The sequence below is a fragment of the Streptomyces sp. WM6372 genome, from assembly GCF_001279655.1.
Classification (GTDB): domain Bacteria; phylum Actinomycetota; class Actinomycetes; order Streptomycetales; family Streptomycetaceae; genus Streptomyces.
This window is the reverse complement of sequence record NZ_LGDB01000215.1, coordinates 56582-113428: the sequence shown is the minus strand read 5'-3', so window position 1 is coordinate 113428 and position 56847 is coordinate 56582. Positions and strand designations below refer to the sequence as shown.

The 56847-nt window shown below is 72.9% G+C and carries 52 protein-coding genes (2 of these 52 only partly in view); 25 read left to right on the top strand and 27 right to left on the bottom strand.

What is annotated here, in order from left to right; all coding sequences use genetic code 11:
- The 4 genes from ADK52_RS30015 to ADK52_RS30000 all read right to left on the bottom strand — a co-directional run.
- On the bottom strand, positions 1–351 hold the 5' end (the start) of the coding sequence (locus tag ADK52_RS30015; RefSeq protein ID WP_053692988.1) for a hypothetical protein. The gene continues 1086 nt to the left of window position 1, outside the view; only the first 351 of its 1437 coding nucleotides appear in the window; the start codon lies at positions 349–351; its stop codon lies off the left edge, out of view.
- Positions 352–504: 153 nt separating this feature from the next.
- On the bottom strand, positions 505–2445 hold the full coding sequence (locus ADK52_RS30010) for a hypothetical protein (protein WP_053692987.1): 1941 nt from the start codon (positions 2443–2445) through the stop codon (positions 505–507).
- A 130-nt stretch (positions 2446–2575) separates the two neighbouring features.
- Positions 2576–3373: a tyrosine-protein phosphatase gene (locus ADK52_RS30005; protein WP_053692986.1), complete on the bottom strand. Its 798-nt coding sequence runs from the start codon at positions 3371–3373 to the stop codon at positions 2576–2578.
- A gap of 80 nt (positions 3374–3453) precedes the next feature.
- Positions 3454–4056 carry a rhomboid-like protein gene (locus ADK52_RS30000; protein WP_107090208.1) on the bottom strand — a complete coding sequence of 201 codons (603 nt, stop codon included), beginning with the start codon at positions 4054–4056 and terminating at the stop codon, positions 3454–3456.
- A gap of 179 nt (positions 4057–4235) precedes the next feature.
- On the opposite strand from ADK52_RS30000, the gene ADK52_RS29995 reads away from it, so the two are divergent.
- Both ADK52_RS29995 and ADK52_RS29990 read left to right on the top strand, forming a co-directional pair.
- A complete protein-coding gene (locus tag ADK52_RS29995; protein WP_053692985.1) occupies positions 4236–4898 on the top strand; it encodes a hypothetical protein in 663 nt (220 codons plus the stop codon).
- An 89-nt stretch (positions 4899–4987) separates the two neighbouring features.
- On the top strand, positions 4988–6466 hold the full coding sequence (locus ADK52_RS29990; RefSeq protein WP_053692984.1) for a PepSY-associated TM helix domain-containing protein: 1479 nt from the start codon (positions 4988–4990) through the stop codon (positions 6464–6466).
- A 57-nt stretch (positions 6467–6523) separates the two neighbouring features.
- Here ADK52_RS29990 and ADK52_RS29985 read toward each other — a convergent pair whose 3' ends face one another.
- Positions 6524–7153, bottom strand: coding sequence for a winged helix-turn-helix domain-containing protein (locus ADK52_RS29985; protein ID WP_053692983.1), 630 nt, complete (start codon positions 7151–7153; stop codon positions 6524–6526).
- Between the two features lie 451 nt (positions 7154–7604).
- On the bottom strand, positions 7605–8624 hold the full coding sequence (gene glnII / locus ADK52_RS29980; RefSeq protein WP_053692982.1) for a glutamine synthetase: 1020 nt from the start codon (positions 8622–8624) through the stop codon (positions 7605–7607).
- Between the two features lie 256 nt (positions 8625–8880).
- Here glnII and ADK52_RS29975 point away from each other — a divergent pair, with 256 nt between their 5' ends.
- Positions 8881–9822 (top strand): Gfo/Idh/MocA family protein, encoded by a 942-nt coding sequence (locus ADK52_RS29975; RefSeq protein WP_234344313.1) that lies wholly within the window; start codon positions 8881–8883, stop codon positions 9820–9822.
- Between the two features lie 32 nt (positions 9823–9854).
- On the opposite strand, the gene ADK52_RS29970 is transcribed toward ADK52_RS29975, so the two are convergent.
- Together ADK52_RS29970 and ADK52_RS29965 are read right to left on the bottom strand one after the other, a co-directional pair.
- Positions 9855–10439, bottom strand: a complete 585-nt coding sequence (locus ADK52_RS29970; protein ID WP_234344309.1) for a hypothetical protein — start codon at positions 10437–10439, stop codon at positions 9855–9857.
- Between the two features lie 103 nt (positions 10440–10542).
- Entirely contained in the window at positions 10543–10914 is a 372-nt protein-coding gene (locus ADK52_RS29965) for an ArsC/Spx/MgsR family protein (RefSeq protein WP_053692980.1), read from the bottom strand.
- Positions 10915–11021: 107 nt separating this feature from the next.
- Here ADK52_RS29965 and ADK52_RS29960 point away from each other — a divergent pair, with 107 nt between their 5' ends.
- Complete coding sequence (locus ADK52_RS29960; protein WP_030156195.1) at positions 11022–11279, top strand: hypothetical protein; 258 nt, start codon at positions 11022–11024, stop codon at positions 11277–11279.
- Between the two features lie 80 nt (positions 11280–11359).
- Here ADK52_RS29960 and ADK52_RS40650 read toward each other — a convergent pair whose 3' ends face one another.
- Entirely contained in the window at positions 11360–12601 is a 1242-nt protein-coding gene (locus ADK52_RS40650; protein WP_053692979.1) for a PP2C family protein-serine/threonine phosphatase, read from the bottom strand.
- A 146-nt stretch (positions 12602–12747) separates the two neighbouring features.
- Here ADK52_RS40650 and ADK52_RS29950 point away from each other — a divergent pair, with 146 nt between their 5' ends.
- The 3 genes from ADK52_RS29950 to ADK52_RS29940 all read left to right on the top strand — a co-directional run bounded on the left by ADK52_RS29950 (position 12748) and on the right by ADK52_RS29940 (position 15875).
- Positions 12748–13470 carry a VIT1/CCC1 transporter family protein gene (locus ADK52_RS29950; protein WP_053692978.1) on the top strand — a complete coding sequence of 241 codons (723 nt, stop codon included), beginning with the start codon at positions 12748–12750 and terminating at the stop codon, positions 13468–13470.
- A gap of 66 nt (positions 13471–13536) precedes the next feature.
- On the top strand, positions 13537–14430 hold the full coding sequence (locus ADK52_RS29945) for a TIGR01777 family oxidoreductase (protein WP_053692977.1): 894 nt from the start codon (positions 13537–13539) through the stop codon (positions 14428–14430).
- Positions 14431–14618: 188 nt separating this feature from the next.
- Positions 14619–15875, top strand: a complete 1257-nt coding sequence (locus tag ADK52_RS29940; RefSeq protein WP_053692976.1) for an NAD(P)/FAD-dependent oxidoreductase — start codon at positions 14619–14621, stop codon at positions 15873–15875.
- 78 nt (positions 15876–15953) lie between these two features.
- Here the strand turns inward: ADK52_RS29940 and ADK52_RS29935 are convergent, their stop codons facing one another.
- Positions 15954–17417: a hypothetical protein gene (locus ADK52_RS29935; protein ID WP_053692975.1), complete on the bottom strand. Its 1464-nt coding sequence runs from the start codon at positions 17415–17417 to the stop codon at positions 15954–15956.
- A gap of 173 nt (positions 17418–17590) precedes the next feature.
- Between ADK52_RS29935 and ADK52_RS29930 the strand changes: the two genes are divergently transcribed.
- The 5 genes from ADK52_RS29930 (at position 17591) to ADK52_RS29910 (ending at position 21142) form a co-directional block, all read left to right on the top strand.
- Positions 17591–17926 (top strand): hypothetical protein, encoded by a 336-nt coding sequence (locus tag ADK52_RS29930; protein ID WP_053692974.1) that lies wholly within the window; start codon positions 17591–17593, stop codon positions 17924–17926.
- 76 nt (positions 17927–18002) lie between these two features.
- Positions 18003–18800, top strand: coding sequence for a lipoyl(octanoyl) transferase LipB (lipB, locus tag ADK52_RS29925; protein ID WP_053692973.1), 798 nt, complete (start codon positions 18003–18005; stop codon positions 18798–18800).
- 110 nt (positions 18801–18910) lie between these two features.
- Entirely contained in the window at positions 18911–19864 is a 954-nt protein-coding gene (lipA, locus tag ADK52_RS29920; protein WP_053692972.1) for a lipoyl synthase, read from the top strand.
- Positions 19865–20235: 371 nt separating this feature from the next.
- Positions 20236–20433, top strand: a complete 198-nt coding sequence (locus ADK52_RS29915) for a hypothetical protein (protein ID WP_030863404.1) — start codon at positions 20236–20238, stop codon at positions 20431–20433.
- A 10-nt stretch (positions 20434–20443) separates the two neighbouring features.
- Positions 20444–21142 carry a DUF4191 domain-containing protein gene (locus ADK52_RS29910; protein ID WP_053692971.1) on the top strand — a complete coding sequence of 233 codons (699 nt, stop codon included), beginning with the start codon at positions 20444–20446 and terminating at the stop codon, positions 21140–21142.
- A gap of 94 nt (positions 21143–21236) precedes the next feature.
- Here ADK52_RS29910 and ADK52_RS29905 read toward each other — a convergent pair whose 3' ends face one another.
- A complete protein-coding gene (locus ADK52_RS29905; RefSeq protein ID WP_053692970.1) occupies positions 21237–21704 on the bottom strand; it encodes an RDD family protein in 468 nt (155 codons plus the stop codon).
- Positions 21705–21888: 184 nt separating this feature from the next.
- Between ADK52_RS29905 and glnA the strand changes: the two genes are divergently transcribed.
- Positions 21889–23298, top strand: a complete 1410-nt coding sequence (gene glnA, locus ADK52_RS29900; protein WP_030156177.1) for a type I glutamate--ammonia ligase — start codon at positions 21889–21891, stop codon at positions 23296–23298.
- 109 nt (positions 23299–23407) lie between these two features.
- Here glnA and ADK52_RS29895 read toward each other — a convergent pair whose 3' ends face one another.
- Complete coding sequence (locus ADK52_RS29895) at positions 23408–24091, bottom strand: TetR/AcrR family transcriptional regulator (RefSeq protein WP_078988702.1); 684 nt, start codon at positions 24089–24091, stop codon at positions 23408–23410.
- Positions 24092–24177: 86 nt separating this feature from the next.
- Between ADK52_RS29895 and ADK52_RS29890 the strand changes: the two genes are divergently transcribed.
- Positions 24178–24948: an SDR family NAD(P)-dependent oxidoreductase gene (locus ADK52_RS29890; RefSeq protein WP_053692969.1), complete on the top strand. Its 771-nt coding sequence runs from the start codon at positions 24178–24180 to the stop codon at positions 24946–24948.
- 4 nt (positions 24949–24952) lie between these two features.
- On the opposite strand, the gene ADK52_RS29885 is transcribed toward ADK52_RS29890, so the two are convergent.
- The 7 genes from ADK52_RS29885 to ADK52_RS29855 form a co-directional block, all read right to left on the bottom strand.
- The gene (locus tag ADK52_RS29885; RefSeq protein WP_030156172.1) at positions 24953–25471 is read right to left on the bottom strand and encodes a DUF4240 domain-containing protein; all 519 of its coding nucleotides are present in this window, start codon (positions 25469–25471) and stop codon (positions 24953–24955) included.
- A gap of 119 nt (positions 25472–25590) precedes the next feature.
- A complete protein-coding gene (gene aceE, locus ADK52_RS29880; RefSeq protein WP_053692968.1) occupies positions 25591–28272 on the bottom strand; it encodes a pyruvate dehydrogenase (acetyl-transferring), homodimeric type in 2682 nt (893 codons plus the stop codon).
- A gap of 220 nt (positions 28273–28492) precedes the next feature.
- Complete coding sequence (locus tag ADK52_RS29875; protein WP_030156168.1) at positions 28493–29116, bottom strand: GntR family transcriptional regulator; 624 nt, start codon at positions 29114–29116, stop codon at positions 28493–28495.
- A gap of 108 nt (positions 29117–29224) precedes the next feature.
- Positions 29225–30616, bottom strand: a complete 1392-nt coding sequence (locus ADK52_RS29870; protein ID WP_053692967.1) for a lipase family alpha/beta hydrolase — start codon at positions 30614–30616, stop codon at positions 29225–29227.
- A gap of 115 nt (positions 30617–30731) precedes the next feature.
- Positions 30732–32513, bottom strand: a complete 1782-nt coding sequence (sucB, locus tag ADK52_RS29865; protein ID WP_053692966.1) for a 2-oxoglutarate dehydrogenase, E2 component, dihydrolipoamide succinyltransferase — start codon at positions 32511–32513, stop codon at positions 30732–30734.
- A gap of 57 nt (positions 32514–32570) precedes the next feature.
- Positions 32571–33959, bottom strand: a complete 1389-nt coding sequence (gene lpdA / locus ADK52_RS29860; RefSeq protein WP_030863427.1) for a dihydrolipoyl dehydrogenase — start codon at positions 33957–33959, stop codon at positions 32571–32573.
- Positions 33960–34257: 298 nt separating this feature from the next.
- The gene (locus tag ADK52_RS29855) at positions 34258–35799 is read right to left on the bottom strand and encodes a leucyl aminopeptidase (RefSeq protein ID WP_053692965.1); all 1542 of its coding nucleotides are present in this window, start codon (positions 35797–35799) and stop codon (positions 34258–34260) included.
- Positions 35800–36145: 346 nt separating this feature from the next.
- Here ADK52_RS29855 and ADK52_RS29850 point away from each other — a divergent pair, with 346 nt between their 5' ends.
- From ADK52_RS29850 to ADK52_RS29830, 5 genes are all read left to right on the top strand, one after another.
- Positions 36146–38173, top strand: a complete 2028-nt coding sequence (locus ADK52_RS29850; RefSeq protein ID WP_053692964.1) for a hypothetical protein — start codon at positions 36146–36148, stop codon at positions 38171–38173.
- Positions 38174–38279: 106 nt separating this feature from the next.
- On the top strand, positions 38280–39794 hold the full coding sequence (gene pelF, locus ADK52_RS29845) for a GT4 family glycosyltransferase PelF (RefSeq protein ID WP_053692963.1): 1515 nt from the start codon (positions 38280–38282) through the stop codon (positions 39792–39794).
- The gene (locus ADK52_RS29840; RefSeq protein WP_053692962.1) at positions 39791–41329 is read left to right on the top strand and encodes a hypothetical protein; all 1539 of its coding nucleotides are present in this window, start codon (positions 39791–39793) and stop codon (positions 41327–41329) included. The genes pelF and ADK52_RS29840 overlap by 4 nt, the downstream gene beginning before the upstream one ends.
- A gap of 126 nt (positions 41330–41455) precedes the next feature.
- Entirely contained in the window at positions 41456–42103 is a 648-nt protein-coding gene (locus tag ADK52_RS29835) for a spherulation-specific family 4 protein (RefSeq protein ID WP_053693023.1), read from the top strand.
- Entirely contained in the window at positions 42100–42942 is an 843-nt protein-coding gene (locus ADK52_RS29830; RefSeq protein WP_053692961.1) for an endo alpha-1,4 polygalactosaminidase, read from the top strand. The genes ADK52_RS29835 and ADK52_RS29830 overlap by 4 nt, the downstream gene beginning before the upstream one ends.
- A gap of 8 nt (positions 42943–42950) precedes the next feature.
- On the opposite strand, the gene ADK52_RS29825 is transcribed toward ADK52_RS29830, so the two are convergent.
- The 5 genes from ADK52_RS29825 to ADK52_RS29805 form a co-directional block, all read right to left on the bottom strand.
- A complete protein-coding gene (locus ADK52_RS29825; protein ID WP_078988708.1) occupies positions 42951–44123 on the bottom strand; it encodes a sensor histidine kinase in 1173 nt (390 codons plus the stop codon).
- A gap of 85 nt (positions 44124–44208) precedes the next feature.
- Positions 44209–44943 (bottom strand): hypothetical protein, encoded by a 735-nt coding sequence (locus ADK52_RS42595; RefSeq protein WP_053692959.1) that lies wholly within the window; start codon positions 44941–44943, stop codon positions 44209–44211.
- Positions 44940–46655, bottom strand: coding sequence for a phosphatidylglycerol lysyltransferase domain-containing protein (locus ADK52_RS29815; protein ID WP_420714955.1), 1716 nt, complete (start codon positions 46653–46655; stop codon positions 44940–44942). The genes ADK52_RS42595 and ADK52_RS29815 overlap by 4 nt, the downstream gene beginning before the upstream one ends.
- 234 nt (positions 46656–46889) lie before the next feature.
- Entirely contained in the window at positions 46890–47966 is a 1077-nt protein-coding gene (gene cobT, locus ADK52_RS29810) for a nicotinate-nucleotide--dimethylbenzimidazole phosphoribosyltransferase (protein WP_053692957.1), read from the bottom strand.
- A gap of 71 nt (positions 47967–48037) precedes the next feature.
- Positions 48038–49267, bottom strand: a complete 1230-nt coding sequence (locus tag ADK52_RS29805; protein ID WP_053692956.1) for a bifunctional adenosylcobinamide kinase/adenosylcobinamide-phosphate guanylyltransferase — start codon at positions 49265–49267, stop codon at positions 48038–48040.
- A gap of 114 nt (positions 49268–49381) precedes the next feature.
- Between ADK52_RS29805 and ADK52_RS29800 the strand changes: the two genes are divergently transcribed.
- A complete protein-coding gene (locus ADK52_RS29800; RefSeq protein ID WP_053692955.1) occupies positions 49382–49594 on the top strand; it encodes a hypothetical protein in 213 nt (70 codons plus the stop codon).
- 78 nt (positions 49595–49672) lie between these two features.
- Here ADK52_RS29800 and ADK52_RS29795 read toward each other — a convergent pair whose 3' ends face one another.
- Complete coding sequence (locus ADK52_RS29795; RefSeq protein WP_078988707.1) at positions 49673–50431, bottom strand: class I SAM-dependent methyltransferase; 759 nt, start codon at positions 50429–50431, stop codon at positions 49673–49675.
- Between the two features lie 50 nt (positions 50432–50481).
- Entirely contained in the window at positions 50482–51090 is a 609-nt protein-coding gene (locus ADK52_RS29790; protein ID WP_107090207.1) for a DUF3043 domain-containing protein, read from the bottom strand.
- A gap of 264 nt (positions 51091–51354) precedes the next feature.
- Between ADK52_RS29790 and ADK52_RS29785 the strand changes: the two genes are divergently transcribed.
- Both ADK52_RS29785 and pspAA read left to right on the top strand, forming a co-directional pair.
- Positions 51355–52152 carry a PspA/IM30 family protein gene (locus ADK52_RS29785; protein ID WP_078988699.1) on the top strand — a complete coding sequence of 266 codons (798 nt, stop codon included), beginning with the start codon at positions 51355–51357 and terminating at the stop codon, positions 52150–52152.
- Between the two features lie 13 nt (positions 52153–52165).
- A complete protein-coding gene (pspAA, locus tag ADK52_RS29780) occupies positions 52166–52444 on the top strand; it encodes a PspA-associated protein PspAA (RefSeq protein ID WP_053692951.1) in 279 nt (92 codons plus the stop codon).
- Between the two features lie 107 nt (positions 52445–52551).
- Here the strand turns inward: pspAA and ADK52_RS29775 are convergent, their stop codons facing one another.
- The gene (locus tag ADK52_RS29775; RefSeq protein WP_053692950.1) at positions 52552–53340 is read right to left on the bottom strand and encodes a hypothetical protein; all 789 of its coding nucleotides are present in this window, start codon (positions 53338–53340) and stop codon (positions 52552–52554) included.
- Between the two features lie 88 nt (positions 53341–53428).
- Between ADK52_RS29775 and ADK52_RS29770 the strand changes: the two genes are divergently transcribed.
- The 3 genes from ADK52_RS29770 to ADK52_RS29760 all read left to right on the top strand — a co-directional run.
- A complete protein-coding gene (locus ADK52_RS29770) occupies positions 53429–54271 on the top strand; it encodes an adenosylcobinamide-GDP ribazoletransferase (protein WP_078988698.1) in 843 nt (280 codons plus the stop codon).
- Between the two features lie 38 nt (positions 54272–54309).
- Positions 54310–55008, top strand: coding sequence for a response regulator (locus tag ADK52_RS29765; RefSeq protein ID WP_053693021.1), 699 nt, complete (start codon positions 54310–54312; stop codon positions 55006–55008).
- Between the two features lie 199 nt (positions 55009–55207).
- A protein-coding gene (locus tag ADK52_RS29760) for an efflux RND transporter permease subunit (protein ID WP_053692949.1) crosses the window boundary here: on the top strand, positions 55208–56847 show its 5' portion. Its footprint extends 1492 nt past the window's final position; 1640 of the gene's 3132 nt are visible here — the first part of the coding sequence; its start codon is at positions 55208–55210; its stop codon lies off the right edge, out of view.

The following is a 56847-nucleotide window of genomic DNA, read 5'->3' as shown; positions in this document are numbered from 1 at the left end:
CGGCTTCTTGCCCGGCTCGGGCTTCTTGCTCGGCGAGGAGGACGGGGCGGGCCCCTGCGGGGCCTTGGCTATGACGGCCCGTCCGCTCGCCTGGTCGTACGAGGCGACCTTCAGCGAGGACTGCTCCGTCCGGCCTTTCCCGCCGGCGCGGGCCACGGCCGCCGGGGTCGGCGTCCCCTGCGGGGCCGCGGCCACGTCGAGCTGCTGCGACGTGCCGTCGCCGGCGGGTGCGAGGGTGGCGGGGGCGGCCGCGTCGGCGGCGGCGGTGTGCGGGGTCGAGGAGCAGCCGGTGGCGGTGAGCGCCAGGGTGGTCAGTCCGGGCAGCAGGAGGCGTCGGGCGAGCAAGCGCACGTGGGTGAACCTTCGGTACGTGAGGGGTGTGGGGGGTTACCGCGTGGTAACCGGAATCCGATCATGCCATGTTCATGCGGTGGCAGTCATGTCCGGATCCCGCCAACTCCCCGGCCGCCGTTGACGGTTGAAGATTCACCCAGTGCGGTGGAGCTACCGGAGCACCCCCGCCTTCGTACCGTCCGTCAGCTTGCCCGCCAGCTCCACCTGAGCCCCCGCCGGTGCCTTCACCGCCAGCCGGTTGCCGTTCGCCGACCCGTTCACCCCGCCGCCCGACACCGACAGCGAGGCGAACTGCGCACTGCCCGCCGCCAGCACGTACCACTGGCCGGCCTTCGACTTCCACAGCACGCCCGCCAGCACCCGCGGCTCCCGCGCCCCGCACGCCGGCGAGCCCTCCGCCTTCGCCGCCTGCGCGGCCAGCGGCGCGCCCGGGGCCAGGAACTGCGCCTGCACCCGGTCCTCCGTACCCGCCCAGGTCTCGGCCCGGCTGCACAGCCAGGTCGCGGTGCCATCGCCCTCGGGCAGCGGCTGCTTCGCGTACGTCCAGGCGTTGACGCTGCGGACGCCGTGCGAGCGGACCGACGGCAGCAGGCACGCGATCCGCGACCAGTCGCCGAGCTCCGCCCCCTCCGCCACGTCGCGCTCCGCGCCCGGCGCGCCCGAGGTCAGCCGGGCCGGGGTCAGCTCGCCGAGGTCGGTGACCAGCCGGGTGGCGCCGCCCCCGGTCAGGGCCAGGGCGTTCCAGCCGGTGCAGTTGCCCGCGGGGGCCGGGCTCGCCACCGGCGGGGTGATCCCGTCCTGCCCCAGCTTCAGCGCCGCCGGAGCCTCACCGGGCTTGAGCAGGTCCCGCAGCCCCGCGCCGGTGACCCACGGCGCGGTCAGGTAGCGGACGTTGCCGTCGACCCGGCTCAGCACCAGCGCGGTCGCGCTCTCCGCCGAGGCGGCGTCGGTCCGGGCGAAGTCGAGGGCGGCGACCGAGGTCCCCGTGCGGGGTTCGGCGTACCGGACCACGCGCAGGCCGTCGTACAGCAGGACCACGACCGCCTGGTCGACGGTGCCCGCGAACAGCAGCTGCGGCGGGCCCATCGGCGGACCGGGCGGGGTGCCGGGGGTGGCCGAGGCGACCACCGCCCGGCCGGGCCGGGCCCACACGGCCAGCGCCCGGCGCAGCAGTTCGGCGTCGTCGGTGCGGTCGCCGCGGGCGGGCCAGGTGGAGAAGCCCGTACGGGAGGACGTGCGCCAGGCGGCCGGCGCGACCCGGACCAGCTTGCCCGGGTCCAGAGCCTGTTCCGCCGCCGCGTTCTGGGCGTACGGCGGGGCCGCGGCCCCGTCCGCGCCCCAGCCGCCGCCGGGCAGCGCGAGCAGCGCCCCGCATACGGCGAGGGCGGCCGCGGCGGCCAGGGCGGCCCGCCCGAACCGGCGCCGGCGCAGCAGGTCGGTGGGGCGCGCCTGGAGTACGCACGGATCGAACTCGGGGGACGCGAACAGGGCGTCGTTGGCCGGATCCCCCGATTCCGCGACGGCGGCGGCCGGGTTCGCGACCCCGGCCTCGGCGAGCACCCGGAGCACCTCCGGCTCCGGCAGCCGTTCCAGGGCGCGCAGTACGCAGGCCGCCCGGCCGGGCCCGTCGAGCGTGGCCAGCCACTGGTCCAGGGCCAGCTCCTCGGCCCCGCCGGAGCGCGGGAACAGCCGCAGCCCCCACACCTGGGGGAGCAGCGGAGGCAGTTGGGCCCGCCGGGGCAGCGCCCGGAAGGTCAGCGGAATCCCGGCCTCCAGGGCGGCCCGCAGCACCCTCAGCCGCACGTACGCGTACCCCGGATCGGCGCCCGGGGTCCCGCGCTGGCCCGGCACCCCGCCCTGTACGGCGGCCGCGGCGGCTGCCGCCCCGGCGCCGCGCCGCCCGCGCGGGAGCGCCCGCTGGGCCAGCGAATGGGCGGTGAGCACCCGCCGGTTGCGGCCGAGGGCGGGCGGCAGCACCAGATAGGCGAGCCGCACCAGCCGCGGGTAGTGCTCGACGATGGCGGCCTCGGCCAGCTCGACGTCGGGCGGCACGGGAGACGGGGGGCGGGTGGCGGTGTCCGGCGCAGTCACGTTCAGCAGAACGAGCGAATCGTCGGATGGTCACCCGTCCCCGGGTCGCACGGTCGGGTCAGAGCGTCACGCCGTCGGGCCGTCGGGCCGTCGGGCCGTCGGGCGGTCACGCGGTCACGCCGTCGGGCGGTCACTGCGTCAGGCGGGCGCGGAGCGCCTCGACCGCCTCGTCGGGGACGCCGAGGCCCTCGCGCACGTACTTCTCCATCGAGCCGTAGCGCGTGCGCACCTCTTCGAGCGCCGCCTCCAGGTACTCGGGGAACACCCCGATGAGGCCCAGCGCGATGTCCGGGTTGCCGCCGGCGACGGTGAAGCCCTCGATCATCGGCGCGAACGCCTGCTTGACCGCCGGATTGACGGAGAGGTACTCGTCCATCAGGGTCTCGTCGTCCGCGCCGAGCAGCGACAGGACGATGGTCGCGCCCCAGCCCGTACGGTCCTTGCCGGCGGTGCAGTGGAACAGCAGCGGGCCGGCCTGCGGGTCCGCCAGCTCGGTGAGCAGGGTCCGGTACGCGGCCTGCGCGGAAGCGGTGGAGACGAAGGACCGGTAGGTGTCGGCGAACAGCGCCTGCACCTTGCCGCCGCCCAGGTGCTCCTCCGCCATCGCCGGGTCGGACAGCAGGTCCTTGAGCTGCGTGGCGGCCGGGATCTTCCCGGAGCTCAGCTTGTCGGCCAGCACGTCGCCGACCAGGAGGCGGACGCCCTGCGGTATCCGGTCCGGGTGGGCCGCGCGCTCGGCGTCGGTGCGGAAGTCGATGACCGTGCGCAGGCCCAGCGCGGCCACGACCGGGTCGGCGTCCACGTCGAGGCGGTCGAGCTGGCCGGAGCGCAGGACCAGGCCGGGGCGGACGGTGCGGCCGCCGAAGAGGAGGGTGCCGCCGAGGTCGCGGAGGTTGGCGACTGTGGTGGAGGGGGTGGTCGTGGTCATCGTGGCGGCTCCAGCGGTGTGGGTGCGGCGTGGGTGGTGCGGGTAGTGCGGGCGTTTCACGTGGTGCGGGCGGTGTGCATTCACCCGATTTTCTGATGTTTCGTCCCGGATAGGCAATCGAGGGCGAGCGAGAGCCCGACCCCGATCCCCAGCGCCGCCAGATGCCCGGCGTCCGTGAAGGTCCGCTCCCGCTTGAGCACCGGCTGTACGGCGAGCGCCAGCAGTCCCACCCGGGCGGCCGTACGGACCGGGCCGCGCGGCAGCGCGGAGGTCAGCGCGCCGAGCACGGCGTTGAAGCCGTAGCTGGCGCCCACGTCCAGGGCCCGCCGGGTCGGGGCGTCGGCCGTCCCGCGCAGGGCGCCGAACACGAGGAGCGTCGCCGTGGCGTGCCCGAAGAGGAACACCCCGACCGTCCACCAGGCCCCGTACGCGTACTCGGCGTACCCGAGGACCGCGACGAGCAGCAGCGCGTACGGCAGCGGCATGGGTTCCTCGACGACGAAGGCGCTGCTCAGCAGGGTCTCCCAGCGACCGGCGGCGAGATTGTCGACATTCGTCGAGCAGCCCCGCAGCACCCGGTCCCGCTCCGCCGTACCCAGTCGTTCCAGGGCGTACGCGCCGAGCTGGACCCCGCCCGCATACACCACACCGAGGGCCGGTGGCGGCCAGGGCAGTGAATTCATCCGATCATGATCGGACACGCCCCTCGGGCTGGCGGAACCGGGGCCCGTGCGAGCATGTTTCAGCCATGTCAGGAACTCCCGCGCCGCTGCGCGCCACACGGGCCGCGATGTTCGCGGCGGTGTGCACCGCATTGGGTGCTGTGGGGCATTCGTACATGTCCGGTGAAGATATTCCCCTGATGGGCCTTCTGGGTGCTTTCGGGGTGACGGGCGGACTCGCGTGGCTCGCCGCCGGGCGCCGCCGCGGGCCCGTCGGGATCAGCGCGGCGCTGCTCGCCGTGCAGGGGGTACTGCACCTGCTCTTCTCGGGCGGCCAGGCCGGGCACGGCGGACACGCCGGGAAGGGCGTCCCGCTCGCCACGCCCATGCCGGGGCGCCACCACATGACGGGCATGACGGGCGTGACGATGCCGGACGCGGCCGGAACCGCCGGCACGGGCGCCGTGCATGCCATGGACGGCATGGCGGACCTGCACGGGATGGCCGACATGGCCGGGATGGCCGACATGGCGGGGCACGGCGGCCTCGGCATGATCGCCGCGCACGTGCTCGCCGGTCTGTTCTGCGCCGCCTGGCTGGCCAGGGGCGAGGCCGCCGTGTTCCGCCTGGCCCCGGTCCTCGGCGCCGCCGCGCTGCTGGCGGCCCGGCCGCTCGCCCGCGCGTTCGCGCTGCTCCGGGCCGGGGTGGCCCCCGTACCGGCGCCGCCCGCGCCGCGGCCCTCGTACGAACCCCCGCGCGGGCTGCGCGGAGCGGTGCCCGCCCACGCCCTGGTGCGCCGCGGTCCGCCCGGGTGGCGGAACACCCGCGCCACGGCCCCCGGCCGTCCCGCCCGCGCCGTCTGACCGACCGGCGCACCTCCGCATTGGCGAGGGGCGGGACCTGGGGCCCGATCACCCATGTCTTCGCCAACGCGCCAATACCTAGGACCCACATGTCCCTTGACGAGGTTCAGGACGTCCGCACCCCGGACGCCGCCGCAAACACCGCCACACCTGACGCACCCGCCACATCCGACGTGGCCGCCGCGTCCTCGAAGCCCGGAGCCTGGGCCGCCCTGCGGCCGCTGCTCCTGCGCATGCACTTCTACGCCGGGATCCTGATAGCCCCGCTGCTCTTCCTCGCGGCCGCCACCGGTCTGCTGTACGCGGGCTCCTGGCAGGCCGAGAAGATCATCTACGCCGATGAGCTGAACGTCGCCAAGGTCGGCGAGAGCACCGTGCCGCTCAGCGCCCAGCTCACGGCCGCCCGGGCCACCGTGCCGGAGGGGAAGGTCGTGGGCGTGTGGCCCGCGCCCGACCCCGAGGCGACCACCCGCGTGATCATGGAGGTTCCGGGGCTGGAGGAGGGCCAGACCCGTACCGTGTTCGTCGATCCGTACACGGCCCACGTCAACGGACAGCTGACCACCGAAGGCGACGCGCTGCCGCTGCGCGCCTGGCTCAGCGAGTTCCACTCCAGCCTCCAGCTGGGCGAGTTCGGCCGGAACTACAGCGAGCTCGCCGCGAGCTGGCTGTGGGTCGTCGCACTCGGCGGACTCGCCCTGTGGATCGGCCGCCGCCGCTCCCGCAAGGCCCTGCTCGTCCTGCCCGACCGCGCCGCCACCGGCCGCCGCAAGACCCTGTCCTGGCACGGGGCCGTCGGCCTCTGGGCCGTCGTCGGACTCGTCGGGCTCTCCGCCACCGGCCTGACCTGGTCGAAGTACGCGGGCGAGAACATCGGTCAGCTCCAGGACGGACTCGGCGGCGCCACCCCCTCGGTGTCCGCGGCCCTCGCCCCCGGTTCGGCCTCGGGCTCCGACGCGCACGCCGGCCACACCGGGCACGCCATGCCCGACGGAATGGAGATGCCCGCGACCCCGGCCACCGCCGACATCGGCGTCGACAAGGCCGTGGCCGCCGCCCGCGCCGCCGGGGTCACCCACGAGCTCCGCGTCACCCTGCCCGCCAAGGGCAACGGCTACGTGATCAAGGAGCAGGACAAGCAGCTGCCGGTGCACCTCGACTCGGTCGCCGTCGACCCCGCCGACGGCCGGATCATCGACGAACTGCGCTTCGCCGACTACCCCGTCCTCGCGCAGCTGACGCGCTTCGGCATCGACCTGCACATGGGGAAGACCTTCGGCCTCGCCAACCAGATCGCGCTCGGCGCGCTCGCGGTCGCGGTGATGTTCCTGGTCTTCTGGGGCTACCGGATGTGGTGGCTGCGCCGTCCCACCAAGGACCGCGCCCTGTCGGCCGGCCGCGCCCAGCCGCGCGGTGCCTGGCGCAAGGTGCCGCTGACGATGCTGCTCCCGTTCGCCGCCGTGACCGCGGTGGTCGGGTGGTTCGTACCGCTGCTGGGCATCAGCCTGGTCGCGTTCCTGGCGGTCGACGTGCTGCTGGGGGCGGTCGCGGCGCGCCGCGCGGCTTAGTCCGGAAGCCGGTGGGCCCGTACTCCTGCACGGAGTACGGGCCCACCGTCCGTCTGCTCAGGGCGCGTACTTGTAGCCCACGCGGCGCACGGTCTGGATCGCGCCGCGGTGCGCCGCGCCCAGCTTGCGGCGCAGGCGGGCGACGTGGACGTCCACGGTCCGGCCGTCGCCGACGTGACCGTAGCCCCAGACCGTGGTCACCAGCTGGTCCCGGCTGTGCACCCGGTGCGGGTGCGCCACCAGGTGGGCCAGCAGCTCGAACTCCAGGTACGTGAGGTCCAGTACCCGGCCGTCGACCTCGGCGGTGCGCTGGGCGGCGTCGATCCGGACGAGCCCGTCCCCGGCGGCGGTCGCGGTCTCCGGGGCGGGAGCGGCGGCGGGGGCCGGGGGCCGGGGAACGGACTGCGGGGCGAAGGCGATCGGCGGCTGCAGGTCGTCCGACCCGGCCGGTACGAGGACCAGGTATCCGACCATCGGCGGCTGGCCCGGCAGCGTCGGCACGGCGTGCTGCGGCGCGGGCAGCCAGGTGGCGCCGGGCGGCAGGAGGTCGACCACGCGGGCGACCTCGTTCCGGTCCACGGCGCGCAGCCGGTGGCGGGGACTGGGCGGATAGGCGGGGGGCACGGTCGCAGCGGTCGCGGCAGAGGCGGCGGAGGCGGCAGAGGTCAGGGAACGGGTGTGGGACATGAGTGGTCAGCTCTTTCACGCGAAGTGGTCGGCAGGAGAGGTACGTACGTCCTCGCGCACCGCGCAGACCGAAGGCCTCGGGGGAGCTCTCTTGGCGGATCCCGAAAGGCTTTAGAGGGCCGGCGCGTTCTCCGTGCGGCAACAAACCCGGTCGAAGTCGTGATCCTGACGGGAGGGCCAGAACGGCTCGAGGTCGCTGCGACCGTTCGAGGTGTGTGAGTGGCTGGCCATGAGCGTCATTGAAGCAGATGTGGGGGGCACAGGGCAGATCCCGTCTCACCTAGTGGAGCGGAATCTCAAATTCCGCGATGGGTCCTCCAGCGGACCTCCGGTAACCGGGACCGCGGACGGGCAACGCCCGACGCGCGCGGCCCAACGCCCAACGCCCGCCGGGCCACGGGGGCTCGACGGGCGTCGTGTCGCAGAAGCGGGGCGGGGCGGGCCGGGTTCCCTAGACCAGGCCCTCCTTCTTCAGGCTCGTGCAGCAGGTGTCCACGATGAGGCGGGTCACCACGTACGGGTCCACGTTCGCGTTCGGGCGGCGGTCCTCGATGTAGCCCTTGCCGTCCTTCTCCACCTGCCACGGGATGCGGACCGAGGCGCCGCGGTCCGAGACGCCGTAGCTGAACTCGTTCCACGGGGCGGTCTCGTGCAGGCCCGTCAGGCGCTCGTCGATGCCGGCGCCGTAGTTCTTGACGTGGTCCAGCGGCTTCGAGCCCTCGCCCAGCGCCTCGCACGCCGTGATGATGGCGCGGTAGTCCTCGCGCATCGCCTTCGTGGAGAAGTTGGTGTGCGCGCCCGCGCCGTTCCAGTCGCCCTTCACCGGCTTCGGGTTCAGCGTCGCCGAGACGTTGAAGTCCTCGGCGGTGCGGTACAGCAGCCAGCGCGCGATCCACAGCTGGTCCGAGACCTCCAGCGGGCCGACCGGGCCGACCTGGAACTCCCACTGGCCGGGCATGACCTCGGCGTTGATGCCGGAGATGCTCAGGCCCGCCGCGAGGCAGTGGTCCAGGTGCTTCTCGACGATCTCGCGGCCGAAGATCTCGTCCGAGCCGACACCGCAGTAGTAGCCGCCCTGCGCGGCCGGGAAGCCGCCCACCGGGAAGCCGAGCGGCCGGATGCCGTCGAAGAAGGTGTACTCCTGCTCGATGCCGAAGATCGGCTCCTGGTCGCCGAACTGCTCGGCGACCGGACGCAGCAGCGCGCGGGTGTTCGACGCGTGCGGGGTCATGTCGATGTTCATGACCTCGCACAGCACGAGGACGTTGTCGCCGCCGCGGATCGGGTCCGGGCAGGAGAACACCGGCTGGAGCACGCGGTCGGAGGCGTGGCCCTCGGCCTGGTTGGTGCTCGATCCGTCGAAGCCCCAGATCGACAGCGCCTCGCCGTCGGCCAGGATCTTCGTCTTGGAGCGCAGCTTCGCCGTCGGCTCGGTGCCGTCGATCCAGATGTACTCAGCCTTGTAGCTCACGGGCCCCATCCTTCGGTGCGTCGCTCCGGCGCAGACTCTGCGGGTGCTGCGTTGGTCGTGCTGTGTGCGGTGCGGTGCGCTGTGCTTGTCGTACTGCGGTGCGTTGCGGTGTTGACCGCAGCGTGCCCGGTCGCGATTTCTCTTCCGTTGCCCGTGTGTGAACCCCGTGTTACCGAGGTTTACGCCGCAGGTCGGGTGGGTTGTGCGGGTTGGTGGCAGCACACCCGTCCGAGTGGGGCAGACTGAGCAGGTGAGCATTTCGTACGATTTGACCTCGGCCGATGATCCCATCGACGCGCCCCGCCCGCCGGCCCGCCCCCGGGTCGGCCTGCTGGGCACCGGCCCCTGGGCCCACCGCACCCATGCCCCCGCCCTCGCCGCGCACGCCGGCTCCGAGTTCGCCGGCGTGTGGGGCCGCCGCCCCGAAGCCGCCGCCGAGCTGGCCGACGAGTACGGCGTGAAGGTGTACGAAGACCCCGACGCGCTCTTCGCCGACTGTGACGTCGTGGCCTTCGCCCTGCCGCCGGACGTCCAGGCCCCGCTGGCGGTGCGCGCCGCCGCCGCGGGCTGCCAACTGCTGCTCGACAAGCCCGTCGCCACGACCGTCGAGGACGCCCGCGCCGTGGCCGACGCCGTCGCCCGGCACGGCGTCGCCTCCGTCGTCTTCCTCACCCTCCGCTTCGCCGAGCCGGCCGCCGGCTGGGTCGCCGAGCAGGCCGGCCGCTCGGGGTGGTTCACGGCGAGCGCCCACTGGCTCGGCGCCGTGTTCCCGCCCGACGGCACGCCCAGCGCGTACGCCGCCTCGCCCTGGCGCAAGGCCAAGGGCGGGCTGTGGGACGTCGGCCCGCACGCCCTGTCCGTCCTGATCCCGGTCCTCGGCGACGTCACGTCCGTCACCGCCACCCGCGGACCCTCCGACGTGGTCCAGCTCGCCCTGCGCCACGCCTCGGGCGCCGCGAGCACGGCCGTGCTCAGCCTGGGCGCGCCGACGGCGGCGGCCGGGGTGGGGCTGGAGCTGCGCGGAGCCGAGGGCGTCTTCTCGCTGCCCAACTGGACCGACGTGCCGGGCGCGTACGGGCGCGCCCTGGACGCGCTGCTCACCGCCGCCCGCACCGGCGTGCCGGACCCGCGCGACGCACGGTTCGCGGCCCGCCTGACGGAAATCCTGTCGGAGGCCGAGTCCCAGCTCCCGGACTGAGGGGCCGGGGCCCCGGCGGGCCGCCCGCCGGGCTACTTGATGACCGCGTTGGCCACGATGATGGCGAGGCCGATGGTCGCGTCCGCCATGCCGATGAGCAGGGCCGAGCCGAGCCGGTAGCCGACGCGGAGGGCCACGAAGGAGCCCCACGCGAACAGCAGCGCGGTGTTCAGGCCGAGTCCGACGGCGGTCACCGTGTGGGAGTCCAAGTGGGCGATCCCGGCGATGACCAGCAGCAGGACGGTGGGAAGAGTGGCCACGATCATCGGCCACTCGTTCCACAGCGCCCGCGAGAGCACCCGCCACCGGTGGGCGGCGGAGCCGGCCTGATGGCTGGTCATGTGGTGCGAGTAGCCGTGCGCGAGCGCGGCCGCGCCGGCGGTGACCAGTACCCAGGTGGCGTCGTAGAACGGGGTGTACTCGCCGCCCGCCTGATCGAGCGCGGCCAGCAGGCCGGACGCGAGCACGGTCCCGTAGACCCCGCCGAACATCCAGTCGGCACCCCGGCGCGGCGGGGGCAGGTGGGGCCGGGGGCGCTGCTGCTGGTGCCGTGCGTCCGGCCGCTTCGGCTGGTCCGGCTGGTCCGGCTGGTCCGGCCGGGTCTGCTCGTCGGTCATCGCTGTCCTTTGGCGCGGTCCTTCTGGTGCGGTACATCCCCTTTGCTTCGTTTCACACCCTATGGGGTGGGGAGGTGAGGCCGAGATGAGGAGCGGGCGCGCCTCAGCCGCGCCGGGACAGGGCCTCGCGGACCGCTTCCTCCGAGCGGGCGACCACCGCCGTGCCGTCCTCCGCCGTGATGATCGGACGCTGGATGAGCTTCGGGTGCGCCGCCAGGTGGGCGATCCAGAGCCCCCGGGCCGCGTCCGTCTCCTCGCGCGGCAGGTCCCGTACGCCGGTCTCCTTCGCGAGCGGGTCCGAGGTGCGCGTGATGTCCCACGGCTCCAGGCCGAGCCGGCCCAGGACCTCGCGGATCTCGGCCTCGGACGGCACGTCCTCCAGGTAGCGGCGCACCGTGTACTCGGCCCCCTCCGCGTCCAGCAGGGTCAGCGCGCCACGGCACTTCGAACAGGCGGGATTGATCCAGATCTCCATGGCCCCCACCCTAGCCAGGGCCTGTCTGGCCAGGGGCTTTTGTCAGTGCTCCCCGGTAAAATCGAGGGAGAACGACAGGAAGCCAACTACCGTTTGGGAGGCTGTAGATGGCCACTGCCACGACCATTGAGCCCGTCAAGAAGAAGCCGCTGCCGGCGGGCCTGCCCCGCGAGTGGTACGAGAGCCACAACCGCCGTCTGAAGGCGATGCGGCTGGCGATATCCCTGCTCGACTCGGGGACGTACGACGCCCGCCGCGCCACCAACCGGAAGATCCGCACGATGGCGGTCCGCACGGGCATCCACCGCCCGTCGAACGTCACGTGCAAGCTGGTCCGCGCCTTCATCGTCAGCAACGGAGCCTGAGCCCCGCCCCCGCCCCCGACCGGCGTCCGGCGACATCCGCCGGAGGGCGGTCGGGGGCACGGCGCCCCCGCACCCGCGGATCACGCCTCCGGAAGGGACAGGACCAGGAGGGCCACGTCGTCGCGGGGGCCGCCGTCGGTGAACTCCACCAGGTCCTGCCACACGGCCTCGACCAGCCCCGCCGGGTCCCGTTCCAGGGCCGGGACCCGGACCGCCAGGGGGTAGAACTCGCCCGCCGCGTCCCGGGCCTCCGTCACCCCGTCCGTGTGCGCCAGCAGCCGGTCCCCCGGCAGCAGCGGTACGTCGGCCACCACCGCCAGGTCCGGGCCGGCGAGCCCGAGCCCCAGCGGGGGGCCCGGTTCCACCGCCACCTCCGACACCGTGGAAGCCCGGAGCAGCAGCGCCGGCGGATGCCCGCACGAGAGGATCCGTACGAGGTCCAGCCCGGGCGGGAACTCCAGCAGCAGCGCCGTCGCGAACAGCTCCGGCCGGCCCCCGGATCCGTCTGCCGATCCGGCCGGGGCCGCCGATCCGGGCGGGTCGGTCGATCCGGGCGGGTCGGTCGATCCGGGCGGGCGGGTCGATCCGGGCGGGCGGGTCGGTCCGGCGGATCGGGTTGATCCGGGCGGGTCGGCCGAGCCGGGCGCGGCCGACCCGCCCGGGCCCGCGGTGTCCGCCAGCAGCCTGCGGTCCAGCCGGGCCGCCACCCCCACGAGCTCCGGATCGTCCAGCACCGCCTCCCGGAAGGCGCCGAGCAGCGCGGCCACCGTGCCGACCGCCGCCAGGCCGTGCCCCTGCACGTCCCCGACCAGCGCCCGCACCCCGTACGGCCCGACCCGTACGTCGTACAGGTCGCCGCCGACCAGGGTGCCGCGCTGGGCGGCCCGGTACAGCCCGGCGCAGCGCACCGGACCGACCCGGTCCGGTACCGGCGGCAACACCGCCAGCTGGGCCGCCTCCGCGACGGTCCGTACGCTGACCAGCTGCGCGTCGCGGCGCCGCCGGACCCAGGCGATGACCACGCTCAGCAGCGCGACCACGGCCACCGTGGCCAGATCGGCGCCCTGGGCGTGCCCGACCCCGAGGGACGACACGCCGAGCAGCAGCAGCACGATCCCGGCGAAGACCGCCGTGCCGGCCGCCCCGTACGCGAAGGCCGCGACCGGGGGCAGACCGGCCAGGAAGTAGCCCAGCTCGATGTCGCCCGGGGTGGCGGCCTGCGCCAGCACCAGCACCACCAGGGCCACGGGGGGCGCGAGCCGCGCCCAGCGCGGTGGCGGCTTCCCGTGCAGCCAGCCAGGCTCCTCCCGTCGGCGTCTCACCCCTCCACCCTGGTACGCGGGAGGGGGGCGCGCACGCCGGACCGGTCCGCCGGGTGGCCGTGCGGGGTCCGGACGCCGACAGTGGTCCCGTGACGGATGCGGATGCGGGCGGCGCGGGAGCGGGCGGGACGGGCGGAACGGGCGGCATGGGCGGCGCGGGGGCCGGCGGAACGGGGGGCGGCGGGGCGGAGCAGAGCGCGGTGATCGGCTCGCGGCTGAACTGGCTGCGGGCGGGGGTGCTCGGCGCGAACGACGGGATCATCTCCACCGCCGGCCTGGTGGTGGGCGTGGCCGGGGCCACCACCTCACGTGCGTCGATCCTGGCGGCGGGGGTGGCCGGACTGCTGGCGGGCTCGCTGTCTATGGCGGCGGGGGAGTACGTCTCGGTGAGCTCCCAGCGGGATTCGGAACGGGCCGCGCTGGAGACGGAGCGGCGGGAGCTGGCGGAGGAGCCGGAGGCGGAGCTGGCGGAACTGACCGGGCTGCTGGAGGCCAGGGGGCTGAGCCGCGCCCTCGCGCGGGAGGCGGCGGTGCAGCTGACGGAGCGGGACGCGCTGAAGGCGCACGCGCGGGTGGAGCTCGGGATCAACCCCGACGAGCTGGTGAACCCCTGGCACGCGGCGTTCGCGAGCCTGATCGCGTTCACGGTGGGGGCGCTGCTGCCGCTGCTGGCGATCACGCTGCCGGGGCCGTCGGAGCGGGTGCCGGTGACGGCGACGGCGGTACTGGCGGCGCTGACGCTGTGCGGGGTGATCAGCGCCCGACTGGGCGGAGCCCCGGCCGCCCGGGCGATCCTGCGCAACGTCACCGGCGGCGCCCTGGCGATGGGCGTCACCTACGCGGCCGGTACCTGGCTGGGCGCGTCCTGAGCGTCCTGGCCAGGAGCCCGGGCGGCGGTGCCCGGTCCGCCGCGCGGCGGACGGCATGATGGGGGCATGCGCATCGCCATCACCGGTTCCAGCGGGCTCATCGGCCAGGCCCTCGTACGGTCCCTGCGGGCGGACGGGCACGAGGTGGTGCGGTTCGTACGGCGTACGCCCGCCGCCGCCGACGAGGCCGAGTGGGACCCGCGGCGCGGATACGTCGACCCCGCCGGGCTCGCGGGCTGCGGGGCCGTCGTCCACCTCGCCGGGGCCGGGGTCGGCGACCACCGGTGGACCGCCGCGTACAAGAAGGAGATCCGGGACAGCCGGGTCGCGGGGACCGCGGCCATGGCCCGGGCGATCGCCGCACTCGACGCGCCGCCCGCCGTCTTCGTTTGCGGCACCGCCGTCGGCTACTACGGCGACACCGGCGACCGCGCCGTCGACGAGCACGCCCCCGCCGGGCGGGGCTTCCTGCCCGAGGTCTGCATCGACTGGGAGGCGGCCGCCGCCCCCGCCCGGCTGGCCGGCGTACGGACGGTCTTCGCCCGGACCGGACTGGTCGTCGCCGCCGAGGGCGGGGCCTGGGGCAAGCTGTTCCCGATCTTCAAGGCGGGGATCGGCGGCCGGCTCGGCAACGGCCGCCAGTACTGGTCGTTCATCTCCCTGCACGACGAGATCGCCGCCCTGAGGCACGCCATCGACACCCCCGGACTCTCCGGCCCCCTCAACCTCACCGCCCCCGAGCCGCTGACCAACCGCGAGGTCACCGCCGCGATGGGCCGCGTCCTGCACCGGCCGACGCTGTTCGCCGTACCGGCCCCCGCCCTGCGCGTCGTACTCGGCGAGTTCGCCGGGGACGTGCTCGGCAGTCAGCGGGTGCGCCCCACCCGGCTGTTGGAGTCCGGCTTCACCTTCCGGCACCCGGGGATCGACGAGTCGATCCGGGCCGCGCTCGCCCGCTAGGCCGTGTCGTCAGGGGCGCCCGGACCGTCCCACGGCACGCCACCGCCCCCGTGCGACCGTTTGTGACCCGGATGCGACCGGTGTGCGACCGGAGTTGGCCGTAATACCCCACCGAACTCGGGTTCCCCTGGAGCCCGTTGGGGGAAGGAGGATTCCCACACAGCCGCGCCGACCTCGGGGAGGGGCACGTGCTCACCAACTCGCACCGCACCGCACAGCACGCGGACGTCATCATCGTAGGAGCCGGAGTCTCAGGACTCGCGGCGGCGCACCACCTGATCGCCGCAGGGGTCACGGTCACCGTCCTGGAGGCCGCGGGCGATCCCGGCGGCCGGATGGCCACCGAGCACGTCGACGGATTCCGGCTGGACCGGATCGGACAGTTGCTCAACACCTCGTACACGGAGCTCGACCGGACCCCCGGCCTTGCCGACCTGGTTCTGAAGCCCTTCGCGCCGGGGGTGCTCGTCCACACCGACGGCCGGCAGTCGAGGGCCGGGGCGCTGACCCCGGCCCGCGCGCTGGCCAGCGGATCCTTCGACCAGGCGCGGCTCAGCGCCTACCTCGGCCGGCTCGCCGCCCTGCCGGTGGAACGCGTACTGGCCCGCCCCGAGCGCAGCGCGCACGCCGCGCTGCGCTCCCGGGCCCTCGGCGCGACCCTGCGCCCCCTGCTCACCGCGCTGCTGCGCGATCCGGAGCTCACCACCTCCAGCCGCGTCGCCGACCTGGCCCTGCGCACCTTCGCCCGCGGCCGGCTCGCCGTGCCCGAGGGCGGGGCCTCGGCCCTGCCCGAACTCCTCGCCGCCACCCTGCCGCCCGGCACGGTGCGCACCGGGGTCCGGGTCCGGTCGGTGGCGACCAAACGGGTCACCACCGAGGAACACGGCGACTTCAGCTGCCGCTCCGCCGTCCTGGCCACCGGCGCGCGGGCCGCCGCCGAACTGCTGCCGGGGCTGCGGGTGCCCGCGTTCCACGAGGTCACCGTCATCCACCACGCCACCGCCGCCCCGCTGCCGTGGGACGGCTCGCTGCTGCTCGACGGCGATCCCCGGTGGCCCGTCGCCCACACCGCCGTGATGAGCGCGGTCGACCCGACGCGGGCCCCGGCCGGCCGGAGCCTGGTCACCACCACCGTGCTCGGCCCGCCGCCGCCCGCCCGTACGGTCGCCTCGCGGCTGGCCCGGCTGTACGAGACCGGCACCCGGGAATGGGAGCTGCTGGCCGTCCACCACGCCCCCGAGGCCGTCCCCGCGATGCCGCCGCCCTACGACCTGCGCAGGCCGGTCCGGGTCCTGGCCGGGCTGTACGTGTGCGGCGACCACCGCGACTCCAACACCGTCCAGGGGGCGCTGCACTCGGCCCGCCGCGCCGCCACCGCCGTCCTGCGCGACTTCGGCATCCGGCTCCCGGCGAGCGCGGAGCCCGCCGTCGCGGCGGTCGCCTGAACACCGCCCCAGGCAATGCGCACGGGTCCAGGGCCCGGTTCCCCCGCGGAACCGGGCCCGCCCCGTCCCCCGAGCGGCTCAGGACAGCGCCGCCACCCGGTCCCGGTACGTCCGCACCGCCGAGGCGTCCCGGTACGGCTCCAGCCGGCGCTCGAAGTCCCGTACGTACTCCACCGCGCGCACCGACCGCATCTCCATCGCCTGCTGCGCCGCCTCCGCGCCCAGCGCGCACGCCTGGTCCAGCTCGCCCAGCCCCAGCCGCGCCGTCGCCAGCACCACCCGGCAGAACAGCCGCGAGCGCGCGAACCCGGGCGCCCGCAACTGGAGCGAGCGCTCCGCGTGCTGCGCCGAGGCCCGGTACTGCTGGAGGTCCCGGTGGCAGTGCCCGAACTCGTCCGCCAGCTGCCCCTCGTCGAACAGCCGCGCCCAGTGCGGTACGTCGTCCCCCGGCCGGGCCGCGCCCAGCGCCCGCTCGGCCCGCACCAGCGATGCCGTCGCGGCCCGGACCTCGCCCAGCACCGCGTGCCCGCGCGCCTCCGCCGAGTGCAGGAGCGCCTGCACCACCGGCGGCGGACCCGAGCCGACGCCCTGCTGCGCGACGCGGGCCAGCTGCACCGCCTCCCGGCCGTGGCCGAGGTAGACCGCCTGCCGGCTCATGGTCACCAGCACGTACGAGCCGTACGGCCGGTCCCCGGCGGCCTGCGCCAGCCGCAGGGCCTGCACGAAGTAGCGCTGGGCGAGCCCGTGCGCGGCGATGTCGTAGGAGGTCCAGCCCGCGAGCCGGGTCAGGTCGGCCGCGGCCGAGAAGAGCCGCCGCCCGGTGGTCTCCCCGTACGTGCCGCGCAGCATCGGCTCGGCCTCGTGCTCCAGGTAGCGCACCAGGGCCTGCCGGGCGTGCCCGCCGCCGTACGTGTGGTCCAGGGTCCGGAACAGCTCGCTGACCGAGCGCAGCGCCGCGATGTCCCCGCCGGTCACCCGCTGGCCGGGCCCCCGGTCGATCTGCCGCTGCCGGGGCACCGAGCCGCGCCCCTGGACCGGGACGCGGACGGCGGCCGCGGTGGCGGAAGCGGCCGCCGCCGGATCCGCGCCGCGGCCCACGCGCTCGTCGGCGCGCCCGATGAGCCAGTCCCGGCTGGGGACGACCAGCCCGGCGGGGGTGAACGCGATCTTCCGCAGCTCGGCGTGGGAGCCGGAGTCCTTGCGCCACAGCCCGCTGGCGATGTCGACGGCCTCCTCCGGGGTGGCCGCGAACTCCAGACCGGCGTAGACGGGCGCGCAGGCGTCCAGACCCAGGTCCTGTGCGGAGAGCCGCCGGCCCAGGCGCCGGGTGAACACCTCGGCGATCAGCGCCGGGGTGGTCCCGCGCGGCTGCTGCCCGCGCAGCCACCGGGTCACGGAGGTCTTGTCGTACCGCAGGTCGAGACCGTGCTCCAGGCCGAGCTGGTCGACGCGCCGGGCCAGACCGGCGTTGGAGAACCCGGCTTCCGCGATCAGCGCCGCGAGCTGCCGGTTGGGGACGCGCTGGGCAGGTCGTTCCGTCATCGGCTCCACGGTTTCCTGACGTGACGGACCGGAGTCCCGGCCCTGTGAACGGCGTGAATGTAGCGGCGAACTCCGCTCATGCCGCCCCCTCTGTCCCACATTCATCCGATCGTGTGCAGAACCGGTAGGGCCCTTTACGGATTGACCCCCTCCGCCCGCGTACGCTGCGCGACATGACCCGCAGGACCAGGCCCCCCGCGGCGGAGCCCTCCGCCGACGCCACCGCACGACTGCCCGCACCGCTGCCCGCGCCCGAGCTGACCGAGGCCGAGTGCCGGCGGTGCGGCACGTACATCGCGGGGCTGGACGGACGGTACGCGTGCGGCGTGTGCGGCTGGGTCAACGACCACTCGGAGGGCCACCGGCGGCTGCCGACGGCCGACGAGGACCCGGACCGGCCGGCGGCCCGGGGCCGGTCCCGGCGGCCGAGGCCGCTGCCGCCGGGCCCGCAGGAGGGCCCGCAGGAGGGCCCACCCGGCCCCGCCGGCCCCGCGCGGACGGGCCACTGAGGGGGCGGATTCCGGCCGCCGTACCCTTGGCTGGTGCGATACGTGCACACGGCAGGTTCAACGAGGAGGCGCTGCGGTGGCTGAGCTTGGGTTTGTCCATCTGGGCTTCGGACCCGATCACGTCGAGTACACCCGGGCCTGGGAGGAGCAGCGGCGGGTCCACGCCGCGCGCTTCGCGGACGAGATCGGCGACACGTGCCTCCTGCTGGAGCACCAGCCCGTGTACACCGCGGGCCGGCGCACGGCCGACAGCGAGCGCCCGCTCGACGGCACCCCCGTCGTGGACGTGGACCGCGGCGGCAAGATCACCTGGCACGGCCCGGGCCAGCTCGTCGGCTACCCGATCATGAAGCTGCCCCGCCCGGTCGACGTCGTCGCGCACGTGCGCCGGCTGGAGGAGGCGCTGATCCGCACCGCCGCCGAGTTCGGTCTGGAGACCACCCGGGTCGAGGGCCGCTCCGGGGTCTGGGTCCTGGGCGACCCGATCGAGGACCGCCCGAAGATAGGCGGGCTCTCCCTCGACTTCGACCCGCGGCTGACGGACGAGGAGTTCGACCCGCGTCTGAACGGCCCCGAGTACGCCCCCTCCAACGCCGGCCAGCGCCGCGAGGACCGCAAGCTGGCCGCGATCGGCATCCGCGTCGCCAAGGGCGTCACCATGCACGGCTTCGCGATCAACGTGAACCCGGACAACACCTGGTTCGACCGGATCGTGCCCTGCGGGATCCGCGACGCCGGTGTGACCTCGCTCTCGTACGAACTGGGCCGCGAGATCACCATCGCCGACGTGCTGCCGGTCGTCGAACGCCACCTGAAGGACGTATTGGAGCAGGCGGAGCTGCGGCCCAGGGAGACCGAGCCCGCCGCGGGCTGACGACCGGGGGAATGCGGCCGGTCACCGCCAGGTTGGCCGACGTAAGAGCGTACGAAATTACGGGCGTACCCTGGTGGGCGCCGAAGAATCGAAGTCACAGGGAGCCGGTCGTGTCCGCAGTCGCACCCGACGGACGCAAGATGCTGCGCCTCGAGGTCCGTAACGCCCAGACGCCCATCGAGCGCAAGCCCGAGTGGATCAAGACCCGGGCGAAGATGGGTCCCGAGTACACGAAGATGCAGGCCCTGGTGAAGGGCGAAGGACTGCACACCGTGTGCCAGGAGGCCGGTTGCCCCAACATCTACGAATGCTGGGAGGACCGCGAGGCCACCTTCCTCATCGGCGGCGACCAGTGCACCCGGCGCTGTGACTTCTGCCAGATCGACACGGGCAAGCCCGAGGCCCTGGACCGGGACGAGCCGCGCCGCGTCGGCGAGTCGGTCGTCACGATGGACCTGAACTACGCCACCATCACCGGCGTCGCGCGCGACGACCTGGCCGACGGCGGTGCCTGGCTGTACGCGGAGACCGTGCGCCAGATCCACCAGCAGACGGCGGGCCGCGAGAGCGGCCACACCAAGGTCGAGCTGCTGGCCCCCGACTTCAACGCGGTCCCGGAGCTGCTGGAGGAGGTCTTCGCCTCCCGCCCCGAGGTCTTCGCGCACAACGTGGAGACGGTGCCGCGGATCTTCAAGCGGATCCGCCCCGGCTTCCGCTACGAGCGCTCGCTCGACGTGATCCGGCAGGCCCGCGCCTACGGCCTGGTCACCAAGTCGAACCTGATCCTGGGCATGGGCGAGGAGCGCGAGGAGGTCTCGCAGGCCCTGAAGGAGCTGCACGAGGCCGGCTGCGAGCTCATCACCATCACCCAGTACCTGCGCCCCTCGCCGCGGCACCACCCCGTCGAGCGCTGGGTGAAGCCGGCCGAGTTCGTGGAGCTGGCGAAGGAGGCCGAGGAGATCGGCTTCTCCGGTGTGATGTCGGGCCCGCTGGTCCGTTCCTCGTACCGGGCCGGGCGCCTCTACCAGCAGGCGATGGAGAAGCGCAGCCGAGCCGGAGCGTAGGTTGCGGGTTCGCCCGAGGCACGAGGGCGGACACGCGGCCGGAGCGGTGGCGAGGCGGAGCTCGACCGAGGACACAGAGAAGCGCGCGACGGTGTGACGCGCGCTACCGCACGGACTGTGTGAACTCACGCACAAAGTCTTACCAACGGGTAACACCGCATCGACGCGGCCCCTAGGCTCTCTGTAACGAGAGTCCGGCGGGCCGCGTAAATGTTTCATCACCGTTTGACCGACCGGTCATGCCCTGGTAACACCAGTCAGTGACGATGGCTCCACGCACCGCGCACGCCGGCGCACACCGCTGCCGCACCCCGCCGTGCGCCCCAGAACGTCCCCGAGTACCGCCCAGCACCGTGAAAGGGATCGACATCATGCAGGCCGCGCCCGTACGCGCCATTGCCATTCCGTCGTTCACCGACGCCTTCCGGGGCTTCGAGTCGCTGCTCATGAGCGGCGCCCGCCGCAACGCATGGAGCGCCGTCCTCGAGGACCGCCGCAGAGCCAAGGACCGGGTCGAAACCGAGCACGTACTCGAGGCCGCGGCGACCCGGACCCCGCAGGCCACGTAAACTTCGCTCTATGGCGAGGAAGTCAAACGCAGAGACTGCTGCGAACCCCGGGCGACTGAAGCAGATCGCCCTGACGTACAAGATGACGCGCAAGGCCGACCCGAAGGTCGGTCTGATCGTCGCGGGCGTGGGAATCGTCACCTTCGGTGTCTTTCTCGCGATCGGCTTCCTGATCGACCACCCGGTCTACCTGGGCATCCTGGGCTTCCTGGTGGCGTTCCTCGCGATGGCGATCGTCTTCGGACGACGGGCCGAGCGGGCTGCCTTCGGGCAGATGGAGGGACAGCCGGGCGCGGCCGCGGCCGTACTGGACAACGTGGGACGGGGCTGGACGACCACCCCGGCCGTCGCGATGAACCGGAGCCAGGACATCGTCCACCGGGCCGTCGGCAAGGCCGGCGTCGTGCTGATCGCCGAGGGCAACGCGAACCGGCTGAAGCCGATGCTCGCCGCCGAGAAGAAGAAGCTGGCCCGGATCATGCCGGACGTCCCCGTGCACGACTTCATCGTGGGCACCGGCGAGGGCGAGGTCCCGCTGAAGAAGCTCCGTACGACGCTGCTCAAGCTGCCGCGCGTACTGGCCGGTCCGCAGATCACGCAGGTCAACGACAAGCTGCGGGCCATGGGCGACCTCATGAGCAACATGCCGCTGCCGAAGGGCCCGATGCCCAAGGGCATGCGGATGCCGCGCGGCGGAAAGATGCGCTGACCAGCTTTTCGTATACACCGCACAGCAGCACGCAGGGGCGCCCCCGAGCCGAACGGCTTCGGGGGCGCCCCTGCGTGCTGCTGTGCGGTGTGCCCTAGATGCGGACCTGGACGGCGCGCGCGAGGCGGTCGTGCAGGCCGCGCCCGTCCCGGTCCCAGACCAGCGCCGGGATGACCAGGGCGAGCAGCACCGTGCGCAGCAGGACCCGGCCGAATCCGAGGCGGCCACCGCCCTCCGCGACGACGCGCAGGCCCACGAGCCGCTTCCCGGGGGTGAATCCCACGGTGCCGACGGTGAGGATGCTCAGCACCACGAAGAGGGCCAGCGTCCAGTTGCTCGTGGCGCTCGCGCTGCCGTGCGTGATCAGCCCGTACGCGATCACCTCGCAGCCGATCCAGTCGACGGCGAGAGCGCCGAGGCGGCGGCCGAAGCGCGCCACCGAGCCGGGCCCCTCCTGGGGCAGGCCGAGCCGCTGGCCCCGGTAGCCGAAGTCGACGCCCATGTCCTCGGCGGCCGCGCGGGGGCCGGAGAGCCAGGATCCGATTGCCTGTCTGTTGTCCACCCGACCACGGTACCGGTGGTGTCCGACAGCGTTCCGACGGGACCCTGGTTAACTTGAGCGAAACAAATGGGTCATGCTTGAGAAATCCCGCCTGCTTATGGTCGGGTCAGCGTGCGGCACCGCACTGACGCACCACGAGCTATAAAGCCCGCCCTCCCCCGGGGCCGGGAGTAGGAGGAGTTGGATGTTCCAGAACGCCGACGAAGTGAAGCAGTACATCGAGGAGAACGACGTCAAGTTCGTCGACGTCCGCTTCTGCGACCTGCCTGGTGTGATGCAGCACTTCACCATCCCGGCGCGAGCGTTCGACCCGGCGGAGGAGCTCGCCTTCGACGGCTCCTCGATCCGCGGCTTCCAGGCGATCCACGAGTCGGACATGGCGCTGCGCGCCGACATCTCGACCGCGCGCCTGGACCCGTTCCGCAAGGACAAGACGCTCAACATCAACTTCTTCATCCACGACCCGATCACGGGTGAGGCCTACAGCCGCGACCCGCGCAACATCGCGAAGAAGGCCGAGGCGTACCTCGCCTCCACCGGCATCGCCGACACCGCGTACTTCGGCCCCGAGGCCGAGTTCTACGTGTTCGACAGCGTGCGCTTCGCGACCTCCGCGAACGAGGGCTTCTACCACATCGACTCCGAGGCCGGCGCCTGGAACACCGGCTCCGAGGAGAACAACCGCGGCTACAAGGTCCGCTACAAGGGTGGTTACTTCCCCGTAGCCCCGGTCGACCACTTCGCCGACCTGCGCGCCGAGATCTCCCTGGAGCTCGACGCCCAGGGCCTCCAGGTCGAGCGCCAGCACCACGAGGTCGGCACCGGCGGCCAGGCCGAGATCAACTACAAGTTCAACACGCTGCTGGCCGCAGCCGACGACCTGATGCTCTTCAAGTACGTCGTGAAGAACGTCGCCTGGCGCAACGGCAAGACCGCGACCTTCATGCCGAAGCCGATCTTCGGTGACAACGGCTCGGGCATGCACGTGCACCAGTCCCTGTGGGCCGGCGGCGAGCCGCTGTTCTACGACGAGGCCGGTTACGCGGGCCTGTCGGACACCGCCCGCTACTACATCGGCGGCATCCTCAAGCACGCCCCGTCGCTGCTCGCCTTCACCAACCCGACGGTGAACTCGTACCACCGCCTGGTCCCGGGCTTCGAGGCGCCGGTCAACATGGTGTACTCGCAGCGCAACCGCTCCGCCGCGATGCGCATCCCGATCACGGGCTCGAACCCGAAGGCCAAGCGCGTCGAGTTCCGCGCCCCGGACCCGTCCTCGAACCCGTACCTGGCGTTCGCGGCCCTCCTGCTGGCCGGCCTCGACGGCGTCAAGAACAAGATCGAGCCGATGGAGCCGATCGACAAGGACCTCTACGAGCTCTCGCCCGACGAGCACGCGAGCGTCCCGCAGGTCCCGACCAGCCTGGAGGACGTCCTCAAGGCCCTGGAGGCCGACCACGAGTACCTCCTGGCCGGCGGCGTCTTCACCCCGGACCTGATCGAGACCTGGATCGACTACAAGCGCACGCACGAGATCGCCCCGATCGCACTGCGCCCGCACCCGCACGAGTTCGAGATGTACTTCGACATCTAAGAAGCAGCGCGCGCAGCGGCCCCGCCCCTCTCCCCGGAGAGCGGCGGGGCCGCTGCGTTGTCGCCCCCGCCGTGCTCTGCCGCCCCTCGGGCGCTGTCGACGCGGCGGGTCAGGGGGAAGGCGGGGCGGGTGCCTTGGGCTTGCGGAGGAGGGGCATCGCGGACGTCAGATCGCGCAGGCAGCGGACCGCGAGTTCGGGTGGGGAGCCGGGGCCGGCGACCGGGGCGTCCGTCGTCGACCAGAGTTCGAGGGCGATGCGGATGGCGTCCGTCGCGGCCGCCGCGAGGAGGCGGACGCCCAGGGGGTCGGCGTCCTCGCCGGCCAGCCGGGCGATCACCGGGACCAGGCGTTCCTCGGAGTCCTGGTTCACGCGGTACCAGACCGCGCGCAGGGCCTCGTCGGTGGCGGCCGCGCGGAGCAGGCCGCGGGTCACCTCCAGGCCCTCCTCGACGGCCTGGGAGTCGCTCAGCGAGCGGGTCACCGCGCGTTCCAGGGACTCCGCGAGGGGGGTGGCGGGGTCTTCCTCGGCGAGCAGGGCGCGCCAGGCGTCACCGCCTCCCGCGAGCAGCGGGGCCACGGCCTCCTGCTTGTTGCGGAAGTAGCGGTAGAACGTGCGCAGGGCCACGCCGGCGCGGTGCGCGATGTCCTCGGCGGTGGTGCCGTCGGGGCCGTGTTCGGCGAACAGTTCGCAGGCCGCGCGGGCGATGTCGAGCTGGGTGGCGGCCTTGCGGCGCTCGGTCAGCGACTGGGCTCCGGGGCCGGCCAGGGGAGAGTACGGACGAGGGGATCTCACGCGTGAAGCCTACCTTCCCCGTCCCGTTCTGAATGCATGTTCTGACAGGCTGGCAAAACGTGTCATGCCGCGAGTACGCTCGCGCCATGAACCGTTACGAAGGACGTCGCGTCCTCATCACCGGCGGCGGCTCCGGCATCGGCCGGGCCACCGTCCACCGCATCCTCGCCGAGGGCGGCCGGGTCCACACCGTGGACGTCAACGAGGAGGGGCTGGGGGGCACCGCGGCGCAGGCCGCCGCCGACGGGCACGCGGACCGCCTCACCACCGCCGTCCTCGACATATCCGACGAGGCGGCCGTGCGCAGCGGTGTCGCCGCCGCCGTGGACCTCCTCGGCGGGCTCGACGTGCTCGTCAACGCCGCCGGCATCCTGCGCTCCGCGCACACCCACCAGACCACGCTCGACTTCTGGAACAAGGTCATAGCGGTCAACCTCACCGGCACCTTCCTGGTGATCCGCGAATCCCTCCCGGCGCTGCTGGCGGGCGACCAGCCGGTCGTCGTGAACTTCAGCTCCACCTCGGCGTCCTTCGCCCACCCCTACATGTCCGCGTACGCGGCCAGCAAGGGCGGCATCCAGTCCATGACCCACGCCCTGGCCGCCGAGTACAGCAAGCAGGGCCTGCGCTTCGTCGCCGTCGCGCCCGGCTCCATCGAGAGCGGCATGACCACGGGCAACGGCCCGGGCCTGCCCGAGGACACCGACTGGAGCCTGTTCGCCAAGCTGGCCCCGGCCCTCGGCCAGGGCTTCGCCGGCCCGCAGACGGTCGCCGGAGTCGTCGCCATGCTGGGCTCCGAGGACGGCGCCTTCATCACCGGCACCGAGATCCGCATCGACGGCGGGACCCACTACTAGACGGTCAGCTTCTGAAGCGGTCCCACAGCCGGGGGAAGCGCTCCGCGAGCACGGCTTCGTTCTCGAAGTCCAGCGGGGTGCCCTCCGGCTCCGCCGCCTGCAACGGAATGCCCAGATCCGGCGCCACCGCCCCCGTCAGCTGCTCGTACGCCTCGTCGGCCGCGTACCCCAGCTCCTCGCCGTCCCCGTCGATCTCCTCGTCGAACTCGTCCAGGAGCTCCGCGAGCGCGTCGGGATCGTGCACCCCGCCCTCGAACACCTCCCGGCCCTGGCCGATCAGCCAGCACCGGAAGTAGTCGAACGCGTCGTCGCTCGCCCCGTCGAGCAGCACCCACGCCGCGCCCCACAAGTCCCACGTGTACGCCCGGTTGTACCGGGACTCGAAGTGCCGGGCGAAGTCCAGGACGGAGTCCGGATCGAGCTGCGCCAGCCGCTCCACGAGCAGCTCGGCGTGTTCCTCGGGGTCGCCCTCGGCGGCCTCGCGGGTACGGTCGACGATCTCCCAGAACTCCGTCTCGTCCATCACCGCTCCAGCATCACGGGTGCGCCCCCTCGCCGCCACCGCTCATACGGCCAAAGGCCGGTGCCCGACCCCTGGGATCAGGGGGCGGGCACCGGCCTTCGCCGTGCGGTGCGCGTGCCTTACAGGCCGTAGCGCTCGCGGGCCTCCTTGATGGCGGACGCCGGCACCTCGCCGCGGCGGGCGAGCTGGGCCAGCGCGGCCACCACGATCGACTGCGCGTCGACACCGAAGTGGCGGCGGGCGCCCTCGCGGGTGTCGGACAGGCCGAAGCCGTCCGTACCGAGCGAGGTCCAGTCCTGCTCCACCCACTGGCTGATCTGGTCCGGGACCTGGCGCATCCAGTCGGAGACGGCCAGCACCGGGCTGGTGACGCCCTCCAGCGCGCGGGTGACGTACGGGGTGCGCACCTCGCCGCGCAGCAGCGCCTCGTCGCACTCCAGCGCGTCGCGCCGCAGCTCGCCCCAGGAGGTGGCGGACCAGACGTCGGCGGCCACGTTCCAGTCGGCGGCGAGAAGCTTCTGCGCCTCCAGCACCCAGTGGATCGCCGTACCCGAGGCCATCAGCTGGATCTTCGGGGCGTCGGCGGCCGGGGCGGACTCCAGCGAGGAGGCCTCGTTGAAGCGGTAGAGGCCGCGCAGGATGCCCTCTTCCACGCCCTCCGGCATGGCCGGCTGCACCTTCGGCTCGTTGTAGACCGTCAGGTAGTAGAAGACGTCTTCCGGCTTCTCGCCGTACATGCGGCGCAGACCGTCCTTGACGATCACCGCGATCTCGTACGCGAACGCCGGGTCGTAGTTGAGCGACGCCGGGTTCGTGGACGCGATCAGGTGCGAGTGGCCGTCCGCGTGCTGGAGGCCCTCACCGGTCAGCGTCGTACGACCGGCCGTGGCGCCGACGATGAAGCCCTTGCCGAGCTGGTCGGCGAGCTGCCACATCTGGTCGGCGGTGCGCTGCCAGCCGAACATCGAGTAGAAGATGTAGAACGGGATCATCGGCTCGCCGTGCGTCGCGTACGACGTGCAGGCGGCGATGAAGTCGGCCATGGCGCCGGCCTCGGTGATCCCCTCGTTGAGGATCTGGCCGTCCTTGGCTTCCTTGTAGTACATGAGCTGGTCGCGGTCGACCGGCTCGTACGTCTGGCCCAGCGGCGAGTAGATGCCGGCCGACGGGAAGAGCGACTCCATGCCGAAGGTGCGGGCCTCGTCGGGGACGATCGGCACCCAGCGCTTGCCGGTCTCCTTGTCCCGCATCAGGTCCTTGACGAGCCGGACGAAGGCCATGGTGGTGGCCATCTCCTGCTTGCCGGATCCCTTGATCAGCGGGGCGAAGGAGCGCTCGGCCGGAGCCGGCAGTGCCACGTGCTTGACCTTGCGGGCCGGGGCCGGGCCGCCGAGCGCCGCGCGGCGCTCGTTCAGGTACCGGACCTCGGGGCTGTTCGCGCCCGGGTGGCCGTACGGGACGACGCCGTCGGCGAAGGCGCTGTCCGGGATCGGGAGCCCGAGCAGGTCGCGCATGCCCTTGAACTCGTCGATCGTCAGCTTCTTCATCTGGTGGTTCGCGTTCTTCGACTCGAACCCGGCGCCCAGCGTGTAGCCCTTGACGGTCTGCGCGAGGATGACCGTCGGCGCGCCCTTGTGCTCCAGGGCGGCCTTGTACGCGGCGTAGACCTTGCGGGGCTCGTGGCCGCCGCGGGAGCTGTGGAAGCACTCGGCGATCTTCGCGTCGGAGAGCACGCCGGCCAGCTGCACGAGCTCGGCGTTGGCGCCGAAGAAGTGCTGGCGGATGTAGGCCACGTCGCGGGTCGCGTACGTCTGGAACTGCGCGTCGGGTACCTCGCGCAGGCGGCGTACCAGGGCGCCCGTGGTGTCGAGCTGGAACAGCTCGTCCCAGGCGGAGCCCCACAGCGACTTGATGACGTTCCAGCCGGCGCCGCGGAACTGGGCCTCCAGCTCCTGGACCACGCGGAAGTTGGCGCGGACCGGACCGTCGAGGCGCTGCAGGTTGCAGTTGATGACGAAGGTCAGGTTGTCGAGCTGCTCGCGGGAGGCCAGGGCCAGGGCGGCGGTCGACTCGGGCTCGTCCATCTCGCCGTCGCCGAGGAAGGCCCAGACGTGCGAGTTGGCGGTGTCCTTGATGCTGCGGTTCTGCAGGTAGCGGTTGAAGCGCGCCTGGTAGATCGCGGAGAGCGGGCCGAGGCCCATGGAGACCGTCGGGAACTCCCACAGCCACGGCAGGCGCCGCGGGTGCGGGTAGGACGGCAGGCCGTTGCCGCCGGACTCCTGGCGGAAGTTGTCGAGCTGCTGCTCGGAGATGCGCCCGTCGAGGAAGGCGCGGGCGTAGATGCCGGGGGAGGCGTGGCCCTGGATGTAGAGCTGGTCGCCCGATCCGTCGGCCTCCTTCCCGCGGAAGAAGTGCTGGAAGCCGGTCTCGTAGAGCCAGGCCGCCGAGGCGAAGGTGGCGATGTGGCCGCCGACGCCGTACTTGGAGCCCCGGGTCACCATGGCGGCCGCGTTCCAGCGGTTCCAGGCGGTGATCTTGGCTTCCATCTCCTCGTCGCCCGGGAACTCGGGCTCGGCGGAGGTGGGGATGGTGTTGACGTAGTCCGTCTCCAGCAGCTTCGGCAGGGCGAGGCCGGCGGCCTCGGCGTGCTGGAGGGTGCGGCGGAGCAGGTATTCGGCGCGGCGCGTACCGGCGGCCTTGGCGACGGCGTCGAGGGAGGCCGCCCATTCGGCGGTCTCCTCGGTGTCGCGGTCCGGGAGCTGGTCGAGCTCGCTCGGAAGCTTTCCTACGGGGTCGGACATCGGTGTGCGCCGCCTTCCGGACAAAGGAGAGGTGGTGAAAAATCCCTGACGGGCAGGACAGGGTCGATGGGCCCGGTTGGGGTCCGTCGACGACTGTAAATCGCTGATCGATGATCGATCAAACGAATGTGACATTGAAATGGCCATCCGGCCAAAAGTCGGCACCCGGTGCCATGGAATCAGGCACCCGGTGCCGGGCAAAACGGGACAGAACAACCCGTCAGGCGCGGGGCGCGCACCCCAGGACATGCCGCTTCACGAGCACGCCGATGTCCGGATCCTGACTGCGGAACGCCTCCACGAGGGCCGCGTGCTCCTCCGCGTACGACTTCTGGACGGTTCCCAGCCAGCGGATGGACAGGGCCGTGAAGACCTCGATGCCCAGGCTCTCCCAGGTGTGCAGCAGCACGCTGTTCCCGGCCGCCCGCACCAGCTCCCGGTGGAAGCCGACGGTGTGCCGCACCTGCGCGGTCCCGTCCTCGGTCCGGTCGGCCTCCCACAGCGCCGCCACGTGCGGCTCCAGCGCCGAGCAGTCGGCCGCCAGCCGCGGCGCGGCCAGTTCGGCCGCGATCTGCTCCAGGCCGGCCCGGACCGGGTAGATCTCCTCCAGGTCGGCCGCCGACAGGTTCCGTACGCGCACGCCCTTGTTCGGCGCCGACTCGATCAGCCGCAGCGTCTCCAGCTCGCGCAGCGCCTCGCGCACGGGCGTCTGGCTGACCTCCAGCTCCACGGCGATCCGGCGCTCGACGATCCGCTCGCCGGGCTTCCAGCGTCCGCTGACGATCCCCTCCACGATGTGCTCGCGGATCTGCTCGCGCAGCGAGTGCACGACGGGTGGGGTGATCATCGGGGCTTCATCTCCTGTGGGGCGCGCATCGCTTCGATGCGTAGACAATACGGCGGAGTGGGCCGCGGGGATGCGTTCCTGGTCAGGGCCGTTGGGTGAGGCTGGTTACAAGGCGCTGCGCCGGATCACGCTCAGGGCCGTCACCGGACCCACCGACAGCCGGTACGCGCCCGGTTCGGGCGGCGGGAACGCGACGCCGTAGCGGCCGCCGCCCAGGCTCCGCAGGGCGCGGGCCACCGGACGGCCGCCGTCGGCCGGGCGGAGCTCCGCCATGAGCAGCCGCGCGTCGTCGGGGGCCGTGACCGTGACCTCGTACGGGACCCCCGCGGGCAGTACGGGCAGCAACCGCACCCCCAGCCGGGCGGCCGGGTCCGCGCCGTGCGTACGGTCCGCGCCGTCCGGGCCGTGCGCGCCGTCCGTACGGACCGCGCCGTCCGTACGGTCCGTGCCGTCCGCGGACCCGGGGAGCGGGGGCCCGTCGCCCAGGAGGCCGCGCAGGGCCTCCCGTACGGCCCGGTTGTTCTGGAGCGAGCCGTGCTGCTCGTACGGGGTGCACGGCTCGTACGGGGTGCCGGGCCCGGCGGCCCCGCCGAGGCGGGGGACCGTGCCGTCGCCGTCGGGCCCCGGGATCAGGGTCAGGCGGTCCCCGGCGTACCGCGCGGTCGTCGCCGTGGGCTGGCCCGTGCCGGCGATCGCGTACAGATCGGCCCGCGGCGGGGCGCCGCGCAGGTCGGCGTGGAAGCGGGCCGCGTCCGCGAGCAGCGCCTCGTCCACGCCCGGCAGCCCCGGCAGGTCGCGCAGGTGCGCGAGCCCGTCCGGGCCCTCCACGCAGGCGTAGTCGGGGGCCAGCTGGTGCAGGGAGGGCAGGCTGCGGGCGAAGGGGCCGAGGTCGGGATCCGCGGTGCGCTCGCCCTCCACCAGGTCGGCCAGGGCCCGTACGGAGCCCCGGTGCGGGGTGCCCAGGGTGATCACGCGGCGGGTGATCCCGTGCCCGCCGAGGCGTTCCACGTAGTGCCGGGCCACGAGCCCGCCCATCCCGTGGCAGAGGAAGACCACCCGGGCCTCGCGGCGCTCGGGGGCCGAGGCCCGCCAGCGCTCCAGCTCCAGGTCGATCCGGCCCTTCAGCCGCTCCGCGCTGTGACGGCAGGACAGCCGCCAGTCGTACGGGAACGTGAGGAGGTTGTCCGACACGGACAGGGTGAAATGGCGTTCCAGCCAGCGCAGCAGGTCCGTGTAGCCGTCCACCGGGTGCCAGATGCCCGGCAGGGCGTGCAGATCGGGCATCAGGCCCACGGGGACGACCCCGTCGCCAGGGTCACCGTCGCCGATGTCCTTCGGGAGGCGCAGGGCGTCCACGGAGCGGCCGAAGCCGCGCAGGCCGCGTAACAGGGCCGGGCCGGACAGGTCCCAGACCGCTCTGCCGTCGGCGTCCGCCAGCCGGCTGCCCAGGATCCCCGGCAGTACCACGACGAGATCCGTCACCTGTGCCCGTGCCATTCGCAGCCCCCCGAGATGTCACACATGGACCCACCAGGATATGACGACGGCGCCCCCGCCCGAAGTGGTTCCGGGCGGGGGCGCCGTACGCGTCGCTGCCGAGGCGGCGTGAGCCTTACAGGCCGAGCTCGACCTCGAACTCGCCGGCCTCGAGGATCGCCTTGACGGCCGAGAGGTACCGGGCCGCGTCCGCGCCGTCCACCAGGCGGTGGTCGTAGGACAGGGTCAGGTACGTCATGTCGCGGACGCCGATGACGGTGCCCTCGGGGGTCTCGATGACCATGGGGCGCTTGACCGTGGCACCGATGCCCAGGATGGCGACCTGGTTCGGGGGCACGATCACGGTGTCGAACAGCGCACCGCGCGAGCCGGTGTTGCTGATGGTGAAGGTCGCGCCCGACAGCTCGTCCGGCGTGATCTTGTTGCCGCGGACCTTGGCGGCCAGGTCGGCCGTGGCCTTGGAGATGCCCGCCAGGTTGAGGTCACCGGCACCCTTGATGACCGGGGTCATCAGGCCCTTCTCGGAGTCCACGGCGATGCCGATGTTCTCCGAGTCGAAGTAGGTGATGGTGCCCTCGTCGTCGTTGATCCGGGCGTTGACGACCGCGTGGGCCTTCAGCGCCTGGGCCGCGGCCTTGACGAAGAACGGCATCGGCGAGAGCTTGACGCCCTCGCGGGCCAGGAAGGAGCCCTTGGCCTGCTCGCGCAGCTTCATGATCTTGGTGATGTCCACCTCGACCACGGAGCTGAGCTGAGCCTGCGAGTGCAGCGCCTTCATCATGTTGTCGCCGATGACCTTGCGCATGCGGGTCATCTTGACGGTCTGACCGCGCAGCTCCGAGACCGCGGCGGCCGGAGCCTTGGCGGCCGGGGCGGCGGCCGGAGCCGGGGCGGCAGCGGCGGCCTTGGCGGCCTCGGCGGCGGCCAGGACGTCCTGCTTGCGGATACGGCCACCGACGCCGGTGCCCGAGACCGAGGCCAGGTTGACGCCGGACTCCGAGGCGAGCTTGCGCACCAGCGGGGTCACGTACGCGCCCTCGTCACCGGCGGAGACCGGGGCGGCGGGGGCGGCGACCGGAGCCGGGGCGACCGGAGCCGGAGCGGCCACGGGGGCCGGAGCGGCGACCGGAGCCGGAGCGGCGACCGGAGCGGCAGCGGCCGGGGCGGCCACGACCGGAGCCGGGGCGGCGACCGGAGCGGCGGCGACCGGAGCCGGAGCGGCGGCGGCCGGGGCAGCCGCGACCGGGGCCGGGGCGGCGGCCGGAGCGGCGGCGGCCGGAGCGGCACCGGCGGCGCCGATGACGGCCAGGACGGTGCCGACCTCGGCGGTCTCGTCCTCGTTGATCCGGATCTCCAGCAGGGTGCCGGAGACCGGCGCGGGGATCTCGGTGTCGACCTTGTCCGTGGAGACCTCGAGCAGCGGCTCGTCGGCCTCGACGGACTCGCCGACCTGCTTCAGCCAGCGGGTGACGGTGCCCTCGGTGACGCTCTCGCCCAGGGCGGGGAGAACGACGTCCGTGCCGGAGGCGGCGGGCGCAGCGGCGGCCGGAGCCTCGGCGACCGGGGCCGGAGCCGCGGGGGCCTCGGCGACCGGAGCCGGAGCGGCGGCCGGAACCTCGGCCACGACCGTCTCGGCCTCGGCGGGGGCCGGGGCGCCGGAGCCGTCGTCGATGACGGCCAGCTCGGCGCCGACCTCGACGGTCTCGTCCTCGGCGACCTTGATGGAGGCCAGGATGCCGGAGACGGGCGACGGGATCTCGGTGTCGACCTTGTCGGTCGAGACCTCGAGCAGCGGCTCGTCGGCCTCGACGCGCTCGCCCTCGGCCTTCAGCCAGCGGGTGACAGTTCCCTCGGTGACGCTCTCGCCGAGCGCCGGAAGGGTTACGGAAACCGACATGGTTTCAGTTGCTCCTTACGAAAGTGCGGAAGTGGTCGTCGCGCCCGTGACTGTGGATTAGTCGTGGGAGTGAAGCGGCTTGCCGGCCAGGGCCAGGTGGGCCTCGCCGAGCGCTTCGTTCTGGGTCGGGTGCGCGTGGATGAGCTGCGCGACCTCGGCCGGCAGAGCCTCCCAGTTGTAGATCAGCTGGGCCTCGCCGACCTGCTCGCCCATCCGGTCACCGACCATGTGGACGCCGACCACGGCACCGTCCTTGACCTGGACGAGCTTGATCTCGCCCGCGGTCTTCAGGATCTTGCTCTTGCCGTTGCCCGCCAGGTTGTACTTCAGGGCCACGACCTTGTCCGCGCCGTAGATCTCCTTGGCCTTGGCCTCGGTGATGCCGACCGAGGCGACCTCGGGGTGGCAGTACGTGACGCGCGGAACGCCGTCGTAGTCGATCGGGACGGTCTTCAGACCGGCCAGGCGCTCCGCGACGAGGATGCCCTCGGCGAAGCCGACGTGCGCGAGCTGCAGGGTCGGGACGAGGTCGCCGACCGCCGAGATCGTCGGCACGTTGGTCTGCATGTACTCGTCGACCAGGACGTAGCCGCGGTCCATCGCGACGCCCTGCTCCTCGTAGCCCAGGCCCTGGGAGACCGGGCCGCGGCCGACGGCGACCAGCAGCACCTCGGCCTCGAAGGTCTTGCCGTCCGCGAGGGTGACCCGTACGCCGTTCTCGGTGTACTCGGCCTTGTCGAAGAAGGTGCCCAGGTTGAACTTGATGCCGCGCTTGCGGAAGGCCCGCTCCAGCAGCTTCGAGCTGTTCTCGTCCTCGACCGGGACGAGGTGCTTGAGGCCCTCGATCACGGTGATGTCGGAGCCGAAGGACTTCCACGCCGAGGCGAACTCGACGCCGATGACGCCGCCGCCCAGGACGATCGCCGACTCGGGGACGCGGTCCAGGACCAGCGCGTGGTCCGAGGAGATGATGCGGTTGCCGTCGATCTGCAGGCCCGGCAGCGACTTCGGCACGGAGCCGGTCGCCAGCAGGACGTGGCGGCCCTGGATGCGCTGGCCGTTCACGTCGACGGAGGTCGGCGAGGAAAGGCGGCCCTCACCCTCGATGTACGTCACCTTGCGGGAGGCGACCAGGCCCTGCAGGCCCTTGTACAGGCCCGAGATGACCTCGTCCTTGTACTTCTGCACGCCCGCGATGTCGATGCCCTCGAAGGTGGCCTTCACGCCGAACTGGGCGGCTTCGCGCGCCTGGTCCGCGATCTCGCCCGCGTGGAGCAGTGCCTTCGTGGGGATGCAGCCGTTGTGCAGGCAGGTGCCGCCGAGCTTGTTCTTCTCGATCAGGGCAACGTCCAGACCCAGCTGGGATGCGCGCAGAGCCGCGGCGTAACCGCCACTGCCACCGCCGAGGATCACTAGGTCGAAAACGGTGCTGGCGTCGTTCGCCACGTCACGTCCTCCATGCATGTGCGCCGGGCACCGGTCCTCTGTGACCGGGCGGCGGCTGGTAATCGGCCGCTAGTTGTTCGGCCCTGTGGTGGGGGCCCTGTCCTGCCGAGAACCCATCTTCGCATTTGTCGGGGGAACGCGGGACGCCGGGCCCAGGATGTGGCAGGTCGTTCTGCCCGAAGTAAGGGTTACCAGTGCGTAGAAACCTACGGATTTCGTTGTCAGTGAACATGCCTCAAGCCTTGATCGAGTGCGATCAAGGCTTGAGACATGTCACAGCCGGCGCTGCGGGGCTGCGTCAGCCCAGGTCGCCGGTGGCCGTACGCTCGGCCAGCCGCACCAGGGTGCGCACGGCCGAGCCGGTGCCGCCCTTGGGGGTGTAGCCGTACGGGGCGCCCTCGTGGAAGGCCGGGCCCGCGATGTCGAGGTGCGCCCAGGTGATGCCCTCGCCCACGAACTCCTGGAGGAAGAGGCCGGCCACCAGGCCGCCGCCCATGCGCTCGCCCATGTTCGCGATGTCCGCGGTGGGGGAGTCCATGCCCTTGCGCAGGTCGGCGGGGAGCGGCATCGGCCAGGAGGCCTCGCCGACCTCCTCGGCGATCTCGTGGATCGAGGTACGGAAGGCGTCGTCGTTGGCCATGATGCCGAAGGTCCGGTTGCCCAGGGCCAGCACCATCGCGCCGGTCAGGGTGGCGACGTCGACGATCGCGTCCGGGTTCTCCTCGGAGGCCTTGGTCAGCGCGTCGCCCAGGACCAGGCGGCCCTCGGCGTCGGTGTTCAGGACCTCGACGGTCTTGCCGCTGTACATGCGCAGCACGTCGCCGGGGCGGGTGGCGGAGCCGGAGGGCATGTTCTCGGCGAGCGCGAGCCAGCCGGTGACGTTGACCGGGAGGCCCAGCTTGGCGACGGCCACGACGGAGGTGAACACGGCGGCGGCGCCGGACATGTCGCACTTCATCGTCTCGTTGTGGCCGGCCGGCTTCAGGGAGATGCCGCCCGAGTCGTAGGTGATGCCCTTGCCGACGAAGGCGAGGTGCTTCTCCGCGTCGGGGTGGGTGTAGGCGATCTTCACCAGGCGCGGCGGGTTCTCGGAGCCCTTGCCGACGCCCATGATGCCGCCGAAGCCGCCCTTGGTCAGCGCCTTCTCGTCCAGGACCTGGACCTTGATCCCGTGCTCCTTGGCGGTCGCGGACGCGACGGCGGCGAAGGCCTCGGGGGTGAGGTCGTTCGGCGGGGTGTTGATCAGGTCGCGGGCGATGTTGACCTCGGTCGCGACGATCGAGGCGCGCTCGACGGCGGCCTTGTGCTCCTTGTCACGCGGCTTGGCGCCCAGCAGGACGACCTCGGCGAGCGGCTGCTTCGGGCCGCCGTTCTTCTCCGCGCCCTTGCCGGCCTTCTTCTCGCCGCCCTGGTAGGCGGTGAAGGCGTACGCGCCCAGCAGCGCGCCCTCGGCGACGGCCGTGATGGCCGAGGCGTCCTCCAGGGGGAGGGCGAAGGCGGCCTTCTTGGTGCCGTGCAGCGCACGGGAGGCGGCGCCGGCGGCGCGGCGCAGGGCCTCCTCGTCGTACGACTCGTCCTTCTCGGGGACGGGGCCGAGTCCGACCGCCAGCACGACCGGGACCTTCAGGCCGTCCGGCGCCGGCAGCTTGGTGGTCTCGCCTTCGGCGCCCGAGGCACCGAGCGCGTCGAGCACGGCGGCGAGCTTTCCGTCGTACGCCTTGTCCACGGCCTCGGCGCCCGCGGCGACGACCGGGCCCTTGGGGCCCTTCGCCACGCCGACCACGAGGGCGTCGGCGCGCAGCGTCGCCGCGCCGGCAGTGCTGAGAGTCAGAGCAGTCACGGTGGTGAAGTCTCGCTTCCGTTTGTGTTGTGGGCCGAGTGGGTGGCCGGCCATCCGCAGCGATCGTATTCCGGCCCGACGGCCGCCAGAAATGAGCCTACGCGTACCGGCTGGTCCGCACGGCACTCGAAGATTTGGCAAGTTGTTCGATCAAGACGCCGGGGGATTCACCCATCCGTGGTTTCCGCACCAGGTTTGCCCCTTAGACCTGACGAGGTCGGAGAGACTCGACCCACTCTCGCAAGGGGACGCGGGGTCCCTTTGCATGATTTCCACAGAGCCTCCTCGGCCCGGCCGACCGCCATAGGGCCGTAGTCGAGTGATGCCTGCGGGGGGAAAGGCCGAAATGGTCAACAAGAACCGGATGAACAGGGCTGCCGCCGCAATGGGGGTGGCAGCGCTGATGTCCGTGGCACTGCCCGCCGCGACCGCGCACGCGGCCGTGACACCGCGCATCGACCTGAAGGTGCTCGTCGTCGACGACGGCGGCAGCTCGGTCGAGGCCATCACCGCGGAGCTCCGGGACACCGGAGTCCCGTACACCAGGGTCCTCCTGGGCAGCTCCGGGCGCCCGGTCATCAACGCCGGGTTCCTCAGCGACACCGTCGACGGCCGGCCGCGCGCCAAGTACCAGGGCGTCGTGCTGCCGAACGAGAACCCGTTCGGCGAGGGCTCGGCCGAGATGGCCGCGCTCAGCGCGTACGAGACGACGTACAACATCCGCCAGGTCGACGCGTACACCTGGGCCCACCCGGGCGTCGGCCTCGAATACACCGACAACGGCGGCTACAGCGGGCAGCTCGACGGCACGCAGGCCGCCGTCACCGCCGCCGGCAAGGCGGGCCCCTTCAACTACCTCGGCGGCCAGGTCGCCTTCGAGGACAACTCCGCCCTGGTCCCCGAGAGCTACGGCTTCATGGGCAAGCCGCGGGCCGGCTACACCAGCTACCTCGACGCGCCCGTCGCCGGCGGCCGGGCCTCGCTCGTCGGCGAGTACGCGCACGACGGGCGCAGCGAACTGGTCGTCACCTTCGGCTACAACCAGTACCAGCAGCAGTTCCGGCTGCTGGCCCGCGGCATCGTCGACTGGCTCACCCAGGGGGTCCACCTCGGCCAGGAACGCAACTACTTCGCGGTCCACGTCGACGACGTCTTCGCCCCGGACGCCCGGTGGAGCAAGGAGCTCAACTGCACGCCCGGCGACTACGCCTGCGCGGGCGGGGAGGGCAAGGAGAGCACCATCCGGATGACCGCCGCCGACGCCCAGTACGCGGCGCAGTGGCAGACGAGCAAGAACTTCACGCTCGACCTCCTCTTCAACGCCGGCGCCGGCGAGGAGTGGAAGACCGAGAACGGCGGCACCGACGCCCTCACCGCGCAGCTGGTCGCCGACCGGGCCAAGTACCGCTGGATGAACCACACGTACACGCACCCCTTCCTCGGCTGCGTCCAGGACACCGCCACCATCCCGTGGACCTGTACGAAGAACGCCGCGGGCGCCATCAACTGGATGAGCCGGGCCGACATCTCCGCCCAGATCCGCGACAACAACAACTGGGCCGCCGCCAAGGGCATCACCACCGACCGCAGCGAGCTCGTCACCGGCGAGCACTCCGGCCTGAAGACCCTGCCGCAGCAGGCCCAGGACAACCCCAACCTGGCGGGCGCCCTCGCCGACAACGGGGTCAAGTGGGCGGGCAGCGACAGCTCGCGCGAACCCGCGCAGCGCGCGGTCGGCGCCGCCCTGACCGTCCCCCGCTACCCGATGAACGTGTACTACAACACGGGCACCAACGCGGAGATGGCCGACGAGTACAACTGGATCTACACCAGCCGCGCCGCCGGCGGCAGCGGGGTCTGCGAGGACAACCCCGCCACCTCCACCTGCCTCCCGGCCCCCCTCAACACCAGCACCGGCTACCTGGACTACATCGTCCCCGCCGAGGCACGGACCGCCCTGCGCCACGTCCTGGCCAACGACCCGCGTCCGCACTACGTCCACCAGTCCAACCTGGCCGAGGACCGCACCCTCTACCCGGTGCTCAACCAGGTCCTCGACACCTACCGCGCGCTCTACGCGCCCAGCGCCCCGATCGTGAACCAGAGCATGAAGGACACCGGGGTCGAGCTCAGCCGCCGGGCCGCCTGGGACAAGGCCATCGCCAACAACCAGGTGACCGCCTACCGCATCGGCAAGGACGTCACCGTCAAGGCGCCCTCCGGAGTCGTCGCCCCGGTGACCGCGCCCACCGGCACCAAGAAGCAGCTCCTGCTGGGCGCCGCCGACTTCGGCACCGCCTACGCGGGCAGCCGCTCGGCGTGGACCTCGCCCGAGCTGCTGCAGAGCGCGGTCACCCTCAAGCTGCCCAGCTGACCACTGCCCGGCTGACCACTGTCCGGCTTCGCCACCGGGTACCACCCAGCGCCGGCGCTCCGCACACGGGCGCCGGCCCCTTTTCCGTCCTGGGGGGACACAGCACATGAGTCATGGGCGTCACGTCACCATGCTCACCGAAGGCACCTATCCGCACGTCCACGGGGGAGTCAGCACCTGGTGCGACCAGCTGGTCCGCGGGATGCCGGAGGTCGACTTCAACGTCATAGCCCTGACCGGCTCCGGACGCGAGCCGGTCACGTGGGAGCTGCCCCGCAACGTCTACCGGCACACCGCCGTCCCGCTCTGGGGACCGGTGCCCGGCCGCGGCCGCCGCTCCGCCCTGCGGGGCAAGGCGCACCGCCGGTTCACGGCGACCTACGAAACCTTCCTGCACTCCCTGCTCGATCCGGCGCACGGCGGCTTCTCCGAAGCCCTGCACGAACTCGCCGTCCTGGCCCGGGCCGGCCGCCTCGCCCCGGCCCTGCGCTCCGAATCGGTCCTGCGCCTGCTCATGGCCGTGTGGACCCGCCCCGGCGTCCCCACCGCCGCCGCGGAGCCCACCATCCACGACGCGCTCACCGCCACCGACCTGATCGAGCACGCGCTGCGGCCGCTGTCCGTACGGATCCCGCCCGACAGCGTCGCGCACGCGGTCAGCAGCGGGCTCGCCACCCTCCCGGCCCTCGCCGCCAAGTACCTCGACAAGGTGCCCTTCCTCCTCACCGAGCACGGCATCTACCTGCGCGAGCGCTACCTCGGCTACCGCACCGCCGAGCAGCGCTGGCCCGTCAAGGCCCTGCTGCTCGGCTTCTACCGGGAGCTCAACACCGAGGGCTACCGGCAGGCCGACCTCATCACCCCGTGCAACCAGTACAACCGCCGCTGGGAGGAGCGCGGCGGCGCCGCCCCCGACCGCATCCGCACGGTCTACAACGGCGTCGACCCGTACGCCTTCCCCGACGCCGGACCCGAACCCGAGGTGCCCACCCTCAGCTGGTGCGGGCGCATCGACCCGATCAAGGACCTCGAAACCCTCATCCGGGCCTACGCGTTCATGCGCGAGGAACTGCCCGCGCTGCGGCTGCGCCTGTTCGGCCCGGTCCCGGCCGGCTGCGAGGAGTACAAGCTGCGCCTGGAGGAACTCGGCGCCGAACTCGGCGTGGCCGACGGGATCTCGTACGAGGGCCGCATCGAGCAGGTCGCGCAGGCCTACGCGGCGGGCAGCATCGTCATGCTCTCCAGCATCAGCGAGGGCTTCCCCTTCAGCATCATCGAGGCCATGTCCTGCGGCCGCACCACCGTCTCCACCGACGTCGGCGGGGTGCGGGAGGCCGTCGGCGACACCGGGCTCGTGGTCCCGCCGCGCGAACCGGAGACCATGGCCCGCGCCGCCCTCGCCCTGCTCCGCGACGACGAACGCCGGGCCGAACTGGGCCGCCGCTCCCGCAAACGGGTCGTCGAGAAGTTCACGCTCCACCAGTCCGTGGACGGCTTCCGGCACATCTACCGCGAACTCGCAGGCCAGCCCGTCCTGCCCGTCCGCGCGGGCGACGACTGGACGCAGCGGCTCGCCGACCCCTGGTACCGCGAACTCGCCGCCGACGGGAGCCTGTGGTGAGCGGATCCCTCTGGCTGCGCGTCCCCGGCGGCGACACCCTCCCCGCCATCCCCCGGCCCCGGCACACCGGGCCGGGGGACCCCGGCCCGGCCGGCGACCCCATGGACCGACTCGCCGAACGCCTCGACGGGTTGATCGCGGCGGCCGTCCACCCGGACGAGATCGCCGCCGTCCTCGAATCCGACGGGATGACCGACGAGCACATCCGGCTCACCTACGGGCGCCACGACTCCTTCGGCCTCGCCGAGGAGCTCTACGAGCGCGTGCCCCGTGCCTTCCCGGAGCCCGCACACGTCCCCGACCCCTGGAAGGTCTCCCTCACCGCCTGCCTGCTGCGCGGGTTCGTCTTCGCGCTGCCCGGCCTCGCCTACGTCCTCGGCGCCCCCCTGCTGGAGGGCCCCAAGGACCGGCTCGGGCTCCCCGCCGGGACGCTGACCCTGCTCGCCGGGGCACTCATCGGCTGGGTGTGGGACCAGACCCTGTCCCACCGCGCCTACACCTGGCTGGGCCTCGGCGACCGGGCCGCCGCCGGGCGGACCCTGCTCGTCGGGGCCCCCGTCGGCGCCCTGCTCGGCATCGCCGCCGCGCTGACGGTGCCCGGCGGGCCGCCGTTCAGTTACGCGTTCGCCGCCGGGCAGGCCCTGTACGTCGGCGCCGCCACCGTCCTGCTGGTCCTCGGCCGGGAGCGGGTGCTGCTCGCCGCGCTCGGCCCGATGGCCGCGGGTGCGCTGCTCGCGCTCTTCACCGACCTGCCCGTGCCCGTACGGGTGGGCCTGCTCGTCGCGTCCCTGCTGGCTGCCTGCACCCTCGCCGTTCGGGAGTTGCCGGTGGCCGAGGGCGTACGGGCCGGTGTGCGCCGGATCCGGGACCGGGCCGGCCACCGGCCCGGGGAGGGCCCGGTGCGATGGCGGATGCTGCGGGGCGCCGAGGAGGAGTACGGCCCGCGCGGACCCCGGATCGGGGACTCCGTGCCGTACGGGATGTTCGGCCTCGGCACCGGCCTGCTGGTGCTGTACGCCGCCCTGGGGGAGGTGCTCGCCGGGGGTCCCGCCGAGGCCGTCGCCGCCCCCTCGGCGGTGGCGCTCACCCTCAGCATGGGGCCCGCCGAATGGCTGCTGCACCGGTTCCGCAGCGGGAGCCTGGCCGGGCTGCGGGCGGCCCGCTCGCCCCGGCAGTTCTGGCTGCGGATGCTCGGCACGCTGGGCCGCTGCCTCGCCGCGTACCTGGCGGTGCTGCTGGCCCTCGGGCTGGCCGGAACCCTGCTCTGGCCGGGGGCCCCCGGCCTGACCGGGGTCCGGGCCGCGACCCTGCTGCTGCTCGGCGCCGTCATGTGGACCGGGCTGCTGCTCCAGTCCTTCGGGGCGGTCCGGCCCGCGGCCGCGGTCTGCGCCTCGGCGGCGCTCGCCCAGAGCCTGGCGCTGCTGCTGGGGCTGGGGCAGCCGCGGCTGGTCCAACTGGTGGTGGCGGGCGCGGCCGCGGCCGTGCTGGGTGCGCTCGTCTGCCTGCTGCTGGGCCGCGCGACGGCCCACCGCTGATGCCACCGCTGATGCCACCGCCGATCCCGCCGATCCCGCCGATCCCGCCGATCCCGCTGATCCCGTAAAACGTCCTCGTACAACGTGACTTGGTACAACGTGACCCCGTACAAGAAGAAGGTCCTGATGCTGCTGGTGCCCCTCTACGAGCATCCCGCCGACCGGCCCGAGGACTGGGAGCGGCTCATCCGCTCCGCCGGCCGGCTGCACTCGGTGGTCCTCAACCCCGCCAGCGGGCCGGGCGAGGCCCCCGACGAGCGGTTCGCCGCCGTGGCGCAGCGGCTGCGCGACGCCGGGGTGCCCGTCCTCGGGTACACCGACACCGACTACGGGCGGCGCCCGCACTCCGCCGTGGTGCAGGACCTGCTGCGCCACCGCGACTGGTACGGCGCCGACGGGGCCTTCCTCGACCAGGCCTCCGCCGATCCGGCGCTGCTCTCGCACTACGGACGGCTCGGCATCGCCGCCCGGGCCGCGGGCGCCCGTACCCTCGTCCTCAACCACGGGGTCCACCCGCACCCCGACTACGCCGAACTCGCCGATCTGCTGGTCACTTTCGAGGGACCCTGGGACGCCTACCGGGACGCGTCGGTGCCGCCCTGGACGGCCGACCACCCCGCCCAGCGGTTCTGCCACCTCGTGTACGCGGTCCCGCCGGGCGCACCCGCCGCCGAGCTCGCGAGGCAGCGGGGGGCCGGGGTGCACTGCGCGGTCCCCGGGACCGGCGCGCACCCGTGGGGAACCCTCCCGTACGCCCTGGAGGCCGCCGGATGAGCCGCTCGCCGCGCGGCGCGGTGGGGCGCGGCCGCGTCCTGCCGCTCGCCCTGCTGCTCCTGCTCGCCGCCTGTACCACCCAGGGTCAGGAGGAGCCGGACGACGTGTCGCCCGCCCCGGCGCCGGGGGAGCGCTGGCAGCCGAAACCGGCGGTGAGCTGGCAGTGGCAGCTGACCGGGACGCTGGACACCTCGGTGAAGGCGGCGGTGTACGACGTCGACGGGTTCACCACCACCAAGGAGCAGGTCGACGGACTGAAGAAGGCCGGCCGGCGGACCGTCTGCTACCTGTCCACCGGCGCCTGGGAGGAGTTCCGTCCCGACGCCGAGGCCTTCCCGAAGGCGCTGCTCGGCGAGGGCAACGGCTGGGAGGGCGAGCGCTGGCTGGACATCCGGAGGCTCGCCGAGCTGGAGCCGCTGATGGCGAAGCGGTTCGACATGTGCCGGGAGAAGGGCTTCGACGCGGTCGAGCCGGACAACATGGACGGCTACCGCAACACGTCGGGCTTCCCGCTCACCGCCGAGGACCAGCTGGCGTACAACCGGCTGATCGCGAAGCTGGCGCACGACCGGGGACTGGCGGTCGGGCTGAAGAACGACCTCGACCAGATCCCGCAGCTGGTGGGGGACTTCGATTTCGCCGTCAACGAGCAGTGCGCCGAGTACGAGGAGTGCGAGCGGCTCACCCCGTTCATCGAGGCGGGCAAGGCCGTCTTCCACGTGGAGTACGAGGGCCGGATCGGCCAGTGGTGCGGGCAGTCGCAGGAGCTGAAGCTCAGCTCGCTGCAGAAGAAGTACGAACTGGGCGCCTGGCGGCAGTTCTGCCCGCCCGAGCGCTGAAGGACCCGCTAGGTGACGGGGAGCACGGCGTGCACCCGGTAGCCGCCGCCGAACCGGGGTCCGGCGAAGCAGGAGCCGCCCAGGGCCGTGGCCCGCTCGCGCATGCCGAGCAGCCCGTGGCCGCCGCCCTCGCCGTCGTCCTCCCCGGCCGCGGCGGTGCCGCCGTCGTCCAGCACGGTCACCTCCACCGAGGCGTCCACCCGGACCACGCTGACCTCGGCCCGGACATCCGGTCCGGCGTGCTTGCGCACGTTGGTCAGCGCCTCCTGGATCACCCGGTACGCCGCCAGGTCCACGGCGGCCGGCAGCGGATCCCGGTCCCGGCCCAGTTCGACCATCACCTTCACCGGCAGCCCGGCGTGCCGGAAGGTGTCCACCAGCTCGTCCAGGACGGCCAGCCCCGGCGCCGGTTCGGTCGGCGCCTCCGGGTCGCCGGACTGCCGCAGCAGCCCGACGGTGGCCCGCAGCTCGTTCAGCGCCGAGCGGCTCGCGTCCCGTACGTGGGCCAGGGCCTCCTTGGCCTGGTCGGGACGCTTGTCCATGACGTGCGCGGCCACCCCCGCCTGGACGTTGACCAGGGCGATGTGGTGGGCCACCACGTCGTGCAGGTCCCGGGCGATCCGCAGCCGCTCCTCCGCGACCCGCCGCCGGGCCTCCTCCTCGCGGGTCCGCTCGGCCCGTTCGGCCCGCTCCCGTATGGCGTCGATGAACGCGCGCCGGCTGCGCACGGCGTCGCCGGCGGCCGCGGCCATCCCGGTCCAGGCGAAGATGCCGATGTTCTCCTGCGCGTACCAGGGCAGCGGGCCGGCCAGCATGGCCACGCCCGTCAGCCCCGCCATCGTGAGCAGGGCGATCCGCCAGGTCGTGGGCCGGTCGGTACGGGAGGCCAGCGTGTACAGCGCGATCACCGTGGACATGGCGACCGGGGCCCGGGGCTCGCCGGTGGCCAGCTCCAGCAGGCACAGCCCGATGGTCACGGCGAGCACGGTGCGGGTGTGCCGGCGCCGGAACACCAGCGCGGCCGCGCCCAGCACCATCAGCAGCAGGGAGAGCGGTTCGGGGGTCTGGGTCCCGAAGGTGGGCCCGTGCGGCCCGTGCGGATCGGCGAAGGAGCCGACGACCATGGAGACGAGCGCCCCGAGCGCGAGGACGGCATCGGTGGCGAGCGGATGGGCCCGCATCCAGTGCCGGGTGGGGGCGAACGGCCCGAGGTCTGTCGTCACCCCGATACGGTACGGCCTGCTCCGGGCGGGACGGGCGGGCCCGTCAGGTGCCGGGACGCTGCGGGGGCAGCGGGGCCGTCGGGGGCGGGCGCCGGCCGAGGGGGACGCGGGAGCGCTCCGGTCCCCACTTCGCGCGGACCACGCACACCGCCATGACGGCGGCGATGGCCGCGAGGTGCTCCTTGCCGGCCAGGTTGTCCTTGACCAGCACCTCGCCGATCATCGCCACGATCACGATCGCGCCGGTCAGGTACGCCCGGTACCGCCAGCACACGTAGATCGCGAGGCCGACCACCGCCGCCGAGGGCCCGGTGTCGTTGACCACGCGGTCCGACACGGGCAGGCCGAAGGGGTGGTCGGGGCCCAGCGAGAGCCCGATCCGCGCGTACGTGGTCCCGGCGAGGGTGGCGACGTAGCCGATGGCCAGCGTGCGCCACCAGCCGATGCAGATCTCCGAGATCCCGAAGACCAGCAGGATCTGGGCGAGCGCCCCCCACACGGGCAGGTCGAGGGCGGGGACGAACAGGGACAGCGGGGTCCGCAGCAGGGCCAGCCACAACGGGTCGACGGCTTTCACCGATCCGAGGTTCTGGACCGGCTGGAACCCCCAGGACGTGTTCTGGACGATCTGGAAGACCGAGGTCAGGCAGACGGCCCCCAGGGTCATCGGGGCCGCCCGCCACTTGTCGCGGACCAGGGCGTCCCGGACGGTCCAGAACAGGGGCCCCCACTCGCGGCGGGCGAACCGCCGCAGGGGGGGGGTCGTCCAAGCCGTCAACGATTGGTCTCCAGATGTTTGCGGTTCAGCCACTTCGGCAGCCCGGGAGCCTCCAGGAAGCCCTCGGCCCGGCCCGCCGCGATACCGATCCGCAGCAGGTCGGAGCTCTTCTCGAAGAGCATGAACCGCGGCTCCCAGATCGGCCGGTATTTGGCGTTGGCCCGGTAGAGGGACTCGATCTGCCACCAGCGGGAGAAGAAGCTCAGCAGCGAGCGCCACATGCGCAGCACCGGACCCGCGCCGAGCTTGGACCCCCGCTCGAAGACGGAACGGAACATCGCGAAGTTGAGCGAGACCTGTGTGACGCCGATCTCCTTGGAGCGTTCGAGGAGTTCGATGACCATGAACTCCATCAGACCGTTCTCGGAATCGCGGTCGCGGCGCATCAGGTCCAGCGACAGCCCCTTGGGGCCCCACGGCACGAAGGACAGGACGGCGCGCAGATCGCCGTTGCCGTCGGTGCACTCCAGCATCACGCACTGGCCGTCGCCGGGGTCGCCCAGTCGGCCCAGTGCCATCGAGAAGCCGCGCTCGGTGGCGCCGTCGCGCCAGTCGTCGGCCCGGGTGAGCAGTACGTCCATCTCGTCGGCCGGGATGTCGGCGTGGCGGCGGATCCGGACGGTGTACCCGGCGCGCTTGACGCGGTTGTAGGCCTGCCGGACGGTCCGCATGGCGCGGCCCTCCAGGGTGAACTCGTCGGTCTCGACGATGGCTTCGTCGCCCAGCTCCAGCGCGTCCAGTCCGTGGCGCGCGTAGATCTGCCCGGCTTCCTCGCTCGCGCCCATGACGGCCGGCACCCAGCCGTGCTCGCGGGCCTCGGCCAGCCAGGGCTCGATGGCGCCGGGCCAGGCCTCGGGGTCGCCGATCGGGTCGCCGGAGGCCAGCGAGACGCCGCCGACGACGCGGTACGTGACGGCCGCCTTGCCGGTCGGGGACCAGATGACGGACTTCTCGCGGCGCAGCGCGAAGTAACCGAGCGAGTCGCGGTCCCCCTGCTTGGCGAGCAGCGCGCGCAGCTTCTCCTCGTCCTGCGCGGTGAGGGGGTCGACGGCGCGGCGCGAGCGGAACGCGGCGAGCAGCACGGCGATCAGGAGCAGCGTGGACATGACGTTGATCACGATGTCCACCCAGCCGGGCGTGGTGATCGCCGCGTAGTCGCGGGCGTTCGGCTCCAGGGTGATCAGCCGCATCACGCCGTACCGCCAGCGGGCCAGGAACGTGGCCTCGGCGGCGTCGGGGTCGGTGTTGGCGGCGCCGACGATCAGCGCGGCCAGCAGCGAGGTGAACAGCAGGCCGACGGCGCCGACCGCGGTGGCCAGCTTGGGGTTGGAGCGGTCGCCCTTGGCGTAGAACTCGCGGCGGCCGAGCAGCAGGGCGCCGACGAAGGCCGCGGTCAGGGCGAGGGAGACCCAGTTCTGGGTGTGGTCGCGGAACTCCGGGTAGCAGAGGTTGAAGTCACCGCTGGTGCACGGGGCGAAGGCCGCGGTGGCGAAGGCCAGCAGCAGCATGCCGCTGAGCACCAGGTTCAGGATCCAGGCGGCCCGCTTACGGCGGCCCATGGTGACTGCGAGCAGCAGCGAGAACAGGCCGGACGCGAAGCCCGCCGTGAGCAGGTACGGGGTGTAGAAGTCGGCGGTGTTGTGCCGGCGCAGGTCCTGGCCGAGCGAAAGCCACACCGCGCTCAGGAAGTTGACGAAGGTGACGGCGCGCAGGTACCAGACCGCGAACGCGGCGCTGCGCCGCGAGCGGGCGGACCCCCGGCCGGTCTCCCGGCCGCCCCCTTCGTCCTTCCTCTCTTCTTTCCTGCTGCTGGTGTCCTTGCCGGATCCCTGCGCTGCCTTGGCAGCTTGAGCGGTCCGGTCGATGTCTGCGCTGGTCACGCGGGCCTCTCCCATGAAACGCGATCATATGGGGCGCCGCCGACCAGCCGCTCGGTCCTGCGGCTCCTACGGCTCTTGCGACTCCTGCGGCTCCTGCGCCGCCCGCTCCGGGAGTTCCGCCGCGAGTGCGGCGGCCGCCTGGACCAGGGGCAGGGCCAGCAGTGCCCCGGTTCCCTCTCCCACTGTGACGCCGTGGTCGAGCACGGGGTTGAGCGCCATCCGGTCCAGGGCCTTCGCCTGGCCCGGCTCGCCGCTGGCCTGCCCGGCCAGCCACCAGTCGGGCGCCCGGAACGCCGCGCGCTGGGCGACGAGCCCGCACGCTGCGGAAACGACCCCGTCGAGGATGACCGGCGTACGGCGCACCGCGGACTGGAGCAGGAAGCCGGTGATCGCGGCCACGTCCGCGCCGCCGACCGCCGCGAGCAGGGCCACCTGGTCGCCGAGGACCGGGCGGGCCCGGCGCAGCGCGTCGCGGATCGCCGCGCACTTGCGCATCCAGGTCAGGTCGTCGATGGGCCGGCCGCCGCGCCCGGTGACCACGGAGGCATCGGTTCCGCACAGGGCCGCGACGAGCGTCGCCGCGACCGTGGTTCCACCGACGCTCAAGTCGCCCAGGACCACGAGGTCGGTGCCGGAGTCGGCCTCCTCGTCGGCGATCCGCATGCCGAGCCGCAGGGCCGCGTCGGCCTCTTCGAGGGTGAGCGCGTCCTCGACGTCGATGCGCCCGCTGCCGCGGCGCACCCGGTGGCGGACCACGTCCTCGGGCAGCAGCCCGGGCTCGCAGTCCAGACCGGCGTCCACGATCCGTACGCCGGCGCCGAGGCGCCCGGCGAGGATCGACACCGGGCTGTTCCCGTCGAGTACCGAGCGCACCAGCTCGTGCGCGCCGCCGGGGGTCCGGGCGGACACCCCCGCGGCGGCGATCCCGTGGTCGGCGGCGAACAGCACGACGCGGGGCCGCTCGATCGGACGGACGGGCACCCGCCCCTGCGCGGCGGCGAGCCACTCGGCGAGCTCGTCGAGCCGCCCCAGCGCCCCGGCCGGCACGGCCAGCCGCTCACGGCGTTCCTCGGCGTCACGCCGGACGCCCCCGTCGGGGCGCTCGATCAGATCGGAGAAGTCGTCGAGATTCAGCGTGGTCATCTGCCAGAGCGTACAGCGGGTAAGGCCCTCCCCAAGCCCCGTCCCGCGACCTCGCCGGGCGGTGCGCGCGGTCACTCCTTCAGGACCACCGCCTGCCCGGCCACCACCAGCAGGACGTGCTCGCACTCGCCCGCCACCAGGCTGTTCAGGCGCCCCAGTTCGTCGCGGAACCGCCGCCCGGAAGCGGTCGCGGGAACGACCCCCGAGCCCACCTCGTTGCTGACCGCCACCACGGTGCGGCGGGTTGCGCGCACCGCGGCCACCAGCTCCGCCACCCGCTCCCGCAGCTCCTTCTGCCCCTGCCCCGCCCAGACGGCGTCGTCCCAGGCGCCCACCCGGTCCATCGCGTCCGTCAGCCACAGCGCCAGACAGTCGATCAGCAGCGGCGGCCCACCCCGCACCAGCAGCGGCGCCAGCTCGCAGGTCTCCACCGTCCGCCAGCTCGCCGGCCGCCGCTCCCGGTGCAGGCCGACCCGCGCCGCCCACTCCGCGTCGCCGTCCCGGGAGCCGCCGGTGGCCACGTACACCACCTCCGGGAACCCGGCCAGGCGCCGCTCCGCCTCGACGGACTTCCCCGAGCGGGCCCCGCCGAGCACCAGCGTCCGGCGCGGCAGCTCCGGCACCGCGTGGTACTCGCCGACGGTCACCGTCGTCCCGTCCGGCACCGCCCGTGCCCCGGCCGCGGCGCACCGGCGCTCCAGCTCGCGGCCCGGCGGGACGTCGTGGTCCAGGTGCACCGCGATCACGTCGGTCGTCGGCCCGGCGGCGCCGCTCGCCCGCAGCCGGGCCAGCGCCTCCGGCCGCCCCAGCACGTCCGCGAGGACCATGTCGTACGGGCGCTGCCCGGCGGTGCCTCCCCCAGACTCCGTCCGGGGGGACCCCCAGCCGGCCGGCGCCCCGCCGGGCGGGAGGTACAGCAGCCGGCTCCCGTCGGGGCCGGTCACCTCGTACCCGGTACCCGGCGCGTCCATCGGCACCGCCCGCACCCGGTGCCCGCTGATCACCGCCAGCTCCCGCCCGTCCGGCACCCGCCCGGCGGCCGGCAGCCCCGGGGGCAGCTCCACCGGCGGTCCGTCGTGCGGATGGGTGAGCAGGACCTGCCGTACGCCGGCCAGCGAATGCCCCGCGCGGGCGCCGGCCAGCACCGCCCCGGGGGTCAGGTCGAGCAGCAGCGCCCCGTCGACGAGCAGGGACGTCGCGGTGCGCGCCCGGGGGCCCACGGAGACCGCGCAGGCCGCGCAGGGACAGCCGGGGCGGGGCAGTCCTTCGGGTGTGCCGGTGCCGAGCAGAGTGAGTTCCACAGGAAGATCCTCCCGCGTCCCCGAGAGTGCTGCGCGCCCGGCTACTCTGCGGGCAGACTCAAGGCGAGAAACGTGCGGGAACGTGCGAGCAGCGGACGAGCAACGGAGGCGGACATGGCGTGGACGTGGCGGTTCGAGACGGCCGACGGCACCGAGACGAGCCCGGCGGTCGAGCCGGAGGAGTTCACCACGCAGGGCGACGCGGAGTCGTGGATCGGCGAGGTGTGGAAGGAGCTGCTGGACGGCGGCACCGAGACGGTGAAGCTCTCCGACGACAACGGCACCGAGCTGTACACGATGAGCCTGCGCGCGGCACTGGACGCCTGAGCGGCCGCCGCTGACGCGAGAAGCCCGGACCCCGGACGGGGTCCGGGCTTCTGCCGGTTCTCGGGGGGCTCGCGGACCTCAGCCCCGTACGCCGCACAGGTGCAGCAGCGCGGCGACCCCGCGGTACGGGTCGGTCCGCCCGGCGCGGTCCTCGGCGGCGAGCAGCCGCTCCAGCTCCTCGTCCGGGGGGAGCTTCTCGCCGGCCTCGGTGCCGTCGGTGAAGACGCGTACGCCGTACCAGGCCGACAGCGGGGCGCCGATCCCGGACAGCGTGGCCGTGAGCCCGGCCAGCCGGTCGGCCCGTACGTCCAGCCCCAGCCGGTTCGTGTAGTCGACGGTGTCGAAGGCGGCCAGCGCGGCCGACCAGTCGGCGCCCAGCCCGGGCCGCATCGCGAGGGCGTCCCCGTTGCGCACCAGCAGGGACAGCAGTCCGCCGGGCGCCAGCATCCGGGCCAGCCCGGCCAGCATCGCGTCCGGCTCGGGCACGTACATCAGTACGCCGTGGCAGAGGACCACGTCGAAGCTGCCCGGCAGGAAGTGCGCGCCGGTCTCGCGGCCGTCGCCCTCCAGCAGCTCGACCCGGTCCTGGATCCCGGCGGGCTCGGCCGCCAGTGCCTCCTGGGCGACGGCGAGCATGGCCGGATCCTGCTCGAGTCCGGTGACCTTGTGCCCGGCGCGGGCGAGACGCAGCGCCTGGGTGCCCTGGCCCATGCCGACGTCGAGGACGCGCAGCCGCTGCCCGACCGGGAAGCGGTGCGCGATCTGTTCGTCGACCTGCCGGCCCACGAGTTCCTGGCGGACGGCGTTGCGCAGTCCTCCCAGTCCCTCGAGCCACAGCCTGGCGCCCCCCGCGAAGCCGTCCCCCGATGCTCCGGGCTTCCCTCCGGTCAGGGCCGTTCCCCGCGCTTGACCTGCGGCTTCGGCAGGCGCAGCCGGCGCATCTGCAGGGTGCGCATCAGGCCGTAAGCGACCGCGCCGCGGCGCGGCTCGTCGGGGAAGCGCTCGGCGAGAGCCTTGCGCAGCCGGAAGCCGAGGCCGATGGAGTCGAGGACGATCAGGACGATCACCGCGAGCCACAGCAGCAGGGAGATGTTCTGGATGGACGGCACCCGCACCATGCTCAGCACCAGGATGATCACTGCCAGCGGCAGGAACATCTCGGCGACGGAGAAGCGGGAGTCCACGAAGTCGCGGACGAACTTGCGCACGGGGCCCTTGTCACGGGCCGGCAGATAGCGCTGGTCGCCGTTGGCGAGGGCCTCGCGCTGCCTGGCCATCTCTTCGCGACGGCGCTCGCGGGCGCGCTTTGCATCCTCCTTGCGATTGCCGGTCGAGGCCACGACGGCCTTGCGCTGCGACTGGGCCACAGCACGCTTCGGCGTCGGGCGGCCCTTGGGGGCCTGCGGGTCACGGGGCTGCGAGAGGTCGGCGCTCACCTTGTCGGTGGCGGCGGCCTTCTCTTCCTTGGAGGAACGGCTACCAAACACAAAACCCAAGCCTACGTGGTCGCGGCCGGGTACCCCACTCCGCCGGGGAACGATCCGGCAACGGCGGGCGTCTTCCCTGTGCAAGGTTCGTACGGCGGGCGCGCCGGTCGGGGGAGCACCTACTCCCTACGCCTGACACGGGCGGGGGTGGAGTCGTCCTGGAGGAGGAGCGCATCCGTACACGAACAGTGCGGTAATGGAGACAGGGCCCGTACTGTGGGTTCTGTCGGTGACCTGGAGCACAGTCCGTCTAGAAGGGGGCGCGCGAAGCCCATGAGCGGTGTCATGAAGCGTATGGGGATGATCTTCCGCGCGAAGGCGAACAAGGCCCTGGACCGGGCCGAGGACCCGCGCGAGACCCTCGACTACTCGTACCAGAAGCAGCTGGAGCTGCTGCAGAAGGTGCGCCGCGGCGTCGCCGACGTGGCGACCTCCCGCAAGCGCCTTGAGCTGCAGCTCAACCAGCTCCAGGGCCAGTCCGCCAAGCTGGAGGACCAGGGCCGCAAGGCCCTCGCCCTGGGCCGCGAGGACCTGGCCCGCGAGGCCCTGTCCCGGCGCGCCTCGCTCCAGCAGCAGGTCAGCGACCTGGAGGTGCAGCACCAGACCCTCCAGGGCGAGGAGGAGAAGCTGACGCTGGCCGCGCAGCGCCTCCAGGCCAAGGTGGACGCCTTCCGTACGAAGAAGGAGACCATCAAGGCGACGTACACGGCGGCGCAGGCCCAGACCCGCATCGCGGAGTCCTTCTCCGGCATCTCGGAGGAGATGAGCGACGTCGGCCTCGCCATCCAGCGGGCCGAGGACAAGACGGCCCAGCTCCAGGCCCGGGCCGGCGCGATCGACGAGCTGCTGGCCTCCGGCGCCCTCGACGACCAGAGCGGCCTCGGTTCCAAGGACGACATCCAGGCCGAGCTGGACCGCCTCTCGGGCGGTACGGACGTGGAGCTGGAGCTCCAGCGGATGAAGGCAGAGCTGGCGGGCGGCCCGTCGGCGCAGCAGCAGGCCATCGAGGGCGGTGCCCCCGGCAACGCCCAGCAGTCCCCCCAGACCCAGCACCGCTTCGACAAGCAGTAGGACGGGGTCCGTCATGATTGTCCGCATCATGGGGGAAGGCCAGGTGAAGGTGGCCGACAGCCACTTCGCCGAGCTCAACAAGCTGGACGACGAGCTGCTCGCGGAGATGGAGAGCGGCGACGAGGAGGGCTTCCGGCGGACGCTGAGCGCGCTGTTGGACGCCGTACGGCGGCTCGGCGAGCCGCTGCCGGACGATGCGCTGGAGCCGTCCGAGCTGATCCTCCCGGCGCAGGAGGCCTCGCTCGACGAGGTCAAGGAGATGCTCAGCGACGACGGGCTGATCCCGGGCTGACACGGATGTGACGCCGCCCGGCCGTCCCCCCGCACAGGGGGACGGCCGGGCGGCGCCGTGTTTTCCGGGGTCTCGCCAGTACGTCAGTACTTCAGTACTTCAGCGCTTCAGTGCTTCGTGGGCTTCGTCGGGTTCGTCGGCTTCGAGATCGGTGTCCGCTCCGGATCCGGGGTCCCGCCGATGAAGTTCTCGAACTTGCGGCGCGGGGCCGCCCAGCGCCGGTCGTGGTGGAACGCGCGCAGCCTGGCCTTGGCGCGGGCCCGCGGGCGTTTCGCGTAGAACCTCTTCGCGTACGGGGATCCGGGCCGGGCCAGCCGGACCGCCCCGATCAGTGCCACGAAGGGGATGACCGTGCCGAAGAACGCGGTGCGCGCCTTGCCCTTCCACAGGGCGATCAGGGCCAGGAAGAAGTTGAAGGCGGTGTTCATGACGACGAGCCCGCGGCTCTGCAGCTCCTCGGAGGTCAGGTCGTTGACGCCGAAGGGCAGGAACCCGCCCAGCACCAGCGCCACCAGCGCGGCCGTCAGGACCACGATCTCCACGCTCTTGCGGCCCTGCTCGCTCCAGTAGACGTCGTCGAGGTGCAGGATCAGCGCGAACTCGTCCAGCACCAGCCCCGCACCCAGCCCGAAGATCACGGCGGAGAGCATGGCGCCGAAACCGTGCCGGCCGCTGCCGACGGCACCGAATCCGCCGATGATCACGAGGATGACGCCGGGCACCACGTGGTGGATGTGCACGCCGCCCGGGGTGATGTTCTTGAACGGCCCCCGTCCCGCCCGGATCAGGCGGGTGATCACACGGGTGACCAGGAACGACAGGACGAACGACAGCAGGGCGAGGAGCAGCGGGAGTTTGCCCGGCTCGACGATGTTCCGGTACCACCAGTGCCCCATGCCGTCGGCTCCCCAGTTGTGGCAACTCCCCAATTCTTCCCGTATGCGGCAATTTACCGCCCGCGGTGAGCGGGTAGCGTTCGCGCCGATGAAAGATTCGTTCGACGACCAGCCCCCCGAGCCGCCCGAGCCGCCCCTGATGCCGCCCGACGAGCGCGCCTCGCTGCGCGACGGCGTGCGCTTCGCCTTCGGCACGCTCACCGTGCTCCCCGCCCGCATCACCCGCTGGGACCGGCCCGCGGCCCGTACCGGCATGGCCTGCGCACCGCTCGTCGGGCTCGTCGTGGGCACCTTCGCGGTCGTGCCGGGGGTGCTGCTGCTGGTCCTGGGCGGCGGCCCGATGCTCGCGGCCGCCGTCACCGTCGCCGTACCGGCCGCCCTGACGCGGGGGCTGCACCTCGACGGGCTCGCCGACACCGCCGACGGGCTGGGCAGCGCGAAGCCGGCCGAGACGGCGCTGCGGATCATGAAGCAGTCCGACATCGGCCCCTTCGGGGTGGTGGCGCTGCTCCTGGTCCTGCTGGTCCAGGTCGGGGCGCTGGCGGACCTCTACGCCGAGAGCTGGGTCCACGGCGCCCTGGCGATGGTCATCGCGGCCGTCACCGCCCGGCTGGCCATGACGCTGGCCTCCCGCGACGGCGTACCGCCCGCCCGCCCCGAGGGGCTCGGGGCGGCCGTCGCCGGGGTGCTCCCCAAGGGCTCGGCCGTCGGACTCGCCGCACTGGTGACCGTCCTGGCCGGGGCCGCCGCCCTGCCGGTCGGTCCGGGCGCCGCCGTCCAGTGCGCCGGTGCGGTCCTGATCGCCCTGGCGACGGCGGAGCTGCTGCTCCGCCGGTGCGTACGCCGCTTCGACGGGGTCACGGGCGATGTCTTCGGCGCCCTCGCCGAGACCGCGGCGACCACCGCCCTCGTCGTCCTGGCCCTGGGCTGACCGCCCTCCCGGCGGAGGCGACCGCTAGGGTGCGGGGCGTGGAAGAGACGCCGACGACCATCAGGGTGCTGCTCGCCGACGACCAGGCCCTGCTCCGCAGCGCGTTCAAGGTGCTGGTCGACTCCGAGCCCGACATGGAGGTCGTCGGCGAGGCCTCCGACGGGGCCCAGGCCTGCGCGCTGGCCCGGGAAACCCGGCCCGACGTGGTCCTCATGGACATCCGGATGCCCGGCACGGACGGGCTCGCCGCCACCCGCATGATCAGCGCCGACCCCGAACTCGCCACCGTCCGCGTGGTCATGCTGACGACCTTCGAGGTCGACGAGTACGTCGTCCAGTCCCTGCGGGCCGGCGCCTCCGGCTTCCTCGGCAAGGGCGCCGAGCCCGACGAACTCCTCAACGCCATCCGCGTCGCCGCCGCCGGGGAGGCGCTGCTCTCCCCGGCCGCCACCAAAGGGCTCATCGCCACCTTCCTCGCCCAGGGCGGCGGCGCCGACCCCGGCGCCCCCGCCGCGCACGCCGAACGGCTCGCCGCGCTGACCGTCCGCGAGCGAGAGGTGCTCGTCCACGTCGCCGCGGGCCTGTCCAACGACGAGATCGCCGGACGGCTCGAAGTCAGCCCGCTCACCGTCAAGACCCATGTGAACCGGGCCATGGCCAAGCTGGGCGCCCGCGACCGGGCCCAACTGGTCGTCATCGCCTACGAATCGGGACTGGTCCGGCCCCGGGCCGACTAGGCAGTGTCCGCGCACGGGTTCCGGGAGCACGGCCGCGCGCGGAGCCGTGGAGTACGGCCGCGTACTGCGGCCGCGGTATGCGGCGCATAAAGACGCGGGACCTGGGGGCGACGCAGCACCGCCCGGCGTACGGAAGGCTGAAGGCCCGCGGCCTTCCGGCCCAGCCCCGCGCACGCCACTGCAGAGAGATCCCACACCCATGTCCTGGCTGTCCCGCTTCAGCCTGGCCCAAAGAGCGCTGATCGGCCTCGTGTCGATCACCGCACTGCTCTTCGGCGCCATAGCCATCCCGCAGCTCAAGCAGCAGCTGCTGCCGTCCATCGAACTGCCGATGGTGTCCGTGCTCGCGCCGTACCAGGGCGCCTCGCCCGACGTGGTGGAGAAGCAGGTCATCGAGCCGATCGAGGCCACCCTCAAGGGCGTCGACGGCATCACCGGCATCACCTCCACCGCCAGCGAGGGCAACGCCCTCATCATGGCCAAGTTCGACTACGGCGACAGCGGCACCAAGCAGCTCGTCGCCGACGTCCAGCAGGCCGTGAACCGGGCCCGCGTACGGCTGCCCGCCGAGGTGGACCCGCAGGTCGTGGCCGGCTCCACCGACGACATCCCCACCGTCGTCCTCGCCGTCACCTCGGACAAGGACCAGCAGGCGCTCGCCGACCAGCTGAACCGCTCCGTCGTCCCCGTCCTCGAGGACATCAAGGGCGTCGGCCAGGTCAGCGTCGACGGGGTCCAGGACCTCCAGGTCGCCGTCACCCCCGACAACGCCAAACTCGCGGCGGCCGGCCTCGACGGCGCCTCCCTCGCCCAGGGCCTCCAGGCGGGCGGCGCGACCATCCCCGCCGGCTCCTTCGACGAGGCCGGCAAGAACCGGACCGTCCGCGTCGGCGGCGGCTACACCTCCCTCGCCCAGCTCCAGGACCTGCGCCTGAGCGCCGGCCCCGGCAAGCCGGCCGTGCGCCTGGGCGACGTGGCCACCGTCACGCAGGAGCCCGCCAAGGCCGTCTCCGTCACCCGCACCAACGGCAAGCCCAGCCTCGCCCTCGTCCTCACCATGGACAAGGACGGCAGCGCCGTCGCGATCTCCGACGCCGTCCAGGACAAGCTGCCCGAGCTGCGCTCCGCGCTCGGCGCCGGCGCCGAGCTGACCGTCGTCAGCGACCAGGGCCCGCCCGTCGCCAAGTCCATCTCCAGCCTCACCACCGAGGGCCTGCTCGGTCTGCTCTTCGCGGTGATCGTGATCCTGGTCTTCCTGGCCTCGCTGCGCTCGACGCTGGTCACCGCGGTCTCCATCCCGCTGTCCGTGGTCCTCGCGCTGATCGTGCTGTGGACCCGCGACCTGTCGCTCAACATGCTGACCCTGGGCGCCCTCACCATCGCCATCGGCCGCGTCGTCGACGACTCGATCGTGGTCCTGGAGAACATCAAGCGCCACCTCGGCTACGGCGAGGAGCGCGAGGCCGCGATCATCGCCGCGGTCAAGGAGGTCGCCGGCGCGGTCACCTCCTCCACGCTCACCACCGTCGCCGTCTTCCTGCCGATCGCCTTCGTCGGCGGCATGGTCGGCGAGTTCTTCGGCCCGTTCTCCCTCACCGTCGCCGCGGCCCTGCTGGCCTCGCTGATCGTCTCCCTGACGGTCGTTCCCGTGCTCTCGTACTGGTTCCTGCGCGCGCCCGAGGGCGCTGCCGAGAATCCGGAGAAGGCACGGCGCGAGGCCGAGGAGAAGGAGGCGAAGAGCCGCCTCCAGCGCTTCTACGTACGGGCCCTGGGCCTGGTCACCCGCCGCCGGATCGCCACCCTCGTCGTCGCGGTCGTCGTCCTCATCGCCACCTTCGG

Bases quoted from the DNA above. Each gene is read 5' to 3' on its own strand.
- ADK52_RS29995 (WP_053692985.1), top strand. From the start codon at position 4,236: ATGGGCCTTCTGGGTGCTTTCGGGGTGACGGGCGGACTCGCGTGGCTC.
- sucB (WP_053692966.1), bottom strand. From the start codon at position 32,513: ATGTCGGTTTCCGTAACCCTTCCGGCGCTCGGCGAGAGCGTCACCGAG.
- ADK52_RS29910 (WP_053692971.1), top strand. From the start codon at position 20,444: ATGGCGAGGAAGTCAAACGCAGAGACTGCTGCGAACCCCGGGCGACTG.
- ADK52_RS29985 (WP_053692983.1), bottom strand. From the start codon at position 7,153: ATGTCCCACACCCGTTCCCTGACCTCTGCCGCCTCCGCCGCCTCTGCC.
- glnA (WP_030156177.1), top strand. From the start codon at position 21,889: ATGTTCCAGAACGCCGACGAAGTGAAGCAGTACATCGAGGAGAACGAC.
- ADK52_RS29965 (WP_053692980.1), bottom strand. From the start codon at position 10,914: ATGGAGATCTGGATCAATCCCGCCTGTTCGAAGTGCCGTGGCGCGCTG.
- ADK52_RS29775 (WP_053692950.1), bottom strand. From the start codon at position 53,340: ATGGGGCACTGGTGGTACCGGAACATCGTCGAGCCGGGCAAACTCCCG.
- ADK52_RS29930 (WP_053692974.1), top strand. From the start codon at position 17,591: ATGACCCGCAGGACCAGGCCCCCCGCGGCGGAGCCCTCCGCCGACGCC.
- ADK52_RS29885 (WP_030156172.1), bottom strand. From the start codon at position 25,471: ATGGACGAGACGGAGTTCTGGGAGATCGTCGACCGTACCCGCGAGGCC.
- ADK52_RS30000 (WP_107090208.1), bottom strand. From the start codon at position 4,056: ATGAATTCACTGCCCTGGCCGCCACCGGCCCTCGGTGTGGTGTATGCG.
- pelF (WP_053692963.1), top strand. From the start codon at position 38,280: ATGAGTCATGGGCGTCACGTCACCATGCTCACCGAAGGCACCTATCCG.
- ADK52_RS29915 (WP_030863404.1), top strand. From the start codon at position 20,236: ATGCAGGCCGCGCCCGTACGCGCCATTGCCATTCCGTCGTTCACCGAC.
- ADK52_RS29830 (WP_053692961.1), top strand. From the start codon at position 42,100: ATGAGCCGCTCGCCGCGCGGCGCGGTGGGGCGCGGCCGCGTCCTGCCG.
- ADK52_RS29960 (WP_030156195.1), top strand. From the start codon at position 11,022: ATGGCCACTGCCACGACCATTGAGCCCGTCAAGAAGAAGCCGCTGCCG.
- ADK52_RS29770 (WP_078988698.1), top strand. From the start codon at position 53,429: ATGAAAGATTCGTTCGACGACCAGCCCCCCGAGCCGCCCGAGCCGCCC.
- ADK52_RS29850 (WP_053692964.1), top strand. From the start codon at position 36,146: ATGGTCAACAAGAACCGGATGAACAGGGCTGCCGCCGCAATGGGGGTG.
- ADK52_RS29935 (WP_053692975.1), bottom strand. From the start codon at position 17,417: ATGACGGAACGACCTGCCCAGCGCGTCCCCAACCGGCAGCTCGCGGCG.
- ADK52_RS29785 (WP_078988699.1), top strand. From the start codon at position 51,355: ATGAGCGGTGTCATGAAGCGTATGGGGATGATCTTCCGCGCGAAGGCG.
- ADK52_RS29800 (WP_053692955.1), top strand. From the start codon at position 49,382: ATGGCGTGGACGTGGCGGTTCGAGACGGCCGACGGCACCGAGACGAGC.
- ADK52_RS29970 (WP_234344309.1), bottom strand. From the start codon at position 10,439: ATGACCGACGAGCAGACCCGGCCGGACCAGCCGGACCAGCCGGACCAG.
- ADK52_RS29835 (WP_053693023.1), top strand. From the start codon at position 41,456: ATGCTGCTGGTGCCCCTCTACGAGCATCCCGCCGACCGGCCCGAGGAC.
- ADK52_RS29890 (WP_053692969.1), top strand. From the start codon at position 24,178: ATGAACCGTTACGAAGGACGTCGCGTCCTCATCACCGGCGGCGGCTCC.
- ADK52_RS29990 (WP_053692984.1), top strand. From the start codon at position 4,988: ATGTCCCTTGACGAGGTTCAGGACGTCCGCACCCCGGACGCCGCCGCA.
- ADK52_RS30005 (WP_053692986.1), bottom strand. From the start codon at position 3,373: ATGACCACGACCACCCCCTCCACCACAGTCGCCAACCTCCGCGACCTC.
- ADK52_RS29950 (WP_053692978.1), top strand. From the start codon at position 12,748: ATGGGCGGCGCGGGGGCCGGCGGAACGGGGGGCGGCGGGGCGGAGCAG.
- aceE (WP_053692968.1), bottom strand. From the start codon at position 28,272: ATGTCCGACCCCGTAGGAAAGCTTCCGAGCGAGCTCGACCAGCTCCCG.
- cobT (WP_053692957.1), bottom strand. From the start codon at position 47,966: ATGACCACGCTGAATCTCGACGACTTCTCCGATCTGATCGAGCGCCCC.
- ADK52_RS29870 (WP_053692967.1), bottom strand. From the start codon at position 30,616: ATGGCACGGGCACAGGTGACGGATCTCGTCGTGGTACTGCCGGGGATC.
- ADK52_RS29945 (WP_053692977.1), top strand. From the start codon at position 13,537: ATGCGCATCGCCATCACCGGTTCCAGCGGGCTCATCGGCCAGGCCCTC.
- ADK52_RS29825 (WP_078988708.1), bottom strand. From the start codon at position 44,123: ATGCGGGCCCATCCGCTCGCCACCGATGCCGTCCTCGCGCTCGGGGCG.
- pspAA (WP_053692951.1), top strand. From the start codon at position 52,166: ATGATTGTCCGCATCATGGGGGAAGGCCAGGTGAAGGTGGCCGACAGC.